Source organism: Lachnoanaerobaculum sp., assembly GCF_057250505.1.
The window spans coordinates 1-57,671 of sequence record NZ_DBHIEQ010000010.1 but is presented as its reverse complement, the minus strand read 5'-3'; the positions used below and the strand labels follow the sequence as shown (position 1 = coordinate 57,671).

Below are 57,671 nucleotides of genomic sequence, written 5' to 3'. Positions count from 1 at the left end.
ATCCAATGCAACTGAAAAATCAAGATCCGATGTTGCCACAGCAATATCCTCTCTGTTTATATCATGAAGCGCTTCTAACACCTTTACTGCCGGTCCTTCCCATGAGACATATATTCCGTCAATTTCCGGATGCCACATCAGAAGCTCCTTTGTTTTCTCATATTCATCTTTTGAAAATACTTCTGTCGCACAAATTCTTAATTCAGGATATTCTTCTCTTAGGATCTGTTCTACAGCTAAATCTCTTTGATTTGTAGTATAGAATTGATGTCCGTATCGAATTATTCCTACGTTTTTCTTATGATTCAAAAGCAGATAATCTCCAAGTCCTCTACCTATATTTCTTCCGTTACTCCTTTCATTAACATTGATACATGATACATACCCGCTTCCTTCAAATCTATCCGGCACATGTCCCATAAATATCAGTCTTGTCTTCGTTCTTATTACTTCCTCAAATACATCTTGTGTTAAAGTATGGTTTACAGGAAATGCAATCATTATATCAGGTTCAAGCATTAAAAGACTTTCTATCTGCTTTTTTTGCATAGAAAAATCCATCTGACATCCCATTACCGCAATTACAGTAATACCGATTCTGTCAAAAACATCTCTGACACCTTGTTCATGCAGTTTCATAAATGAAGCTCCAATATAATGATAGACAATAACGGCGGTATATCTTTTCATTCTGCAAATATCCATCTCTTTTTCCGTTAAAGAAAGCATATTTATATCAGCACCTTTTTCTCCAAACGGACCTCTTGCCGTACCTGTTATAGAGTCTCTAATAATTATTTTAGGTGATACCAGTATTTTAGAGGTTTTCTTAAGAACAGCCTCATACTTATCTTTTTCTGATAATTCTTTTATTCTGTCTAACATAAGCTCAATTGCTTTCTCTGCAATATATTCAAAATTATTCTCTGCCATAGAAAGAGCAGGATTAAGATATGGTGCACTGCCTTCATTTCCAATACACATAATAGACAAGTCTTTCGGGCACCTTATATTTCTTTTCATCATATATCGATAAACTCTGTAAATATGTTCAGAATCTGCAATTAAAAGTGCACTTGGATTGTCATTTCCATCTAAAAGTTCTGACAACATATCCGATATCTTTTTTTCATCGCTGTCTTTATGCAGGATATATCTATTTTTTAATTTAATTCCGCCATATTCGAGAGCATTTTCATACCCCCTTATAACATCATTATTATAGCTTTTCAGTAAATCTCCCATAAGAATCGCTATTTTATCATGACCGCTTCTTATAAAATGCATTGTACAATCATATGCAGCCTTATATATATCCGTTGATACTCTGTCAAATGCAGCGTCATCCACCTCATTTCCAATTACAACACATGGAATATTGGTTGAACGTACTATTTTTTGAATATAAAACTCATCTGTTCTTGCAGAAACAAATATACCTATAATTTCTACATGATCAGATAGCAATTTATCAACAAGTCCCAATTCAAGATCACTGTTACAATTACATCTAATCATAGTATATCCCTTGCTCTCCATTATAGGCTTAAGCTTACTCCAAACTCCTCTGGCATAATTATCCTCTTCATACTGACAAATATACAATAACACTCCGTTTTGAGATTGATGTATATTTTCACGAATTTTTTTTTGTCTTCTAACAACAAATTTTGGTGGAGAATCTGCATTCTTTATCGCCTGTTCTACCTTCTCCACAAGTTCAGGACTTACATATCTTGTTTTATTTATTACATGTGAAACTGTTGCGGTAGATACTCCTGCCATTTTGGCTATATCTTTTATGGATGCCATCTCTTCTCCTACTTTAAAATATTTTTATGCTTTTGTAATTTCTCGGCTTTAATAAATATAGTTTTAATCTGTATGTCAATGTAAAATCTAATTTTACTCATTATAGCATTCAAGCCTTTAGATTTCTACTAAGGTTTACCCCATCTTCATAACCGTTCTGTAAAAAAGGCACTGAAACATATAGAATCAGTGCCTTACTATCTTTAATTAAATCAATTTATTCTTTGCATAAATTTAGATTACAAAATTTGTCATATACTGCTTTGAAAGCTTCAATGAATCAATAACTTTTTCCTTTGATCCTTCAAAATATTTGTCTTCCACTTCTATACAAGTATATCCGTCATAACCGATATCAGTTAACGCAGATACATATTTTCCCCAATCAACATCTCCATACCCCGGTATTTTAGGTGACATGTACTCCAATGGATACGCCATTACACCAACCTGATCTAATTTATCGCGATAGAGCTTTATATCCTTAAAATGAACGTGGAAAATTTTATCCTTAAATTCATAAATCGGCTTTATATAGTCTATCATCTGCCATACAAAATGAGACGGATCATAGTTTATACCAAGATTATCACTTGGAAGAATATCGAAAACTTTTTTCCAGATAGACGGTGTTGTCATCAGGTTCTGTCCTCCCGGCCACTGGTCCGGACCAAACAACATAGGACAGTTCTCAATTGCCACTTTTACTCCACATTCTTCAGCGAGCTTAATGATAGGTGGCCATACTTCCTTTACAAGTTCCAGATTCTCTTCAACTGTTTTGCTCTGATCTCTTCCTATAAAGGTTGTGACCATATTAACACCAAGTTTACCACTAAACTGTATTACTTTCTTTAGATGCTCTACAGCTGCAGTTCTCTTCTCCAAGTCTCCATCTAGAGGATTAGGGTAGTATGCAAGTGATGAAATTTCCACTCCCTTATCTTTACAAAAATTCTGTATATATGATACATAGGAGTCATCATTATTTTCTACATCAATATGACTTACACCGGCATATCTTCTTTCTGCTTTTCCCTTAGGCCAGCAAGCTACTTCGACACATTTGTATCCCAAATCAGATGCTACACTAATCATTTCCTCGAAATCGCTTTTATCGAGTATAGCACTTACAAAACCTATTTTCATTTAACCTGTACCCAAGCTTTCTTCTCATTTGATTCAAGAACCGCCTCACAAACTCTGTCAAGCTGATATCCTACTGTAAAGTTTGTAGTTGGCTGATATCCTCCTACAACTGCCTTTGCAAACTCATATGCTTCAATTGCCTTTAATTCACCGTAACCAATGTTCATTCCCGGTATATTCCAAGTTACATCACCATGTGGGTTTGCAGGACCTGTATATATCTTTCTAAATCCTCTCTCCCCGTCATTATCTTCCATACCGTAGCATACTTCAAGCTCATTCAAACGCTCATAGTTCCATGTAAGTGAACCCTTTGTTCCGTGAACCTCAACTGTAAGGTAGTTATTACGTCCCCAAGCCATTCTTGTAGCTTCTACGCTACCGATTGCACCGCTGTCAAAGTTGCAAAGTATTGATACCTCATCATCAACATCTACAACCTGCTTCTTTGCATCATCACCAAGCTTTACTGTTCCCAAAAGGTCTACTCCACCTTCCTGAACCGGACGCTCCTTTATGTATGTCTTTACCATTGACACTACATCTGTTACATTACCTGCAAGATACTGTGCAATATCAAGTGCATGTGTAAAGATATCGCCAAGTGTACCTGCACCTGCTGTTTCCTTTACAAAACGCCATGACAATGGAGATCTTGGGTCTGCAGACCAGCTCTGTAGATACTGTGCACGTACATTTGTGATTTCTCCCAGTCTGCCGCTTTCAATAATCTTTTTAGCTTCATCAATTGCAGGAACTCTTCTATACTGATATCCGCACATAGATACAATGCCCTTCTTTGCTGCTTCCTCTGCAGCCTCAGCCATAGCCTTTGCATCTTCTGTCTTTGTTGCAATCGGTTTTTCACAAATAACATGTTTTCCTGCCTTAAGTGTAGCTATTGAGATTTCAGCATGTGAATCATTTGGAGTACATACACATACAATATCAATTTCAGGATCATTTACTACGTCCATATAGTTTGTACATGCCTTTTCAAAAGAAAAGCGCTCCTTAAAATCCTCTGCAATCTCAGGCACTATATCACATACAGTTTTGAATACCGGTACATAAGGTGCATCAGTAAACAATTTCGGCATATTGGAAAGTGCAACACAATGTGCTTTTCCCATAAATCCTGCTCCTACAACTCCAATTCCCATTTTCTTCATGGTTCTTACCTCCTAAATCTATTTCCTTTTTTTATTTTGAACAATATTACTTAAAGCTACTGCAAAAATAATAATTGCTCCGTTTACAATTTTCTGCTGAGCGGATGAAAGACCGGCTAAGATCAAAGCATTGTTAATCATTCCCATCAACAGCGAACCTGCCAGTGCTCCTATCATAGATCCTGTTCCTCCGGACATTGCAGCACCTCCAAGTACTACAGATGCTATTACAGACATTTCATCTCCGTCTCCAAATGAATATCGACCTGATTGCATTCTTCCTGCATACATTATTCCTGCAAATGCTGCGAATGCTCCTGACATCATAAAAATTATCATCTTTATTTTTTCAGTTTTTAAACCTGAATATTTTGCTGCGAGTTCATTTCCTCCTGTCGCAAGCACATGACGTCCAAATCTTGTCTTATTAAATAATACAAATCCTATAATGTAGAAAACAATTGTCCACAAAATTAAAACTGATACACCACCAATATAACCTGTTCCAAAAATTGTATTGAAAGTTTGGTTTTTGATAGGTACGGCAGCGGTATTGGTTATCCACATAGCCATTCCGCGAATCATCTGCATCATACCAAGTGTGGCTAAGAATGACGGCAATTTAAGCTTTGTTACAAGTAAGCCGTTTATAAATCCTACAAATATTCCAAATAATATAGATGCTAAAATAGCAAGTAACATATTATTTGTAGCTTGTAGAACCAGCGCGGAAAACATCGCACTCATTGCAGCTGTTGAACCTACTGTCAAGTCTATTTGTCCCGCTCCTAAAACAAATACTCCGGCAACGGCCATAACAGATACCATTGCTGTCTGTCTTAATATGTTCAATAAGTTTCCCGAAGCTATGAATCCCTTACCGTTTAAGGCAATTGAGAAAAATATAAATACTATACCAAGCACAATGTATACAGTAAATTTACTCAATTCCAACTTTTTATGAAATTTGGATTGCATTCTGTAACTCCTCCTCTAATTTAATATCTTTTCGACTTATCATTCCTGTAATTCGACCATCAAATAGTACAATGATTCGATCACATATTGCCATCATCTCCGTAAGCTCAGAAGACACGAAGAGAACTCCACAACCCTGATCCGCAAAACCTCTTACTATTTCAAGTATTTCTCCTTTTGCACCTATATCCACTCCGGCGGTAGGTTCATCAAGCATAATCACTTTAGGGCAAGTATTCATCCACTTAGCAATAACTATTTTTTGCTGGTTTCCACCTGACAAAAGGCCTATTTCCTGATCAATATGCTCTGCCTTAACTCCAAATTTTTTAATATTCTCTCCGACAAGGGTACGTTCCTTCTTATCATCATTGAATATTCCTTTAATACTTAATCTATCCAAAATAGGGAGTACTGCATTGTCTTTTATTGAGTGCATCAATACAAGTCCCTCTTTTCTCCTGTCTTCCGGAATAAAAGCAAGTCCGTTCTTTATAGCCTCAGTAGGATTTTTTATATGAACTTCCTTATCATCAAGTATTACCGTTCCGCCTTCTTTCTTCCTCAATCCAAATAAACACTCAAGAATCTCTGTTCTACCGCTTCCCATTAATCCTGCAAAACCGACGATTTCACCATGTCTTAATGAAAATGATATATCATTTATTTTATCGTTTATTTTTAAATGCTCTACCTTCAGTACATCTTTAGCATTTTCATCATGTTTTCTTTCGACCCACTCAAACTTATGACCTTTTCCGGAAGTTCCTCCCATCATATAAGACACTATTTTATCTAATGTCATGTCCTTTATATTCTGGGTAGTTACATACTCACCATCTTTAAGAATTGTAATACTGTCACATATACTTAAAATCTCATTCATACGATGGGATATATATACCATCGAAACCCCTTCATTTTTCAGCTGCGTTATTATCTCAAATAAACGTTTTGTTTCCGAATCTGAAAGTGCAGCTGTCGGTTCGTCAAAAACAAGAATTTTAGCATCTTTTGAAACTGCTTTTGCGATTTCAACCATCTGACTCATTCCTACACTTAATTCAGACACAACAGTTGATGGAGAGATGTCCATTCCAAGACGATGCAAAATCTGGCTTGTCTTTTCATTCATCTTTTTAACATCTCTGACACCGTTTTTAACAATTTCCGTACCAAGGAAAATGTTCTCTGCAACCGTCATTGTTTGTACAAGTGAAAGTTCCTGGAAAATCATAGCGATACCCTGCTCTTTAGCATCCAGAGGTTTTTCAATTACAGTCTCTTTCCCATCAATGAAAATCTTTCCTTCATCATGCGTATATACTCCTGTCATTATCTTCATCAATGTGGATTTGCCTGCACCGTTACCTCCCGCAAGTGCATGAACTTCTCCATGTTTTAATTCAAATTGCACATTCTTAAGTACTTTAGCATCGCCAAATGATTTGCAGATACCTTCCATCTTTAATACTGTGTTTTCCATTATATCCCCTTAAAATTAAATCAGGTACTTTACTTATCAGCTTCTACAAGCCAGCTTGGAGCGTCTACATGGTAAACAGCCTTATATGCATCAAGTACATTTTCCTTGTCTACCTTCATTGCAGGACATACAACATATGCCGGTGTGCTTTCACCTATCAAAGACAATGCAGCCAATTTAGTCTCTGCAACACCCTGATCATAAGGCATCTGTGCTCCTACACCTACTACTGTGCCTTTTGCAATTTCAAGCGCAATATTATTTCCAAGGTCAATTGCAACTAAAGCAATCTTTCCTTCCTTTCCTGCAGCTCTTACAGATGAAAGTATTCCTTCCATAGGTATATCCCATGAAGCGTAAATACCGTCAATATCAGGGAACTGAGTTAATATGGCATCTGCCTGCTCGTTACAACCGTTCTCATCTGTAAATCCCTGCTCGGCAACTATCTCAATATCCGGAAATTCTTTCTTCAAAGTATCTCTAAAACCTGCATCTCTCTGGTTTGTAACAAAGAAATCCGCATCGTAATATACCATTCCAACCTTTCCCTTACCGTTCAACTTCTCACCAAGCAATCTGGCAGCAGCAACTCCGTTTCCATAACTGTCTGCAGATACACAAGATACATAATCTTTTCCACCTTCCATATCTGTCATAGCATTATCCATAAAAACAACTTTAATTCCTGAATCTATAGCTCTCTTATAAGCATCTGCTGTAGCTGTAATATCGGTAGGTATTGAAATTATAGCATCAGGCTTTAATGCCATTACAGTTTCTATATCTGAAACTTGCTTTTCAGCTGAAAAGTTGGCATCTGTTACTGCTACAACTTCCATATTTAACTCTGCGCAAGTATCCTTAATAGCATTTATTTGTGCTGTTGCCCAGTCATTTCCGCCATAATGCATGCAAAGTGCAACCTTAAATTTTCCTTCCTTTATTGCATTCTTCTGCTCATCGGTCAAAGTGATTGTATCGGCATTAACTCCCTGCTCTCCATGAGGTCCCTTTGTCAATATTTGTCCATCTCCGTCCGAACTTTGAACGTTTTCTGCAGAACTTTCTCCCTTTGCCTGTTCTGATACAGACTGCCCTGTCTCACTTTTACCACTGTCTCCGGTTTGTGTACATCCTGTTACATTTAATATCATAGTTGCTGCTGCTATCAAGGTAAGTGCCTTAAGCTTCATACTAATTTTCTCCTTAAATTTTTATTATTTTATAAGACTGTTCTTCAAATATTCATATGAAATCTCACAAGCTTCTTTGGCATCTCCTGAGTATCCGTCCACTTCTACAAGCCAATCTCCATCATAACCTCTGGACTTAACATATGTAATAATTTCCTTTAAATTAACTTCACCTTTACCAAGCGGTGCAAATCCTTCACTATTTAAATCTTTTAAGTGAATCAATGCGATTCTATCATAGTACTTTTCAATAAACTTCAACGGATCATATCCACCGGCAGCAAGATGTGCAACATCCGGACAAACCTTAATGTTTGAATACTCTAAAAGTTCATCTATCTCCTTCGGTTTCTCGGCAATTGATCCAAGGTGTGGATGGAAACATGCAATTAAACCATACTTTTCAGCAACCTTCTCCAACTCAACCAATCCTTCAGCTAAAAGCTTTGTATCTCCCGGTCTGATTCCGCCATTCCTTATAGCGCCTCCACAAACTACCAGATATGTTACCCCTACGTCCTTAGCTGCCTTACACACTTCCTCAACATGTGCCATTTCATCTTCCAGAGCATCTTTGTAAATAAAATTAGCACCAATACATACGCTCATCATATGTACATCTGCATTTTTCATCATCTCTTTGAGTTCGTCAATATTATCTGCATACTTGGTTAAATTTCCGTCAAGTACCTCGATATATTCAAATCCAATGTCACGTATTGTCTTCATAGCTTCCGAATCATCACACATTGTTAAATATCTGATATCTTTAACACTTGTTACTCCCGCTCCTGATCCGACTAAAGGCCCAAATGCATTTGTCATATACCCTAATCTCATACATTTTCTCCATTCATATTAATTTTATTTTTATAACATCATATTATTTGCGCAAATCTTATTTCTAATACGTATCAACTTATGACTTATTATATAATTTTTAATTATATTTGTCAATATTTTTATATATTATTTTGCTTTTTTGTTTTGTATTATTTGATTTTTAGATGTTTATCCTTTATATCACGTTAAAAACAAATTATTTTATACATTTTTACGTAAATTTATTTTTGGATATTCTTCACATCTAATATCTTTTCTTTCATTTATCGGAGCAGCCCACAAAACAGCATTACTAATCACCTTCAAAACCGTCTGATTATAATATGCTAAATTTGTATCATGTCCCGGATGAAAATAAAAAACCTTTCCATATCCTCTTTGCCACGTGCAACCACCTCTAAATAAATTGCCTCCCGAAAACCAAGTAGTGAAAACCACATCATCAGGCTTAGGTATATCAAAAAATTCCCCATACATTTCCTCTTCATCCAGATCAAAATATTCAGGTATTCCTTTGGCAATCGGATGTGAGGGAGTGGTGGTCCATATACGTGCATAATCTCCAAAACGATACTTTAATGTACAACTTGTACCCATAAGCCTTTTAAAGACTTTACTTAAATGAGCTGAATGCAATACAATCAGTCCCATTCCCTTCATTACTCTGTTATATATTCTTTCTACTATTTCTTCAGGAAAAGCATCATGACTGCGGTGTGCCCAAAAAACAAGTACATCTGCGTTATCCAATATTTCTTCAGCAAATCCGAAATCATCCATTTCACAATTTGAACATTTAATTTCACAGTCATTCATAAAGGACAATTCTTTTTTTATTCCGTCAGCTATTTCATTAGCAATACCGTTCGGATAAACATCTTGTACTCTTTCCTCTTTTTCATGCAAACTTTCATCCCAGACAACAACTCGCATTACAGTCCTCCATCAAATTTTATTACTTCGTTTTTCTCTGAAGACTCCCAAATCGCTTCAAGAACCTGCATTACTCTGCGTATTTCAGGAAGTTTAATTATAAATTCTGTTTTTCCTTCTCTTGCATCTCTATAATTCTCGAAAAATTCAATCTGATCATTATCTGCAATTTGAAGTTCCTCGGTTACAAGAATATCTTTATTAATCTGACCAAACGAACGAGTAGGGCCTGCAAAAGTCATCGTTGTCTTTCCCGGAACATTTGTCAAAAGACGAGTTGTTTTTACAATTTTTCCTTTTGGTAAAAAGCCGTCCGAGTAAGCACTACCCTTATCACCACCGATAAACCAATGATGTTCAAACCAGTTTTCTTTATCTCCCAAAAAATATGTTCCTAACTCTATTTCTGCTCGGACATTATTTTGAAATTTTATGTCAACCTTAAAATAATCATCAACTTCAAAATTTATCACATTCCTGACTTGTGCATAAACAGATTCAACCTTAGACGGAACCATCCATAATATTTGATCAATCAGGTGAACTCCCCAGTCATAAAGCATTCCACCACCGTATTTTTTATATACGTGCCAATCATGCATATTTCCGTTTATTCCATACAGCATAGATTGAATAGTGTATATATTACCAAGCTTATTCTGATCATAAATGGATTTCATAGTTCTATAATCTCTATCATATCGCCTTTGATGATGAATTGTGAAATCAACTCCACATTCACTACATATCTGTACCATTTCATCAAACTCTTTTACATTAAGAGCAACCGGTTTTTCACAAATAATATTTTTCCCCGCCTTTGCAGCTTTTTCTACCATTTCTCTATGCTTATGATTTTCCACTACAATCAACACAGTATCAATATCTTTATTTTCAAGCAGTCTGTCCGCATCTGTATATTTTATTACTCCGGGTGTTGATGCATCATCCATTCTGGATTCATCAATATCACAAATTCCAACTAATTCCATGCCTTCCGTCTGTTCGATTTTCAGTTCATGTTTATGTCCCATATAGCCAAAACCGATAATTCCAAATTTAATCATTGGCAGCTCTCCTTTCCAAGCATCTCTATTTCATTAAATATTTACGTAAACGTTCTTGTTTTCTTTTCACCATTATTGCATATAAGCAGTTGTAAAGTCAATCTAATTGCTTAATATTCTATATTTTAACTAAATTTTATTAAATATCGTCTTTATCTATCTATTTATTTACGCAAATTTTATTTTTATAATATTGTTTTACGTAATTTTTTTAATCAGGAGTAAATCCTTTCGCCAAAAATCGAGCTTAGAATTATCCGCAACTTAGTATAATAGGTGGAGTCACAATATGTAACTCCACCTACTGTATATTTATATATTATAAGTTTTTTATTCTCTCATTAAATCAAATAAATTTTGAATTGCTCACCTTTTTATAAACCACAATCGTAACAATAGTTAAAATAACCGACACCTGCTGCAAGGCATACGTTATCGGAAGCTTTAAACCTAAATAAAGAGAAATCGGAATAATGAGTGCAATCATTCCTATAAGTCCTGATAAAATAACAGGCATACTCTGTTTTACTACTATCATCTCACTTTCCCACTCATAGTTGGGGTATTTTTTATTTAAGGCAACTCCCGTCACTGTTATAAAAAGCGAATAACATATAGGAACAATGATTAGGTTAAGTATTTGAATAATGTTCATATCAAGTTTTAATATGAATACAAATTCCGAAATTATATATCCGATCATATGGAGTGTAAGATTCAGTGCTATCTTTGAATTTAATATAGTCTTTACCCTGGCAGGAGAACTTTGTAAAATCCAAATGTTTTTTCCTTCTAAAGATATGGCTGAAGCTGCCGGACAACTGATAGTAAGCATAGCCGCAATAAAAAGCGGAGACAGATTTGAAAAATATTCATTTATATTTTCAATTCCCACATACCTTCCAATTTGTTCCACGGAATTAAACAATAAAAATATACTGAAAACACATAAAAGTATCACTCCAAACCCTGCATTCAACATCTCCATATAAGAGCTTAGAAAGCGCCCCAGTTCTTTTTTATATAGGGCAACAAATAACGATTTTCTATTATATGTTTCTTTGTTGTCGGCATATCCGGGTGTTGTTTTCGCAAGAGTATTAAGCAGTCTATACTTCACCGAAACAATTTTTATAAATATATAAAAAACTGCTGTTGAAAGAAAAATTAAAAATCCTTCTCCAATGTACATAGGGAAATTATAATATTGCATAAACAGCTTAGATATCGGATACAGTCCTGTGATTTGCTTGGCAAGTATAATGCCGATGCTGTTTTCATTACCCATAGCTGATACTGCCATATATCCTATTGCGCCTATCATTGCAAATGAAAAAATCAGAGCAACAATATTTTTTCTTTTGAAAAAGGATGAGGCAACAACGATAATTATTCCCATACATGATGCTATGCACATAGGTATCAACGGCACAAACAATATAGAAAGAAAAAACAGAATAATATCAACTGCCCCTAAGCTTTCACTCCCTACCCAAACAATTCCTCCGGGAAGCATAAAAATCAAACCTATAAAAAAGTTCAATAAATACATAAACATGAATTTACTGCTTATGATATCCAAGCCTTGTACAGGCAAAGATAATAGAACTTCCATATCTCTACTGCCAAACAAAATCCCGTTAGAATAAAATATTGTCAAAAATAATATCGTAAAACTTGATACCGCCGACATATATACAGGTATCAATTCCTGCTGCCCTACCTGCGCCAACGTTTTTGCTGTCATGATATTATATATACAAGAAAATACAAAAAGCGCAGTTATTCCAAAGCTTGTAATATTACCGGAGCTTTTATTATTTTTCGAATATCTGATTTCATTTATCGGAAAGAAATTATATATTTGCACTCTAATAAGTATCCACAATTTTTTCATTATCCTCTACCTCCATAAAAAAAGTTTCCAAGGATTTATCTCCTTTTACATCTCCTATATTACCGCTTGCTATTAACTTCCCGTTTTTTATAATTGCAATCTTATTACATAATTTTTCTGCAACTTCCAATACATGTGTTGAAAAGAAAACAGCCCCACCGTTTGACACACATTCATGCATTATCCTCTTCAAACAAAAAGTAGCCTTCGGATCTAGTCCAACGAAAGGTTCATCCAAAATAAACAGTTTCGGATCATGTACCAGTGCTGAAATAATTGCCGTTCGTTGTTTCATACCATGTGAATACGAAGATATCAATCCTGAAAGATACTTTGTCATCTCAAATAAATCACTGTACTTTTTTATTCTGTCTTTACGTATTTCAGTAGAAACTTCAAACAAGTCAGCAATAAAATTTATATACTGAAACCCTGTCAAATGTTCATAAAGGTCGGGATTATCCGGAATATATGCCATCATTTTTTTACAAATCACAGGTTGTGATTTAATTGAATGCCCGATAACGGTTATACTTCCACCTTCAAAGTCATGAATGCCGACTATCGCTTTTATTGTTGTGGTTTTTCCGGCTCCGTTTGCCCCTATAAAACCATAAATATCTCCGGACTGTACAGAAATTGACAGGTTATCGACTACCTTTTTGTCTCCATAAAATTTACTGAAATTCTTTATTTCCAACATAATTCTCCTTTATTGACAAATTGTCAGTTGTTCTTTTAAATAATCGACAGCATATCATCAGCTGTCGAATTTTTTATGTATATAAAAATCATTCTCTTATCTTTAATCTCTAAAGAGCCTTTTCGCATTTAAGCTTTGTTCAAGCATTATCTTAAATGCATTTAAGTAATTATTGACGGGTTCTTTTTTTGAACATTTTATGCTCATGTTATTTGATACAAAAACATATGCCGTCATAAGAAACTCTGCCGTTTCTGTTGGATATTTTACAGAAAAATTCTTTTCCGCTATCCCTTGATTTATAATTTTTTCAAAATATAATGTAAGCTTTTCAACAAGCTTATGGGATAACTTATCTATCATATATTGATTTTCTTTAAGTTCAACTGTTTTTTGCAGTACCGTATCCTCTGCAGTAATATTTTGTGAAGATATAATTGTGATGTCTATAAAAGACCTGATTTTTTCTATAGCGGTTTTATCCTCATCATAGACGATACTGTAAATATCTTTCAACAATCTGTCTGAATATCTTTCTACAAGACAATATAAGATATCCTCCTTATTTTTGAAATGATAATATAATAATCCTCTTGATATATTTACTTTATCGACTATATCCTGAGTTGTCGTATTGGTATACCCCTTCTCCATGAAGAGTATCATTGCAGCATCCATAATCTCGGCACGCCGTATTTCAGGTTCTTTCACATCTCTCATTTTATACCTCCGCTCAGTCATATGATATACTTTAACTGACAAGTTGTCAACCAATTTTTGTGTATCTCAGTGCAAAACACCTGCAAAGCAGATATAATCTACAATGCAGGTAATGATATTTTGTTACCCATATTCCAACCCTTTTCGCTACTATTTTGAATTTTAATAGCGAAAAAGTAAATTATTCCGGACTCTCTACTTTATTTTTTATTTCTTCCACTAACATATGTACTGTAGATACCGGATACATATCAGACGGCTTCTTATTTGTATTTTTAACACATATATTATAGTTTTTCTTTGCTAATTGAATTGCAGTTTTCTCATCTCCATATTCTAATAGTTTGTGATAAATGCGTCTGTCATTTTTAAGATATTTCTTCTTGGTACATTTTTCAAACTTATCTGCAAATTTCTCACAACATTTCACAGATTTTTCTATTACCAGCATTTCTCCGAAATATGCATACATCCAAATCTCAAAGCAAGGATTAGACCATCCCGCCATCACACCACTTTTCTCCGCATCTTGAATAATCTTATCAAAATCCTTAACTTCATCTCTGTCAAATACAATCCACGGCATCCTCATCTGAGACTCTTTGCTAACAAATTCCAGTGCTCTTTCTACAAGATCAACTGTTTTAGCTTTTTCCACTTTAATTATCAAGCGATTCTTTAACTCTTTTGGAATACTGTCTCTCAACCCTTCAAAATAGTTTTTCTCAGTCTCCTCTGTGTCTGTCACTATAAGATAATAACCCGACTCAGGTACCCTTGTACCTACTCTCTGATTACGATCTTTTCTTTTTCCCGCCCTGTAATCGCTTAATTTTTCTCCCCTTTTACTCACTATATATCGCCCTCCCTAAGAACCTTCATAGGCTTCAGTGCAGGGATAGCACCATAGTTACCCAACATATATTTCTTTGCTAAGTCTTCATCCCTACGTACTTTATTTCCGTCCTCATCCTTAAAATCAGCTAAAGAATACAACTCCGATATCCCGTCATTATTTTTATTTACCATCCAAATTTCATCTCTACGCAGTAAATCGTTTGAAAACTGCCATATATCGTGAGTAGTAAAGATAAGCTGAGCATTCATAGTATTTATCTCTTCAGACAAAAAAGTCAATATAATATTTCTAACAAGTAAAGGATGTAGTCTTGCATTAAGTTCATCTACAAACAATGTACCTCCATTATCTAAAACTTCTTTTATAGACGGGTACAATGCAAACATCTTCTGTGTCCCACTTGACTCCTGTGCTAAAGGAATAGAAGCTATACCATCGCCACCCAGCTTTTTATGAATAGTATTTATTCTATATCCCTTATCACTATCTTTTTCATCTTCTGACACTACTTTCTCCACTTTAAAGTCCTTTATTGACTCATCAAAAGCTGCAAAGTAATTAACCATATTCTCTTGAACTTTTTTATCATTATCATCTACAAATCCCTTTGGCAACTTGTATGAGCGAACTAAATTCTCTACAGGGTTTCCAAAATTTATAACCTTATTTTTTAAGAACCAATCTCTGACTTTCTTAAATTGTTCAATACGGAGCTTTGCACCCAAGGAAACTATTAGAGATTCTTTATTTAATGAGGCTTTGATATTCTCAATTTGTCTATTAGGAACTCCGTTTATTTCCAACTCTTCACCGGTTTTACGGTAAAAGATGGTTCTATAATTATTTCTTGCCGTTTTTGCCTTTGAATATAGCCACTCTTCAATAACTTCATTATCCTTTAGAACAAAACCATATTGGTATGTCTTTCCGGTGTTCTCCATATTATCAACATAGAAAATTTCAAATGAAGTCTCACCATTGCAACTATCCTCATCAAACAAAAATGGAGTCACTTTTATATAATCACCATCATTCTTCCTATATCCACTATCCTCATCTCCAAACTTAAAGGATTCTAATACATAATATCTCATATAACCAAATGCATCACATACATTGGACTTTCCGCTTGCATTAGCTCCATAAATAGCTGCAACCTTCAATAACTTATCATTTGCAATATCTACAACATGGTCTTCATGCTCTGTTATTTTAGTCGCTGACATATCCAATGTAGCTTCATCACGAAATGATTTGAAATTTTTAAAATTAAATTGTATCAGCATATTATCACCTTAACCTTTCATAAAATCCTTACTAATTATAAGTATAAATCATTTTCCATATAAATCAACATTTAATTTAAGATAAATGCTAAATTAGATGTTGATTTTGTGATATTTTGATGCTTTATATAATATCTACAAATCAATTCCTATCTATAATAAACTTTCTAAATTAAAAATATCGCAAGCCATATAAAAAGCAGAGACCCCAATCTATGAAGTCTCTGCCCGATTTTATTATTATAATTATATTTTTATCTTACTGAGCCAAATCGGCATATTCAAAGTGCCAGAAGCCGTCAGGTGAATGCCAGCTGCCTGTTATCTTATCACTCTGAAGATAGAAATCATTGTAATAAAGAAGTGGAATCATAGCTGTATCCTTCATTATAACGTCTTCAGCCTGATGTAAGTATCCGAATCTTGTCTGTGGGTCTTTCTCTGTAGCAGCCTTACCCATCAGAGCATCAAATTCAGGATTGCTGTACTTGGCATTGTTGTTTCCGTTTCCTGTTAATGCAAGCTCAAGGATATTTGAAGGATCGTTGTAATCCATTACCCATCCGTCTCTTGCCACCTGATAGTTACCTGCTCTTCTTTGCGGTGTGAATGACTTCCACTCAACTATATTTACATCAACCTTAAGCCCAAGTTCACCCCATGCCTGCTGTAAATACTCGGCGATCTTTTTGTGGTAAGCCTGATCATTTGTTGAATATACTATATCAGGAAGACCTGCACCGTTCTCATGTCCCGCCTCCTTCAAAAGCTCCTTAGCCTTCGCAAGGTTTGCCGCATGGTCATCAATATTTATATAAGCGGACTTATCTGTTATATTGTCCTGCCATGCAGTACCGTTCCAGTCTGTTACACCCTCACTTACAAATCCGCTTGCAGGTGTATATGTACCGGATGTAATTGTCTCTGAGATATACTTTCTGTCAAGAGCAAGTGAAAGCGCCTCTCTCACCTTAGGATCCTTAAACTCATCTAAGGTATTGTTTAAATCAAGATAATATGTTCCGAGTATAGGATCGATATGATAATCCGCTCTGCTCTTTAATGAATCTATCTCCTGTGTAGGAATATCCTTTATCATTAAAGCATCACCTGACTCATATGCACTGAAAGCCGCATTCTGATCCTGCATAAGAAGACATTTGATACCGTCAAGTTTTATAGAGTCGGCATCCCAATAGTTCTCATTCTTCTCAAACATCAGATAGCTTCCCGGTTTCCACTCTGTAAGTTTAAAAGGACCTGTTGAAACATATGTCTTAGGGTCGATACTCCAACCGTCAGGATTTGCCTCTACCACTTCCTTCTTTACAGGTGAAAGTGAAGCAAATGCAGCAAGCTTGTCGAAGTAAGGTGTAGGCTTTGCCATATGTACAACCAAAGTCTTGTCATCTGTAGCTTCAACTTTAAGTTTTGTAGGGTCAGGGGTTACTGTGGTATTACCGTCAGCGTCAGGTTTTCCGACAGCGTCATCATAACCTTCCACCATTCCCAGCACTGTCTGTGCATATGGTGCGGCAACATTCGGATCAACCAATCTCTGCCAGCTGTATACAAAATCATTAGCTGTAAGAGCTGAACCGTCAGACCACTTTAAGCCGTCTCTTAAGTGGAATGTCCATGTAAGCTGGTCGTCACTTACTTCGTATTTTTGGGCAAGCCCCGGTACCACCTTTCCATCTTTATCCATCTTTAAAAGATTGTCAAATGCAAACAATATATAGTTTGCTCCGTCAACAGCCGAATTAAGCGCAGGGTCAATTGTCTCTACATCCGGTCCAAGCTGAACTGTAAGTATTTTCTTACCTGTCTTTGTACCGTCACTTTGCGCACTCTTACTACCTGCCGCCGAATCATTTCCCGACTTTGCGCCGCCACACCCTGAAAGGGCCATTGCACCGGCTATTGCCAATGCCGCAACAATAAATCTTTTTTTCATCAATTCCTCCTCCAACTTAATGAAATAGCATACAAACTTAAATATTATAATATTTGTATAAAGTAATTCGTACAATTTTTATAAATTTTTAAGTTTATTCACTTGTATGCATAATTATACCATATTAACTTCGGTTTGTCTATACCTAAATAATTTAATGAATATTTATGTAAGCGACCGTTATCGCATCAAATATTTTTATATAAAAAGAGCCGAAAAACAAAATTCCGACTCTCAAATATAATATTTTATTCTGCTATATCCGCATACTCAAAGTGCCAAATACCGTCTGATGTATAGAAACTGTCTTTTATATTATCCTTCTGAAGATATGTCTCATTCTGATACATTACCGGAATAACTCCTGCATCCTTTAAGAGAAGCTCCTCAGCCTGATGTAAATATCCGAATCTTGTCTTGGCATCTGTCTCATTTGCAGCCTTGTCAAGAAGTGCATCATACTCAGGATTTTTGTATCTTGAACTGTTGTTTCCGTTTGTACTGTATGCACACTCAAGAAGATTTGAAGGATCGTTGTAATCCATTACCCATCCGTCTCTTGCAATCTGATAATTTCCGGATCTTCTCTGCGGTATAAATGACTTCCACTCAACGATATTTACTTCAACATTTATTCCAAGTTCTTTCCAAGCCTGCTGTAAGTACTCTGCAACCTTCTTATTGAAACCTGCATCGTTTGTTGTATATGACATGGTAGGAAGGCCTGCGCCGTTCTCATGTCCTGCCTCCTTCAAAAGCTCCTTAGCCTTTGCAAGATTTGCATCAAAATTGTCATTGTCGTAGTATACAGACTTATCTGTGATATTGTCAGCCCATGCGCTTTCATCCCAATCCACTACACCGGTCGGAATAAAGCCTGTTGCAGGTGAATTTATACCTGCAGTAATGGTATCCGCCATATACTTTCTGTCAAGTGCAAGTGCAAGCGCCTCTCTCACCTTAGGATCTTTAAACTCATCCAAATCATTGTTTATATCTATATATGCTATTCCAAGCTTAGGACTGGACTTATAATCCGGTCTCTTCTGTATTGTTGTTACTTCTTCTACAGGATAATCCTTAATCATTGAAGCCTCGCCTGACTCGTATGCGCTGAAAGCCGCATTCTGATCCTGCATAAGGAGGCATTTGATACCGTCAAGCTTAACGGCATCCTTGTTCCAGTAGTACTCATTCTTTGTAACCAATATATGGCTTCCCTGCTTCCACTCTGTAAGCTTGAAAGGACCTGTAGATACATATGTCTTAGGATCAAGACTCCAACCGTCAGGATTGGCCTCTACCACTTCCTTCTTTACAGGTGAAAGTGCCGCAAATGTGGCAAGTCTGTCAAAATAAGGTGTCGGGTGAGACATATGCACTACAAGAGTCTTGTCATCAGGAGCCTCTACCTTAAGCTTTGTTCTGTCAGGAGTTGTTGTTGTATTACCGTTTGCATCAGGGTTACCGATAGCATCATTATATCCGTCTACCATTCCAAGTACAGTCTCTGCATATGGTGCTGCAACCTCAGGGTCAACCATTCTCTGCCAGCTGTATACAAAATCATCAGCCTTAAAATCAGAGCCGTCAGACCACTTAAGTCCGTCTCTCAGATGGAATGTCCATGTAAGTCCGTCATCGCTTACTTCATACTTTTCAGCCATGCTCGGCGCTATCTTACCGTCCTTATCAATTCTAAGCAAATTGTCTGATATCATTGTGATATAGTTTGCACCGTCAGCTGACTGATTGAGTGCAGGGTCAATTGTCTCTACATCCGGTCCTTCCTCGATAGTAAGAATCTTTCCATTCTTACTTGCCGACTTGGAACCGCCGCATCCTGAAAGTGCCATAGCACCTGCAAGTGCCAATGTAGCCAAAATTAGTCGTTTTCTCATAAACTCTCCTCAATTCTAATAATATTATTCCGCTATATCCGCATACTCAAAGTGATAGATACCGTCAGTTGTATGATAGCTGTCTTTTATCTTGTCACTCTGAAGATACATCTCATTGTAGTAAAGAAGCGGCGTTACACCCATATCTCTCATAAGCATCTCTTCAGCCTGATGGAAATAATCAAATCTTGTCTTCTGATCTTTTTCTGAAGCCGCCTTCTCAAGAAGTGCGTCATACTCAGGGTTTGAATACTTTGAGCTGTTGTTTCCGTTTCCTGTTGCTGTAAGATTAAGGATATTTGAAGGATCGTCATAGTCCATTACCCATCCGTCTCTTGCAATCTGATAGTTTCCCGATCTTCTCTGCGGTGTAAATGACTTCCACTCAACTATATTTACCTCAATCTTAAGTCCGAGCTCACCCCAAGCCTGCTGTAAATACTCGGCAATCTTCTTATGATAAGCCGAATCATTTGTTGAATATGTCAATGTAGGAAGACCTTCGCCGTTAGGATGTCCGGCCTCTGCCAAAAGCTCTTTTGCCTTTGCAAGATTTCCTTGATAATCGTCAACATTTATATATACTGAAGGGTCTGTAAGGTGGTCATACCATGAGCTTCCGTCCCAATCGGATACACCTTGCGGAATAAATCCCTTTGCAGGTGTATATGTACCTGCTGTGATTGTCTCTGAAATATACTTCCTGTCAAGTGCAAGTGAAAGTGCCTGACGAACCTTTGCATCCTTGAACTCATCCAATGTGTTGTTCAAGTCGATAAAGTATGTTCCAAGCTGCGGGTCGATATGATAATCAGGTCTCTTCTGCAATGTAGTGATCTCCTGAGTAGGAATATCCTTGATCATCAAAGCATCCCCCGCCTCATATGCACTGAATGCCGCATTCTGATCCTGCATAAGCAGACATTTGATACCGTCAAGCTTAACGGCATCCTTATTCCAGTAATTCTCATTCTTCTCAAGCATTAAATAGCTTCCCGATTTCCACTCTTTAAGCTTGAAAGGACCTGTAGAAATATATGTCTTAGGGTCAAGTGTCCATCCGTCAGGATTTGACTCTACAACATCTTTCTTTACAGGTGAAAGAGCTGCAAATGTTGCAAGCTTATCAAAGTATGGTGTAGGCTTTGCCATATGTACAACAAAAGTCTTATCATCCGGAGCCTCCACCTTAAGCTTTGTTACATCCGGAGTTGTTGTAGTATTACCGTTTGCATCAGGATTACCGATAGCATCCTCGTAACCGTCCACCATTCCGAGTACAGTCTCCGCATAAGGTGCGGCAACCTCAGGGTCAACCATTCTCTGCCAGCTATATACAAAGTCGTTGGCTGTAAAATCCGAACCGTCCGACCACTTAAGTCCGTCTCTTAAATGGAATGTCCATGTAAGTCCGTCATCGCTTACTTCATACTTTTCTGCCATACTTGGAGCTATCTTACCGTCCTTATCCACTCTGAGCAGGTTGTCAAAAAGATAAGTTATGTAGTTTGAGCCGTCATTTGTGGTGTTGAGTGCAGGGTCGATTGACTCCACATCAGGTCCCATTTCGATAGTAAGAACCTTACCGTTTGCGTTCTTTGCCGACTTTGATCCGCCGCAAGCTGTAAGCGCCAGTGCACCGGTCATAACCAATGTCACCAGAATCAATTGTTTCTTCATAAATCCTCCTAAATAATTTTTATTAAAACCACACGGTTATAATGTCTAGTTAATCTTTTCGATATTGTGGCAGGCCACAAAATGTCCCTTTTCCATCTCTCTCCACTTCGGAACTTCCATAGCACACTGCTCTGTAGCATACTTACATCTGGTTCTGAAATGACATCCGCTAGGAGGATTAAGTGGCGAAGGAACCTCTCCCTCAAGTACTATTCTTGATCTCTCTCTTGCTATCTTAGGATCCGCCACAGGTATAGCTGAAATAAGGCTCTTTGTATAAGGGTGAAGCGGTCTGAAGATAATCTCACCTGACTCTGCCAGCTCCACCATCTTTCCAAGGTACATAACACCGATTCTGTTACTGATATGGTTTACAATAGAAAGGTCATGTGCAATAAAGAGATATGTAAGTCCTCTCTCCTTTTGTAAATCCTCAAACATATTTACAACCTGTGCCTGTATGGAAACGTCAAGTGCAGATACCGGCTCATCGGCCACTATGAAATCAGGATTAACTACAAGCGCTCTTGCAATACCGACTCTCTGTCTTTGACCGCCCGAGAACTCGTGAGGATATCTGTTGGCATGCTCGGAGTTAAGACCTACAGTTCTTAAAACTTCTATTATCCTGTCCTGTCTGTCCTTTTTGGAAGATGCTATCTTATTGATATCTATCGCCTCTCCTATTATATCTCCTACAGTCATTCTCGGGTCAAGTGAAGCGTAAGGATCCTGGAATACTATCTGAAGTTTCTTTCTGTACTCCGACATATTTACGGCGGTCTTTTTGCCAAGTTTAGGTACACCGTTTTCAATGATATCGTTTCCGTTATCATCTACAAGCGGCACCTTTCCGCTGTCAAAAAGTACCTTGTCGTTATAGATAATTCTGCCGTCTGTAGGCTCATAGAGTCTAAGCAGAGACCTTCCTGTGGTAGTCTTTCCACAGCCTGACTCTCCTACCAGTCCCAATGTCTCTCCTTTTTCTATGTAGAAAGAAACATCGTCTACAGCTCTTACATATTTTTTATTCTTACCGAAGCCTCCGGCAGGGAAGAATTGTTGCAAATGTTCAACCTTGATTATTTTTTCAGACATGCTTCTCCTCCCTCACTGTTTGTATCTTCTTCTATTTCATTCAGCCAGCACTGTGAATAATGTGTATCACTGAAATTCTTAACCGGCGGCATCTCTCTTAAACATATCTTCATACATGAGTCACATCTTGAAGCGAAAGGGCAGCCCTTCGGCGGATTAAGCATATCCACAGGTGAACCCTCGATAGGTACAAGTCTTTCATAGTCGGCCTCATACATCTTAGGGATACTCTTTAAAAGTCCCTTTGTATACTCATGCTTCGGATTGTAGAAGATATCGTCTGTAAGACCGCTCTCCACTATCTTACCTGCATACATAACGGCTATTCTGTCACATATACTTGCAACGACACCGAGGTCATGTGTAATCATAATAATTGCCATTCCGAGCTTATTCTTAAGGTCCATCATAAGCTCTATAATCTGTGCCTGAATAGTAACATCAAGTGCTGTGGTCGGCTCGTCCGCAATCAAAAGCTTCGGCTCACAGGCAAGTGCCATAGCTATCATAACTCTTTGTCTCATACCGCCTGAAAGCTCATGAGGATACTGCTTAAGTCTCTTTTCAGGCTCATTGATTCCTACAAGTGTAAGCAGCTCTTTTGCTCTCTCTTTCGCCTCGGTCTTTGACTTATTTGTGTGGAGGAGTATAACCTCCATTATCTGGTTACCGATAGTATATACCGGATTCAAACTGGTCATAGGGTCCTGGAAAATGATTGAAACTTCATTTCCGCGGATTTTCCTCATTTCCTTTTCACTCATATCATTGATGTGATATCCGTTGAAATAGAGGTCACCGCCTATAATCTTTCCGGGATTTGCTATAAGTCCCATCAGTGAATAACTTGTAACACTCTTTCCGGAACCGGACTCTCCTACTATTCCGAGTACTTCTCCCTCATTTACATAGAAGGAAACGTCATCAAGCGCTTTTACCTCTCCTGCAGGTGTAAAGAAGGAGAGTCTTTCATGTTCTATATCTACCAAATGTTTCATATATCTCTCCTTAATTCTTTAACTTAGGGTCAAATGCATCACGAAGTCCGTCACCCAAAAGGTTAAGACTCAGTATTATCAAACTTATAAGCAGTGCAGGTGCAAACAAAAGATAAGGATATGATTGCAATCCTGTAATTGCATCTGATGCAAGTGAACCGAGTGAAGGCATAGGTACCGCAACACCGAGTCCTAAGAATGAAAGATAACTCTCGGTAAATATGGCTGAAGGTATCTGCAATGTTGTAGTAACTATAAGTGTACCGATAGTATTTGTAAGCAGGTGCTTTCTGATGATTGAGCCGCTCTTTGCGCCTAATGCTCTGGCAGCCGTAACATACTCCTGCTCCTTTAATACAAGAATCTGTCCACGGACAATTCTTGCCATACCTACCCAGTAAAGCAATGCGAACACTACGAATATACTGATAAGATTGATTCCAAGCACATTGATCCATCCGAAGCCCGGCGCATTTGCCAAAAGCTTCATAGGTTTTTTAAGTGCGAATGTAAGCAATATAATAAGTAGAATATCAGGAACCGTATATATAATATCTACAATTCTCATCATTATAAGATCTACCCAACCGCCTGAAAATGCGGCTATTGAACCGTATATTGATCCTATAACAAGTACGATAAGTGACGCCAAAAGTCCTACTATAAGTGAGATTCTGGCACCCATCATTACTCTTATGGCGTAGTCTCTTCCAAGACTGTCCGTACCGAGTATATGTGGGAATATATGCTCTCCCGCCGCTATCCTTGTAAGCTCGGATGCGGAGTACTGCATAGGCAAAAGTCTCTCACTGCCTTGAATCTGTGTAGCATAGTTGTAAGGATAGAATATCGGAACTATGAATGCGAGTATCAATATAATAATGAATACCGCCAAAGATGCAAGGGCAACTTTATTCTTTAAAAGTCTTCTGAAACCGTCCTGCCAGAAACTGACACTTTGACGCATCACTATCAGACTTTCTTTTTCTTCTTTGCTTGCGGGCAAAAGATCATCGGGCGATAAGTTTAAATGCCCTGAAATAATGTGTTTGCTCATTTTATATAGGGAAATCACAAGCTATGTGACAACCTTCTCCTTTCTTATAGGCTTTACTTAAGTTTGATTCTCGGATCTATTATGGTGTATGCAATATCTACCAAAACATTCATCACTATGATAAGTGCTGCAAGGAATATTGTAGTTCCCATGATAACTGTGTAGTCCTGATTGATAACCGAACTTACAAATTCACCTCCGAGTCCCGGAATTGTAAATATCTTTTCCACTACAAAGCTTCCTACAAGTGTATATGCTACCAAAGGTCCCATATATGTAACAATAGGTAGAATTGCATTTCTAAGAGCGTGCTTGAACAAAATAACATTCTCTGAAAGTCCTTTTGCTCTGGCTGTTCTCATATAATCCTGTCCGAGTACATCAAGCATTGACGATCTCATCTGTCTTGCAATATATGCTGTAGGATAAAAAGACAGTGCCATAACAGGCATTATATAATGAAGCGGTGATGTCAGACCGTATGTCGGCAAAAGTTCAAGCTTAACACCAAGTATATACATAAGAATTGTACAGATAACAAAGCTCGGTACCGCAATGCCCAAGGTGGCAAATATAATGATAAGCCTGTCAAGTATCTTACCTCGATTAAGCGCGGCAATGGAGCCTAACGGAACTCCTATCAGAAGTGAAAGTATAATTGATATACCTCCCACTCTGGCTGAAACAGGGAATTTTGAGGATATTATCTGAGCTACATCCCTTCCTCTTTGCTTTATACTGATTCCGAAGTCACCATGCAAAGCATTTTTAAAATAATTTACATACTGTACTGTAATCGGCTTATCAAGGCCGTATTTAACCTCCAAAGCTTTTTGAGCCGCTTTTGAAATTGATTTGTCTGCAGCGAACGGTCCGCCCGGAACTTGCTGCATCAAGAAAAATGTCAAGGTCGATACAATAAATATGGTAGCGAGACCGAATATCAACCTCTTGATAATATACTTTAACACAATATCCTCTCCTTTTCTTATTTCTTTATTGTTTTGAGTTATTAAAGTATTTTGCCGATATTTTATGCATACATATAAGTACATTAAAAGCCGCATAAAATATGTGCGTATACAACAAAATAGTAGGCAAGCATCTTCGCTAAATATTGCCTACTTCCTTGACAATTATACAATAAACCATATTTTATTTCAAGTATCTGTTCGCACAGTGTGTACTTATGTGTGTCTGTACAATACATCACAGGCTGAAAACCGCTTAAGCCCGTTGGCTTTATGGTTTTTTTATCAATTTTATTTAATCTTTCCCTTTACTTTTTCTTAAAAAGGTATATTATTGTTTTCGACAAATGTATTTCTACCTATTATATGCAATGTAAAAATAGTCGGAAATATATTTAAAGTGGTTTGCCTTACATGGTATATCACATAATACAATTTACTAAGGAGGTTTTATGGATGATATAATAAGCAGACTTTCCGAAATCGAAGACTCGTCGCAAAGCTATATTGACGACGCCAATCTTAAGAAAAAGGAAATTGCTGCTGAAATGAACGCCAAAAAAGAGCTTTGGAAGCAAGATCTGGATGCCAAGACGAAGTCTCGAATTGCCGCATTACAGGAATCTATGAATGTTGCAAAAGAAAAGAAGATACTGGAACTTAAGCAGCAATCTGAAAAAGCCTTTAGGGATTTGCAAGACATGTATGACACTAACCATGATAAATATGTGGATACACTATTTTCAGAAATGATTAAGGAGTAGCCATGGGAAATTTATTTAAATACGCTTCCCTTACTACAAAAATCCGTGCAATGTCGGGCGATTTGATAAGCATTGACGGCTTCAAATCACTGTGTGAATGTGAAAGTATATCTTCCGCTATGAATGAGCTGATGAAGTACAAATACTACAAGGACGCATTCAAAAACGTAGACGTTTCTACATTACACCGTGAGGATATCGAGCAGATTTTGATGCTTAGTAGTTTGGAAGAGTTCATGGGACTGTATAAGTTCACTTCGGGTACACCCAGAAAATACCTGAACTTGGTGTCTATGTACAATGAAATGTATGTATTAAAGCGTATACTACGAGATATTCTCAGTAGCAGGCCCAAATCCTTGAACTTAAAATTCTATGCAAAGCATATCGGTGTTCATATGGATTTTAATATCGATGATTTGTTGGCGGCAAACGATATCCGGCAGTTCATTGAAACATTGAAAAATACCGAATATTACAACTGCTTAAACGAAGTATATTCAAAGGGCGGACAGACTATATTTGAGTACGGTCTTGCACTTGATACTTACTACTTTGATATATGCTTCAAATTCGCGGCAAAGGAACTTAAAGGTACTGAAAGCAAAGATGTGCTGTCAATTCTAGGTACAAGATGTGACTTTTTAAATATGCAGTGGATATATAGGATAAAGAAATACTACAATGTAAAGAGTGCCGATCTTTATGCTACACTTATCCCTCACTACTACAAACTCAGTGTTGATGAGATAAAGCAAATGGCGGAATCTGAAGATGTTGCAGCTTTCTTTGAGATTTTTGAAAAGACCTACTACGGAAAACTTGAATCCAGGTTGTTCAAAAACAAGCCGGGACTTGAAGAGATTTTCATGTCGTCACTTGAGTATTTATACACTCAGAACAAGAAAAAGGATCCGTATTCTTTAGCCACACTTAGCTACTATCTGTACGCCAGGGAACTGGAAATAAGCAGAGTCACAAAGATAATAGAGTCTATCAGGTATTCACTTCCTGCAGAGGATATTATCACTACGATTCTAAAACTTGAGACAAGGAGGTCTTTCGCATGATTGAAAGAATGAAATTCTTGAATATCACAGGCCCGAAAGACGACATTGACAGAATTATTGAAACTTATATCAGCAAATATGATTTTCAGCTGGAGAACGCTCTGTCTGAACTTAAGGATGTTAAGGAATTGCATCCGTTTACTGATACCAATCCTTATAAAAATGCTCTGAACAGCTCACAGGAACTTAAAGAGTATCTTAAGGATACTGATTTCAAAGCAAATCGTCAAATGAGCATCGAAGAGGCTGAGGCATTGACAAATACTCTTTCAGATAAGGTTAACGCCTTCTCACAAAAAAAGAGCGATCTTGAAGCCGAGCTTTCAAAATATGAAGAAAAGTTGAAAAGTGTTCAATACTTTATCGGACTGGATTATGACACCGAAAAGATTCTTCATTTTAAATATGTGAACTTCAGATTCGGTTCCATGCCGAAAGAATACTATGAGAAATTCATGACATTTGTATATGACAGTGTCGATACCATCTTCTATAAGGCAAGAGAAATTGATGACAGAGTGTGGGGTGTATATTTTGTACCTGATACCATATCGGATCAGATAGATGCAATCTACTCTTCTATGCATTTTGAGAGATTTTTCTTACCTGAAGGATATGAGGGTACGCCTGCTGCCGCCAGCACACATCTTGAGGAAAAGATTCAGTCAATAAAGACAGAGATAACATCCGTTGATGACAAGATTATAAAGACTCTTGAAGACAGAAAAGACGACTTTTTGCTTGCAAATCAGGTGCTTTACAGATTCAATAAGGTATTTGATGTAAGAAAGTATGCTGCGGCTACAAGAGGAAACAGAGCGGATAAGAAAGTCTTTTACATTATATGCGGTTGGTTAACAGAGCGCGATGCCGAAAGGCTTTCAAAGGAACTTGAAAATGAGCCTGAAACTTTCTGTCTTTCAGAAAAAGATTTGTCAAAAGTTCTCAGCACTCCGCCTATCAAGTTGAAAAACAATGCTCTCTTTAAACCTTTTGAGATGTTTGTTGAGATGTACGGGCTTCCGAATTATAAGGAATTTGACCCTACAATTCTTGTGGGTATCACATATTCCATCTTGTTCGGCTTCATGTTCGGAGATGTCGGACAGGGCCTTGTACTTTTGATTTTGGGCAGCATTTTGTATTGTACCAAGAAAATAAGACTTGCAGGTATCATTGCAAGATGTGGATTCTTCTCCACAATATTCGGCTTCTTATTCGGTTCAATCTTCGGTTTTGAAGATATTATACAACCGCTTTGGTTAAGACCGGCAAAGGCAATGACTGCACTTCCCGTTATCGGAAACCTTAATACCGTTTTCGTTGTAACTATAACACTCGGTATGCTTATCATTATACTTATGATGATTATAAGTATTTTGACAAAGCTCAGATTCAAAAAGCCGGGTGAAGCACTGTTTGATACAAACGGAGTTGCGGGACTTGTATTCTATGCATCCGCACTTGCCACCATGGTGCTTTTCATGACGGGAAATCCGTTACCTGCATCTATAGTACTTATAATAATGTTTGTAATACCTTTAATTCTTATCTTCTTAAAAGAGCCTTTAGCTGAAATAGTTGAAAGAAGAAAGGTTCACCTTGAAGGCGGAGCCGGAATGTTCGTATTACAGGGATTCTTTGAGCTTTTTGAAGTACTTTTAAGCTACTTCTCAAACTCACTGTCATTCGTCAGGGTAGGTGCTTTCGCAGTCAGCCATGCCGCTATGATGGAAGTTGTTCTTATGCTTTCAGGTGCCGAGAGCGGAAACATCAACTGGATCGGTGTTGTTCTCGGAAACATCTTCGTTATGGGTATGGAAGGTTTGATTGTAGGTATACAGGTACTTCGTCTGGAGTATTATGAGTTATTCTCCAGATTCTATACCGGAGGCGGCAGGGCATTTAAACCTTACGCATAGTAACAAATCAATTTATTAACCATATGACTTTCGTCATATAAATATATAATTTTTATTTAGGAGAAAAAAAATGAACACATTAGCAAAAGTAACTCTTTCAGCAGCTCTTATTTTAAGTATTGCAGTTCCTTTCATCGCATTTATGATCGGTGAGAAGACAAAGGGTCGTTATAAGAAAGCCCTTGCAGGAAACATCTTTATGTTCTTTGGTGTTATGGCAATTGCAAGCATATTGTTCTTATCAGGCAACGCTTATGCGGCAGGCGAGACAGCAACTTCAGGCGCAGCAGGTCTTGGATATCTTTCAGCAGCTCTTTCAGTAGGTCTTGCTTGTATCGGTGGCGGTATCGCCGTATCTGCAGCAGCATCTGCAGCACTTGGCGCTATCAGCGAGGACGGTTCAATCCTTGGTAAGTCACTTATCTTCGTAGGTCTTGCAGAGGGTGTTTGTCTTTACGGACTTGTAGTTGCATTCATGATCTTAGGTCGTTTATAATAGGCAATCTTATGAAAATGTACCTTATTAGCGATAATGTAGATACTCTTACAGGTATGAGACTTGCAGGAGTGGAAGGAGTGGTGGTTCATGAAAAAAATGAACTCACTGATGCCCTCAATTTTGTTGTTAACAGCAAAGACATAGGCATAGTTCTTCTTACAGAAAAGTTTTCTAAGGACTATCCCGAGCTTGTCAACAAATATAAGATGGAATCACATATCCCACTCTTTATTGATATACCGGACAGACATGGTACCGGAAGATCCGAAAACTTCATTACAGACTATGTAAACGAAGCTATCGGATTAAAACTATAGATAGATGACCCAATCTGTCTGATACATCTGTTTTGTAAGATTTATCTTACAAACTTGTCCTAACAGTTCAGCTTTTGCTGAACTGTTACATTAGTATAAAAAGGTAGGTATTATCTTGACAATAGAAGAAAAACTACAGCATTTTAAAGAAGCCTGCGTGGCGGATGCCATGGCTGCAGCTGAAAAGATACTTTCAGATTATAGAAGTGCTTTAGATAAGGACTTCGCAGACTACCAAAGCAGTGAGATAAGGCTTGCTGATATGGAAGTCAAAACAGAAACTACAAGGATTGACAAGGAGACCAATAAAGAGCTTGCTCTTGAACAAATAAAATTGAAAATGGAAATCAGCAAAAAAGCTGCCGAGCTTAAAGAAAAAATCTTTACACAGCTTGAAGCAAAACTTGCGACCTATCAATCCTCTCCCGCATATGAAGCTTTGCTTGATTCTCAGATAGACAAGGCACTTAAGTTTGCGGGAAATGATGAAGTGAAAATATATATCGACCCTAACGATGAAGCTTTGGCACATAAGCTTTCTGTAAAGCACGGTATTGATATAATTATAAGCAAATATCCTTTCCATGGCGGTATAAGAGCCGTCATTCCGGCTAAGAATATCCTGATTGACAATTCTTTCGAGAAAAAGATAGCAGAAGCTAAAGATAAATTTGATGTAGAGATGGAGGTGTTATAATGGCAAAAACAGGTATTATATTTGCAATAAACGGGCCGATCGTAAAGACATCAAATGATTCCGGCTTTGAAATGCATGAAATGGTATACGTAGGTGAGGAGAACCTTGTAGGTGAGGTAATCGGTCTTACAACCGATGCAACTATCATTGAGGTTTATGAGGAAACCGGCGGTCTTAAGCCCGGCGAAGTGGTAACAGGTACAGGATCTCCTGTGTCCGTAACTCTTGCACCGGGTATACTTAACAATATCTTTGACGGTATCGAGCGTCCGCTTAGCGAGATAGCTAAAAAAGAGGGTGCTTATATATCAAGAGGTGTCAGTGTAGATTCACTTGATACAAAGAAACTTTGGAAAACACATATAACTGTAAAGCCGGGTCAGGCTATTGACGGCGGTACTATCATCGCTGAAGTTCCGGAGACTCAGGCAATTGTACATAAAGTAATGCTCTCACCTAATCTTAAGGGCTATGTAGTAGATGTGGTTGAGGACGGTGAGTATACTATCAATGATAAGCTTATTACATTGCAGCTTACAGACGGTAGTGAAATTCCTGTAACTATGACACAGCATTGGCCTATTCGTGTGCCGAGACCTACAAAGAAGAGATTCCCTGCAAGCATTCCGCTTATCACAGGACAGAGAATACTTGATACTCTCTTCCCTCTTGCAAAGGGCGGTACGGCAGCCGTTCCGGGAGGATTCGGTACAGGTAAGACCATGACACAGCACCAGATTGCAAAATGGTCGGATGCAAATATCATCATATATATAGGATGTGGTGAGCGTGGCAACGAGATGACACAGGTTCTTGAGGAGTTCTCGGAACTTATCGACCCTAAGAGCGGTAATCCTTTGATGGATCGAACAACTCTTATTGCGAACACTTCAAATATGCCTGTGGCGGCCAGAGAGGCATCTCTGTATTCAGGTCTTACACTTGCAGAGTACTACAGAGATATGGGTTATGACGTTGCAATCATGGCGGACTCAACTTCAAGATGGGCCGAGGCTCTTCGTGAGATTTCAGGTCGACTTGAGGAAATGCCTGCCGAGGAAGGTTTCCCGGCATATCTGGCATCAAGACTTTCAGCATTCTATGAGAGAGCCGGAATGATGCAAAACTTAAACGGCACTGAAGGTTCCGTTTCCATTATCGGTGCAGTTTCTCCACAGGGCGGTGACTTCTCGGAGCCTGTTACGCAGAATACAAAGAGATTCGTACGTTGCTTCTGGGGACTTGATAAGAGACTTGCTTATGCAAGACACTTCCCTGCTATCCAGTGGCTTGACAGCTATTCCGAGTATTTGACAGACCTTGCACCTTGGTACGCCGAGCATGTAGACAAGAAGTTCGTTGAATACAGAAACAGACTTGTATATATCCTCAATCAGGAAGCTTCTTTGATGGAAATAGTTAAGCTTATCGGTGCGGACGTATTGCCTGACGACCAGAAGCTTGTACTTGATATCGCAAAGGTTATAAGAGTAGGATTTTTGCAGCAGAATGCATTCCACAAGGACGATACTTCAGTACCTCTTATAAAGCAGTTTAAGATGATGGACGTTATACTTTATCTGTATCAGAAATCAAAAGCACTGGTTCATCAGGGTATGCCTATGAGCGTTTTACATCAGGACGGCATTTGGGATAAGGTAACTTCTATAAAGTATGATGTTCCGAATGACAAACTTGAAATGTTGGATCAATACAAAAAAGACATTGACACATTCTACGAAAAAGTACTTGAAAAGAATGCATAGGAGGTAAAAAAATGTCAATAGAATACCTTGGACTTAGCTCCATAAACGGACCGCTGGTAGTTCTTGAGGGTGTCAAGGGTGCTGCCTATGATGAAATCGTAGAGATGACCGTAGACGGTAATGAGAAGCGCCTCGGCAGAATTATAGAGATAAATGATGACAAGGCCGTCATACAGGTTTTTGAAGGAACAGACCGTATGGCACTTAGAAATACACACACAAAGCTTACAGGAAAGCCTATGGAAATAGGCGTTTCCGAAGCAATGTTCGGCAGAACATTCAACGGTATCGGTGAGCCTATAGACGGTCTCGGCAGTGTAGAGGCCGAAAAAACACTTGATGTAAACGGTAAGCCTTTAAATCCCGTTACAAGAGAGTACCCAAGAAACTATATAAGAACCGGTATCTCTGCAATTGACGGACTTATGACTCTTATCAGAGGTCAGAAGTTGCCTATCTTCTCAGGAAACGGTCTTCCACATGATGAGCTTGCGGCACAGCTTGTTCGTCAGTCTTCTTTGGGTGACGAACAAGACGGTGAGAAGTTTGCGGTAGTTTTTGCCGCTATGGGTGTAAAGCACGATGTTGCCGATTTCTTCCAGAGAACATTTGCAGAGAGCGGTGTAAGTGACCACGTTATCACATTCATCAATCTTGCAAACGACCCTGTCGTAGAAAGACTTATCACACCTAAGGTTGCACTTACGGTTGCAGAGTACCTTGCTTTTGAAAAGGGTATGCACATCCTTGTAATCCTTACAGATATGACTTCTTTTGCGGAGGCAATGCGTGAGGTTTCATCTTCAAAGGGTGAGATTCCTTCAAGAAAAGGTTTCCCGGGCTATCTTTATTCAGAGCTTGCTACAATATATGAGAGAGCGGGTATAGTGGAAGGTGTAAACGGTTCAGTTACACAGATTCCTATTCTTACCATGCCTAACGACGATATCACTCACCCGATCCCTGACCTTACAGGTTATATCACAGAGGGTCAGATAGTTCTTGACAGAGACTTAAACGGTCAGTCAATCTATCCGCCTATAGCCGTACTTCCTTCACTTTCAAGACTTATGAAGGACGGTATCGGTGAAGGCTTTACAAGAGGCGATCACCAAGACGTTGCAAACCAGCTCTTCTCTTCCTACTCTAAGGTGGGTGATGCCAGAGCGCTTGCTTCAGTTATCGGTGAGGACGAGCTTTCAGATACGGATAAGAAGTATCTTGTATTCGGTAGAGCTTTTGAGCAGATGTTTATCGGTCAGTCCGTAAATGACAACCGTACCATCTTTGATACACTGGATATAGGCTGGAATCTGCTTGGACTTATGCCTAGGGGCGAGCTTGACAGAATCGATACAAAGGTTCTTGACCAGTATTACAAACCTACAATGCTTGATGCAAACGGAGATATAGTTCCTGCTAAAGTAGAGGATTAGTTATGAATATAAATACATTCCCAACCAAGGGTAATTTGATAGCCTCAAAAAACTCTCTGGCGCTGGCAAGACAGGGCTACGGCTTGATGGATAAGAAAAGAAATATTCTTATCCGCGAGCTTATGGGACTTATTGACGAGGCTAAAGAAATACAGAAACAAATAGATACAACTTTCAGTGCCGCATATAAAGCGCTGATGTATGTAAATATCGAATTGGGTATTGACTTTGTGGCCGATATAGCCGGTTCCGTTCCTGTTGAGAACAGTGTACAGATAAAGACCAGATCCGTAATGGGTACCGAAATCCCGCTTGTAAGATTTGATGATAACCCTATCACCCCTACTTATGCTTATTATTCAACCAGAGAATCACTTGACAAGGCCAGAGAGAAATTCAACGAAGTTAAAAGGCTTACAGTCAAGCTTTCTATGATTGAGAATTCGGCATACAGACTTGCAAGCAATATCAAAAAGACTCAAAAAAGAGCCAATGCCTTAAAGAATATCACTATCCCGACCTATGAGACACTTGTAAAGACTATTACAAATGCACTTGAGGAAAAGGACCGTGAGGAGTTCACAAGACTTAAGGTCATAAAATCTTGGAAGGACGCTTGATGAAATTCCTTCGTTTCATATTAGGTATTATTTCAAGCTTTTCACTGATGTTTATTGCACTGGTTACTTCCATTGAAATCGCCGCATATTCCGACTTTTCATTCTATGAAAAAGAGTATAAAAAATATGCGGTGACCGCATTTGTCGGCATATCAATGCCGGACCTTATGGATGTAACCGTGGATATGATGCATTATTTGAACGGTACCAAAGATACCCTGACAGATGTAAAGGCTACTATAAAGGATGTTCCCGATACTCCTTTCTTTAATGAGAGAGAAGTCAAACATATGCAGGATGTAAGAAATCTTTTTGTAGGTGCGAGCCGTATAAGAAGCATACTGATTGCCGTGATTATACTGTGTATAATATCTGCAAAACTTCTTAAAGGTAAAATATCAAGCTTTATATCAAATGTCTTTGTATACGGTACTTTGCTTTCACTGGCTGTAGTCGGTGTCCTTATATTCATTGTATCAGGTGATTTTGAGAAATATTTTATTCTCTTCCACCGCATAGTTTTTACAAATGATTTATGGATGCTTGACCCGACTACCGACAATCTTATAAATATAGTGCCTGAAGGCTTTTTCGTGGATATGACCGAGCGAATACTTATAATATTTTCTTCTATTATCATCTTCACGGTAGGCTGCGGCATGGTTATAAAGAAAGGCTTCAAATAATTCTTTAAAAAGATGTTTGTATACTCTACAGGCATCTTTTTTATTTGCATAATTTTATACATTGTGATAAATTATGATTTTGAAAGAAAGTTTATTTTCTTAGGAGGTTATATATGACAAAAAAATGGTGGCACGGTAAGGTTGCTTATCAGATATATCCAAAAAGTTTTAATGATACTACAGGCAGCGGTATCGGTGACCTTAAGGGTATTACTGAGAAACTTGACTACCTTAAGGAGCTTGGTGTGGATATCATATGGATTTCACCTTGCTACTGCTCTCCTTTTGCAGATCAGGGCTACGATATTTCAGACTACTACAATATAGATCCTGTATTCGGAAATATGGATGATATGGACGAGCTTTTGGCTGAAGCAAAAAAAAGAGATATGTACATCCTTATGGACCTTGTAGTAAATCACTGCTCAAACGAGCATGAGTGGTTTAAAAAGGCTGTAGTGGACCCTGACGGTGAATACGGCAAGTATTTCTATATAGAAGAAGGTAAAGACGGCAAGGAGCCGAACAACTGGCGTTCGTACTTCGGCGGCAGCGCATGGGAGAAAATCCCCGGTACAAACAAATACTATCTTCACCTCTTCCACAAAAAGCAGCCTGATCTAAACTGGGAAAATCCTAAGGTTCGTGAAGAAATCTATAAAATGATCAACTGGTGGCTTGACAAGGGATTGGCAGGTTTCAGAATTGACGCAATTATCAATATAAAAAAGGCTCTCCCGATAATAGACTACTGCTATCCGCCTGACAGAGAAGACGGATATGTACAGCCGCAAAAGATGCTTGAGGACGCTGTAGGTGTAGGTGACTTCCTTACAGAGCTTAAGAATGAGACATTTGCAAAGCATGACGCTTTTACGGTAGGCGAAGTATTTGACGAGCGTGAAGAGGATATCCCGCTTTTCATAGGAGATAACGGATACTTCTCCAGTATGTTCGACTTTAACGAGACCATATTCGGAAAGAGTAAGAACGGTTGGTATGACTGCTCTCCTATCACTCCTGATGACTACAAGAGATGCTGCTTTGAGACTCAGGAAAGACTTGGAGATATAGGCATGATTTCCACCATAATAGAAAACCATGATGAGCCGAGAGGTGTAAGCCACTATATTCCTGCCGATGAACTTAGCGAAACCGCTAAGAAGTTCCTCGGTACAATGCAGTTTATGCTCCGCGGTCTTCCTTTCATCTACCAAGGTCAGGAAATAGGTATGGAGAATGTAAACTTCACATCTATGGACCAGATAGATGATATCTCAACCCGCGACCAGTATAAAGTAGCAATAGAGGCGGGACTTTCTCCAGAAGAGGCTTTTGCAGCAGTAAAGAAGTACAGCCGTGACAACAGCCGTACACCTTTCCAGTGGGATACAAGCGAGAACGCAGGCTTTACTACAGGTAAACCTTGGCTTATGGTAAATCCCGACTACAAGAGAATCAATGTCGCCTCACAGATAAACGATCCGAATTCCGTACTTTCTTACTACAAAAAGCTTACCGCTCTCAGAAAAAATCCTGAGTACTCTAATACTGTGGTATACGGTAAGACCGTACCTTACCTCCCTGAGGTGGAAAGACTGATGGCTTTTGAAAGAGTTGGCGACAATCAGACATTGCTTGTACTCGGTAACTTCTCTACCAAACCGCAGACTGTAAAACTCCCTTCAAAATGTAAGAAGGTTGTTTTAAACAATGTGGAAAATGTGGAATTTGTTTCAGATACGGAGATAAAGCTTGAGGGATATCAGGCACTGGTGATAGAAATATAAAAAACTTGGCTGTTACACTGTATATAAGTGTAACAGCCAATAAATATACTTATGCTATATGAATTTCTTTTTAATTATTCCGTTCTTTAAGTCTGCAATATTATATAAATCTTTTTGTATTAAAAATGTCTCATTTAAGTTTCCCTTTGCTTTTTGCCATCCTGCTCCGTCTGTAAACCATACAAAATGAACATGTTCAATGCCGTCTGCTTCTAGTGATATAGTTTTAAAGCTTCTTGCAGTCTCGTTTAGTTTAGATCCACCCGAAGAGTAGCAATTACATTCACATATATAAACATCTCTACTTCCCTCCGGCTTAACTACAAAGTCAAATCTTTTCTTAGAAATGCCATCAGCACTAATTGCTGAAAGATCATATCCCCATTTTTTCTCTACGTCATGCAGATACATCTCTTTGAAATATGTAATATCCTTTTTGAATCCTGCATCCTTTATAAAGAATTCGACCAAATCCTCCATCTGATCTCCACCTCTGTTCTTTCTTGCATTACTATCCAAGCCGATATTAATTCCAAGTCCGACATCTAATAAATCTCCTACAACATGACTTTGCAACAACTCAAAGATTCCTGTTTTTTGCATGAATTCAACATACAACTCTACATCATAATTCATATTTTTAAAATTAAAATCAAGTCTTCTGTCATTCTCTGTAATTGCAATTATATCTTCTCTGACTGCCAATAACAACGGTATAGCTTTTATATATTCAGGATACTCTCTTACCAAATCCCTAAACTCATCCTCAATATTCTCAACACCTTTTAATGTATTTAATAAAGCTAACTGTCTTTTCACTTTAGATGTATTCTTATAGGCGGTATCATAGTTTACATAATAATTCCAGCTATTAATATTATCTGTAAATGATTTTAGCCACTCTTCAAAATTCCTATTTGTCATTCACCGTCTCCAATCGTGATTTTGTAATATTCAGGTACTCCTCTTCTATATCAATTCCTATAAAAAATCTACCCAGCCTGTTTGCTACCACTCCTGTTGTGCCTGACCCACAAAACGGATCTAATATAATATCTCCGGGATGCGTGGATGCTTGTATTATCCTGTCCAATAAATATTCAGGCTTTTGAGTAGGATGTCTTCCATATTTTTTCTCTGACGGTTTGGTTAAACTTCCTGTCCATACATCCTTCATCTGTTTTCCACCATTACATTCTTTCATCAGCTCATAATCAAAAAAATGATGTGCTTTTTTATCAGCCTTCTGTGCCCACAATATAGTTTCCGTTGAATGTGTAAAACATCTGCAAGCAAGATTTGGTGGAGGATTTGTTTTTTGCCATGTAATATTGTTGATAATCTTAAATCCTTCCTGTTCCAGAGCCATACCGATAGAATAAATATTATGTAATGTACCTGAAATCCAAATACTTCCATCCGGCTTTAAAGCTTTCTTACAAAGTCTAATCCATTTTCTGTTAAATTTATGCTTTTCAGTAATATTTACCGAAGAGTTTCCAATCTTATCCCACTCCCCCTTATTAACAGAAACCATTTTGCCGCCACTACACGTTACTCCACCATTACTCAAAAAATATGGCGGATCTGCGAATATCATATCTATACTTTCAGGCTTTAATTTTTTTAATACCTGAAATGAGTCTCCTAATATTATTTGAGAATATTCATTTTCATAGAAATACTTCTGATTCTTACAAAATAATCTTTGCATTGAAAAAATCCTTTAATAATTACAGATAATTACCTCTTCTCCGGTTCTTTTAGATGCATCCGAGTTTATCATCCTCTTCACACTGACAACATCTATTTTATAACCCTTATTTCCATATAAACTATTGATAAAATCTGTATTATGATTTGTAAGCATACAATAGCAACCTCTCTCCGTCAGCTCATCAAACACCCTTGCAAGCCTTTTATGACTCTCTATATCAAAACCTTCTTTAGTATAAGATTCAAATGATGTAGGATTTAATGGCGCATATGGACTGTCCAAAAATACAAAATCACCCTTCCCTGCACCTTGACACGCTACCTCAAAATCTCCTGACATAATGGTTACATTCTTTAAATAATCTGAAACCGCCACTATGGATTCTTCATCAATAGATTCCCTTTTACTGTTATTATAAGGGACATTAAATAAGCCTTTACCGTTAACTCTATATAATCCGTTAAAACAATGCTTATTTATAAATATAAATAGTGATGCAAGCTCTACATCAAACTCTTTTTTCATTAGTTTATCATTATAATGTTCCCTTAAATCATAATAATATTTTTTACCATCCTCACCAATTTTAGAGTCCAACTCCTTTACACTTTCAATAAGAGTTTGTGGATTTGTTGCAATTACCCTATAGGTATTGATTAAAGATTCGTTTATATCGTTAATCAGTGCCCTACCCGGTTGTAATCCAAATAAAACAGCTCCTCCCCCTATAAACGGCTCGTAATAATTATTATAGTTTTGAGGCATTCTTTCAGATATTCTATCCAGTAGTTGTCTTTTCCCTCCTGCCCATTTCAAGAATGGTACTATTTTTTTTCCTGACATTTTTTCCTCCTCCTACAAAACTTTTTATATTATACGAGAAAGAGTTGATATAATCAATCGTGCACCTCTTGTTTATTTATAAAAAAAAATATATTCATGTGACAGCATCAAAAAATTTTTATCAATATTGTTCCATTTATTTGTAGACCTGCAATTATGTTGCTCTTTTATTATTATCTCTTTATTTTTAAATCCTACATTTAGAAACTTTTACTATAATTTTTATTTCACTATAAGTGAATTTAAAAGCCACAGTAAACTATATTACCTACTGTTTACTGTGGCCTTTTATATTAAAATACTATACTTTATCTCACCCTTCCGTATAACTCGGTCAGATACTTTATCTTTTTCCAAACTTCATCACTCATTTCCTTGTCGGTGAGCCTGAACATCCAGTTCTTACCGATTGTGGACGGTGTGTTCATTCTGTAGTTGTGGTCATAGTGCAGATAGTCCTGTATAGGAATGATGCAGGTATCTGAGACGCTGCCGACAGCACCTCTGACGATAGCATCACATACTTCGGTATGCTTTATGCCCTTCTTTAAGTTGAAGTACTCAAGCACCTTATTATATTCCTTCTCGGTTATATCATTAAGCCATCCCATTACTGTCTCATTGTCATGAGTTCCTGTGTATACCACGCTGTTTCTTGTATAGTTGTGCGGAAGATAATCGTTGGCGTTTCCTGTATCTCTTGAGTCAAATGCAAACTCAAGCACCTTCATTCCCGGATAACCGCTATCATTTACAAGTCTGCGCACACTGTCTGTCACATATCCGAGGTCCTCAGCTATCAGTCTGCAATCACCTAAAGCTTCCTTAATCCTGTTGAAAAGTTCAATTCCCGGTCCCTTCTCCCAGTGACCGCCTGCCGCAGTCTTATCTTTTGCAGGGATGGAATAGTACTCGTCAAAGCCTCTGAAATGATCGATGCGGATAACATCGTACCACTCGAAATTCTTCTTTAATCTCTTTATCCACCACTTAAAGCCTGTATTTCTGTGATATTCCCAATTATAAAGTGGATTTCCCCAAAGCTGTCCGTCAGGAGCGAAGCCGTCCGGCGGACATCCTGCAACAGCTGTCGCCTTACCCTCTTCACCTATCTGGAAAAGCTCAGGATGTGCCCATGTATCCGCACTGTCCATTGCAACATATATCGGAATATCTCCTATTATCTCAACTCCGTTCTCATTTGCATACGCCTTTAACTTCTTCCACTGCTCATCAAACTTATACTGCAAGAACTGATAGAACTCTATATCAAAGTAAAGTTTCTCTCTGTAGTAGTTGATGGAATAGTCATATCTGTCCCTTATATCTGTAGGCCATGCAGTAAAAGGTTCGCCGTTAAAATAGTCCTTAAGCGCCATAAAAAGAGCATAGTCCCAAATCCATTTAGAATTTTCATAGACGAAATCCTTAAACGCGTCATTCTCAAAGACCCCCGCTCTCTCATATGCCTTATGCAAAAGTTCATATCTGCCCTCATACAATTTCTTGTAGTCCACCTTTTTAGGATTGCTTCCGAAATCTGTGCTCTCACACTCTTTTTTAGTAAGAAGACCTTCTTCTATAAGCATTTCCAAATCTATAAAATACGGATTGCCTGCAAATGTTGAAAAAGACTGATAAGGTGAATCACCGTAGCTTGTAGGACCAAGCGGCAAAATCTGCCAATATGACTGCTTTGCGGCTTTCAACTTATCTACAAAGCGATACGCCTCTTTTCCGAAGCTTCCTACGCCGTATCTGCCCGGAAGACTGCTTACATGTAATAAAATTCCACTTCTTCTCATAATTCCTCCTTATATTTTAAGCCATATGGCTTAGAGTCATATGGCTTAGAGCTGAATAATTATTTGATAGCTCCGTCTACCATTCCCTGTATAATCTGCTTTTGTGCAACCAAGAACAAAATAACAATAGGAATCATAGCAAGGAAAGCGGCACTAAGGATCAAGTCCCACTGCTTAACATAAGAACCTACGAAGCTGCTTACAGCGATAGGCAATGTCTTAATCTTACCGTTAAGTCCGAGCATAATAGATGGAAGCAGATAGTCGTTCCAAATCCAAAGACCGTTCAAAATAAGAACAGTCATCTGTACAGGACGCAAAAGAGGCATAATAATCCTAAAGAAAGTACCTTCAGGAGAACATCCGTCAATCCATGCGGCCTCCTCAAGCTCCTTCGGAATACCCTTTATAAAACCGTGCAGTACAAAGATTGACATGGAACCGCCGAATCCCAGGTAAGCAAATACCACTCCCTTATAGCTTGAGAGCATCTGAATACCTGTGAAGTTTCCTATGTTTTTGAAAACTGTAAGTATAGGAAGCATAACAACCTGGAAAGGAATAACCATTGCTGCTACAAACATCATAAATATAAAGTTTGACCAACCCTCTTTGTGATGACGGCTTAATACCCATGCAGCCATAGATGAAAATAATGTCAGAAGTACCAATGAAACAACTGTAATTATCATAGAACTTCTGAAAGAACTCCAGTAGCTGAAGTTTGTATTGTTTATAACACCCTTAAAGTTGGTAAGCATCTGTGCCCAGTTCTTAGGCAAAGTGATAGGGCTTACCACTATATCCGCACTGGTCTTTGCGGAGTTTATTACAACAAGGAAAAACGGGCAAAGTATAAAGAATGCTACGATAAAGCCGACAATAGTGCCGACCACATTTCTAATCTTTTGTGCTCTCATTAAAGCTCTACCTCCTTCTTCTTACTTATTGCAACCTGTGTAAGTGATACAACTGCAAGTATTATAAAGAATACAACCGCCTTGGTCTGTCCGAGTGCGTAGTTGTTCTTCCTGATTGCGGTATTATAAATATTCAAAGCCAAAAGCTCTGTAGACTGTATAATATCCGCTCCCATGATACGGCTCGGAGCACCGTTTGTTATAGCCAAGTTCAAATCGAACTGTTTGAAAGAGTTGACCAATGTAAGGAATATACATACTGTAAATGTATTTGCAATCATAGGCATCTTTATCTTAAAGAGTGTTGTGATTGCGGATGCACCGTCCACTCCCGCCGCCTCAAGTACATCCTTAGGCACAGTCTGAAGACCTGTCAAGTAAATAAGCATTATATAACCTGCATACTGCCATGTATTAACTATAAGTATTGCAAGCAGTGCAAGGTTTGCATTTGTAAGCATTGATACGGAACCTGCAAATACTGTAGTAAATACCTTGTTGAATATAAACTGCCATACATAACCGAGTACAAGACCGCCGATAAGGTTAGGCAAAAAGTATGCCGAACGGAAAAATGATGTTCCTTTAATCTTTGATGAACATACAAGTGCCAAAGCAAAACCTACCACATTCACCAAAATCATATTTATAACCGTATATATTACCGTAATTACAAATGAGTACACATAATCAGACTGATTGAACATAGTAATATAATTGGACAGTCCCACGAATTTGGTAACCTGTATACCGTTCCAGTCTGTAAATGAGTATACAATACCCAAAATAAAAGGAATGATAACAGTAACTGCAAAAGTAAATATCATAGGGAATAAGAAAACCATGTTTACTATTTTGGTATGCTTTTTATTTGGCATTTTAAATATACCTAAGATCAATAAAATCACACCAAAAATAAGTATATATCCTCTTAATTCTCCTGTGGACTTCATAAAGTCCAAAATCAATGCATAAATCGTCAATACCGCTCCTACCACCATAAAGATAAGTGGTAGCGTCTTTGCATTTTTTGTATTCAAGTTCGCTCCTTTCAAATGCCACTAAGGCATGAAGATATATCTAAAAAAATGGCGACTTTAAAAAGTCGCCATCTAAGTTCTTGAAAACAGAAAATCTGTTTTTTGCGATAAATATCGCAAAGCATCCAAATGCCTTGGCAATATATATTAACTTTACACAGCCGATCTCAAATCTTTTAAACCGGCTGTTTTAAAATTTGCGAAGCATTTTAAATATTGTTTTTTAATTATTGTTTTTTGTTTGCTGCAACATAATCGGCAATTGTAGTCTTCATCATTGTAACAAACTGATCATTTGTCATATCGCCCTTTGCGAAAGATTCGAAGATAAGACCGAGCTTATTCTGTGCAATACCCTCAGGCATATTTGACCAAGCCCATGAAGATGTATTACCTGCGTCAACATATGACTTCAAGCTTACTGCAAGTGGAGTCTCAGGCTCAATTGTGCTTGACTTATATGGTGAAATCATACCTGCTTCTTTTACAAGAATCTCCTGTGCATCAGGATCTGTTGCCAAGTAGTCAAGGAACTTCTTAGCTGCATCTACATTCTTGCTGTCCTTATATACACACCACCATGAAGGGCTGTCTGCAAGGATCTTTGTCATATCGGCCTTTGTAAATGCAAGCGGTAAAAGGCCTGCCTTAAATGTTACATTGTATGTAGGTAGTGAAGGATCAATCCAGTTACCCTGTGTGATGAATGCTGTCTTACCCTGTGCCCAAAGTGCAAGCTGATCATCGTATGTACCTGAGATAAGTACCTGCGGATCTGCATACTTGAAAAGTAAAGCTGTCATATCTGCAAACTCTGAAAGTCTCTGATCGTCAAACTCACCCTTCATAGCCATATCAAAGTACTTGTTGTCACCTCTGTCAAGTCCGCCTGTGTAGTAGTAACCGAATAAGTGGTTACCTGTTGACCAGTACATCTGTCCCGACTCTGCAGCTACAGATGCTACAGCCTGAATACCAAGCTCACTCTTCATGCTGTCAAGCTTCTCAAAAGCGGCTTTGAATGCATCGTAGTTTTTAAGTGATGCAGGATCGATACCTGCCTTCTCAAGGATATCGGCATTATATGTGATACCGTAGCCCTCTACGGCATATGGGAAACCTACAACCTTACCTGATGTCTTATCCTTATAACCGAAATCTGTATTCTTTACGAACTCACAATCGCTGAGGTCTGCAACTGAATCTGTCCAGTTTGCGTAGTCACCGTCACCGCCGATAACGAAGATATCAGGCATATTGTCGGCTGCCTTATAGCTCTTTAACTGTCCCTGAATATCAACACCGCCGCCTAAAGACTCGATAACAACTTCCTGTCCTGTCTTCTCTTTGTACTTCTCGGCAACTTTCTTAAGCTGTGAGTCAATCTCAATCTTACCGTTTACAAGTCTGAGTGCACCTGCACTTGCGCTGCTGTCAGCCTTAGACTCGCCTGCCTTGGTCTCTGCAGCACTGCTCTGAGTATCTGCACCGCTCTCGCTCTTTGCAGCACCTGAACCGCATCCTGCCAAAATAGCGGATACAGCCAAAACACCTGCTGCAACACTCAAGAATCTTTTTTTCATCTTAATCTCCTCCATTGAGTATCTTTATGATATTTGTCAATATTTTATCATATTTTTCATACATTTTCAAGTAATAAAACAGCTGTCTCATAAGGCTTTAATGTGCCGTCTTCTCTAACATCTCTGTTATAATTTGATATCAAAACCTTTGCATTTTCATAGCCTGAAAAGTCAAACTTATGCTCGTTCTTACTGAAGTTGCACACTACCAAAAGCTTCTGATTTCCAAGTGTTCTCACATATGCATATATGTTTTCATCATCAGGAAGTAAAAGCTCATACTTTCCGTATACTATAATCTCATACTCTTTTCTGAGTTTGATAAGTTTTTGATAGTAGCGGAATACCGAATCTTCTCTCTTTAACTGATCGGCAACATTTATTTTCTTATAGTTCGGATTGAGGTCAATCCAAGGTGTGCCTGTGGTAAAGCCTGCATTCTCGCTTGCATCCCACTGCATAGGAGTTCTGGCATTGTCTCTGCTCTTGTGTGCAATCTTCGGGAACATATCTTCCTTAGTGTACAGTCCGCTCTCTATAAGCTCCCTATATGCATTGATTGACTCAAGGTCTCTGAAATCGTCTACAGACTTGAACACTGTATTTGTCATACCGAGCTCCTCACCCTGATATACATAAGGTGTACCCTGCATCATATGTAGGCAAGTGGCTATGCACTTTGCAGAAACCTCTCTGAACTCGTCACTGTCATCACCAAGCCTTGATACGATTCTCGGCTGGTCATGATTACAAAAATATAAGCTGTTCCATGCCACTTCATCAAGTCCCAGCTGCCACTTTGTAAGATTCTCCTTTAAAGGTACAAGCGGGATGTGCTTTGTTGACCACTTGAAGTCACCTTCACCGTCAAGCCCCATATGTTCAAACTGGAACACCATGTTGAGCTCACTGCCGTCACTGTTTGCATACTTTTTCGCCTCATCAAGTGTAACGCCTGCAGTCTCTCCGACAGTCATAATATCAAACTTTGAAAGCACCTTCTGATTCATTTCTTTCAGATAGTCATGTACCTTAGGTCCGTTTGCACAGATATTCATATCTCCGTAAAGTCCTACAACCTTTGCATCAGGGAAACCTTCAGGCTTTGAGATAAGGCTTATAACATCCATTCTGAAGCCGTCAATACCCTTCTCACACCATCTTGTCATCATATCAAAGACTTCTTTTCTTACTTTCGGATTTACCCAGTTAAGGTCAGGCTGCTTTGTAGAGAAAAGATGTAAGTAGTACATATCCGTCTTCTCATCATACTTCCATGCCGGACCTGAGAATGCCGAACCCCAGTTGTTAGGCTCCTTGCCGTTCTTTCCTTCCTTCCAGATATAGTAATCTCTCTTAGGGTTATCTTTAGAGCTTCTGCTCTCTACAAACCACGGATGCTCATCGGATGTATGGTTGACTACCAAATCCATCACTATCTTGATGCCTCTTTCATGTGCCGCAGCAAGCATCTTGTCAAAATCATCCATTGTACCGAACTCGGTCATGATAGCTTCATAATCACTTATATCATAGCCGTTGTCGTCATTCGGCGACCTGTACACAGGAGACAGCCATATCACGTCTATACCGAGCTCCTTGAGATAGTCAAGCTTACTTGTAATACCGTTTAAATCACCTATTCCGTCTCCGTTGCTGTCACAAAAGCTTCTCGGATAAATCTGATAAACTATAGCTTCTTTCCACCATGCCTTCTTCATTTTCTTACCTCGCTATATTATTTACACCTATCGTATACTTCCTTCATTCTATTAAGTTTTTTACGGTCGATATATTTTTATTAGCATAACACAATGTAAATTTTATGTAAATTATTGACTTTTTCATTTTTATGTGTCCGCATTTAACTTCGTTATTTTAACGAAATCAGGCTGTTATTTTTGGTGATATATGTGATTGAATACTAAAGATTTATTTTATATAATTAGAGCATAAATTTTCGTACACATTTTAGGAGGAAAAATGGCAAGTTTATCATTAAAGAACATTGAAAAAATTTACCCGAACGGCTTTAAGGCTGTTCAGGACTTCAACTTGGAGATTGCAGACAAAGAATTCATCATCTTTGTAGGACCTTCAGGTTGTGGAAAATCTACAACACTTCGTATGATTGCAGGTCTTGAGGACATCTCAGGCGGTACACTTGAGATTGACGGCAAGGTAATGAATGATGTGGAACCTAAGGACAGAGATATCGCCATGGTTTTCCAGAACTACGCTCTATATCCGCATATGTCTGTATATGACAATATGGCATTCGGTCTTAAGCTTCGTAAGAGACCGAAAGATGAGATAGATAAGCTTGTTCGTGAAGCCGCAAGAATCCTTGACCTTGAAAAGCTTCTTGACAGAAAGCCTAAGGCTTTATCAGGCGGTCAGAGACAGAGAGTTGCAATGGGTCGTGCTATCGTTCGTAACCCTAAGGTATTCCTTATGGATGAGCCTCTTTCAAACCTTGATGCAAAGCTTAGAGTACAGATGCGTATCGAGATTTCAAAGCTTCATCAGAGACTCGGCGCTACAATCATCTACGTTACACATGACCAGACAGAGGCTATGACACTCGGTACAAGAATAGTTGTTATGAAAGACGGTATTGTGCAGCAGGTAGATTCTCCTGAGAATCTTTACAATGCTCCTAAGAACCTCTTCGTTGCAGGATTTATCGGATCACCGCAGATGAACTTCATGGATGCCGTAGTTGAGAATAAAGGCGAGGATGTATTCTTAAAGGTCGGTTCACATAACTTAAAGCTTCCTGTAACAAAGGTTGCCAAGTTCAAAGACGGTTCTTACAACGGTAAGACTGTTATACTCGGTATCCGCCCTGAGGATATGCATGATTCACAGTTGTTTATCAACAGCTCACCTGACAGCGTTATCGAGTCCGATATCAAGGTTTATGAGCTTTTAGGTGCTGAAGTTTTCCTATACTTTGATGTGGAAGGCTTCCAGATGACTGCAAGAGTAAACCCTAGAACAAACTTAAGAACAGGTGACCATGCCAAGTTCGCACTTGATATGGAGAAGATTCATATCTTTGATAAGGAAACAGAGCTTACAATTACAAACTAATCAAAAGATTATATAAAGGGGGAGCTTTTCCCCCTTTATTTTATTTTATATACGGCTATAATATAGCTATGAATGATGATATTAAAAAAGAATTGAACAAAATATATAAACTTACAGGTATAAAGTTAAGTATTGAAAATGAGAATGAGGTAAGTATTTCAGCTTTAAAAAAAATATCCACAGCCTATAAAGAAAAGTACTCAAGTGCCAATATTCTTTTAAATATACTTAACGGAATTTACCCTGCTAAGGAACAACCCCATGCCCTACAATCACTTAATATAAAGCCTGATACCAAGATGCGCTTATACCTTATATATGTGCCTACAAAGATAGATGAAACAATTAAAAAGATAATCACCTCTCTCTTCCTGGGAAGAAGTTCTGAATATCTTTGCAGCCTTGATTCCACTCATCTTTGTTTTCTGTACCTCGGAGAGGATAATATAACACATCCGCTTCTTAATGTTATAGAAACAGAAGGTATGACCGTCGCATATATTGCATACAGCGATATATTCAGTGAGATTTCGCTTTTGCAAAAGGAGTATCTTGATTTGAGACAGGCACTTGTTATCAGTGAGATTTTTTACTCCGATAAGAAAATAATAAGTCCAAATGACTTAGGTATGGGAGAGCTTATCTACAACATTCCAAGACCTGTATGTGAGAAGTTTTTAAAAAAACACTTCGGCGGTGTGATAGATGATGACAGTATGCAGCTTGCAGCCACCTTCCTTCACCACAACTTAAGTATCGCCGAGACTTCCAGATATATGCATATGCACAGAAATACTTTAGTCTATAGACTTGAGCAAATAGAAAAAAAATATGGCATCGATATAAAGACCTTTGAAGGTGCCGATATCTTCAACATAGCCATATTGATTACAAATTTTTTAAAGGTGAGAAATAATGAATGATACTTTTTATGAATTGCTTGTAAAGAAGAATAAACCTGATTCATCCGCAATAATAATGTCTGCAATCAATATCATTGCAATAGTTTGTATGCTTGTGCTTACATTATATACACAGTTTGCAATGATTCTTGTAATTGCACTCGGTTTTGTATTCTACTATCTTGTATACCCTAAGCTTTCTGTAGAATATGAATATTCCCTGTTAAATGCAGACCTGACCGTTGATGCAGTCTACAATAAGACTAAGAGAAAAAATATCCTCACCATGGATATCAAGACTTTGGAAACCGCTTTTTCTACCTCATCTCCTAAGATGAACGGTCAAAAAAACGGTAAGAGAATAGACTGCTCCACAGGCGATATGACATCTTCTTATTGTCTTATCTTCCCGAATAGCGGCGAAAATATTTTGCTGTTTATCACCCCCGATGCACATATGCTGGATATGTTAAAGCGTGTAGCACCAAGGGCATTTATGTGAATTTATAAGCAAAAAGACAACTGCTTTTACATCAGTTGTCTTTTTTATAATAATCTATACTCTATTTGATCGCTGTAAGTATCTTATCTCCTACCGCCACATCACCGAAAGGTGCGCAGGTAACATCGCTGTACTCAAAACTGTTCGTCACAAGTACAGGAGTTGTCATAAGATATCCGGCCTCACTGATTGCCTTGGAATCAAACTTCATAAGAGCCTGACCCTTCTTAAACTTATCTCCGTTGGCAACCAACGCTTCAAAATGCTTTCCGCCAAGTTCAACAGTATTGACACCCACATGAACAATAAGTTCAACACCGTTGTCAAGCTTCATACCCACAGCATGACCCATAAGAGCTATTACGGTACCGTTATCAGGTGCATAAACCGTATCTCCGTCAGGGATAATACATACACCTTTTCCTAAAATACCTGCCATAAATGTCTCATCCTTGGTCTCTTCCATAGAAACTATCTTTCCGCTAAGCGGTGATGCCACATCTACAGGTACTTCTTCTACAGGCTTGGTTTCAACTCTTAAATCCTTGTCAGCTTCAGCTTCATCCACACTTCCAAGTGCCTGTGCATCCTTATTCTCTTCCACCGGCTCTACAGGTAAATTGGCATCTATAACGCTTGACGGTGTAAGTACCCAGCTGGCTGCAAATGCCACAGCCATGGAAATAATAAATGTCAAAATATATCCTACAGGGTTTGAAAGTGTAAGAAGTATTCCGAATATACCTGTTACACCTGTTCCTGTTGCTCCAAGTCTTATGATGGAAGCAAACATCGCACCGACTGCACCGCCCAGACATCCTGCAATGAAAGGCTTAAAGAATCTTAAGTTTACACCGAAGATTGCAGGCTCCGTAATACCCATAAATGCTGAAAGTGATGACGGGAAGCAAAGACTCTTAATCTTCGGATCCTTTGTCTTTACAGCTACCGCAAGGCAGGCACCTCCCTGTGCCACATTAACAGCTGACGCAAGAGGCAACCAGTATGTCACACCGTACTTTGCTATCTGACCCAAGTCGATAATTGTATACATATGGTGAATACCCATAACTACCGTCGGTGCATACAGCGCACCCATTATAAATGAACCGATACCGAAAGGTATTGCTATAAGCATCTGTACCGCATTTAAAAAAGCGTTCTCAACAACTACGAATACAGGTCCTATAGCTGCAAGTGCAAGATATCCTGTCACAAACACCGATATAAGCGGTGTTGCAAAAAGATCAAACATTGCAGGTATTACCTTATGCAATCTCTTTTCTATATTTGACATTACCCAAACTGAGATCATAATAGGAATAACATGTCCCTGATATCCTACCATCTTGATTTTCCAAAGTCCGAAGAATACACTCTGCATCGGTATATCTGTTGCTGTAGCCACATTCCAAGCATTCACAAGGTTCGGATGAATCATTATCATACCGATAACCGCACCTAAGTACTGATTACCGCCAAATACTCCTGCCGCCGAAAATCCGATAAGTATAGGCAGGAATACATATGCTATATTTGAAAACAGATTCGCAAATACATATATCGAAGATGTCGTATCAATATTTAAGAATCCGTTTTTTACCATAAAGTCAAGCGCATTCATGATACCCATAAGGAATCCTGAAGCAACAATGGCAGGAATGATAGGAACGAAAATATCTCCCAAGGTCTTTATAAACCTCTGGAATACATTTGTATTGGCTGCCGCAGCCGCCTTCGCCTCTTCCTTTGTAGCACCCGATATACCTGCTACATTTATAAACTCATCATATACCTTATCCACAGTACCTGTACCGTAGATAATTTGCAACTGTCCCGAAGCCTCAAATACTCCTTTTACGCCTTCAATATTCTCGATGGTCTTTTTGTCAACCTTACCGTTGTCAACTATGACCAAACGCAATCTTGTGGCACAATGTGCGGCAGACGCAATGTTTTTACTTCCGCCTATCGCCGCCAGCACTTCTGTGGCAGATTTGCGATAATCCATAACAATCCTCCATATCTAAATAACAAAAGTATTATAAGAAACCCTTAAGAGCCTGTAGCCGGGCTACATTTCCCATCAATTTCTTACTACATTATAAAATAAATAAATTTATAACGCAATCATTCACAAAACCGACATATATAAGTGTGTATTATGTATATTATTTTAAAGTTTTTGTTTAATTATTTTGTTTTTTTCTAAGTCTTAAATTCAAATCATATCTCTATATCATTAAAGTATTTTAAAATTTTATATTAAAATTAAATGTTTTTACATTAAATACTATTATAATACTCCTATAATAATTCTATTTCCAACTGTCAGTCCTCTGCATATCTCATCTGTAAATTATTCTAACTGCTTAATATCCTGACATTACTTCATCAACATATATATCTCTTACTCTGTAAAAGCATACGGAAGGTACCTGTTGCCACCCCAACTTGAGGTGAAATTTTTGCACCTCAAGTCACTTATCTCTTCTTCAATGTGCCTAAACATGAAGTCTTCGCCTTCAAACTTTTCAAGATTATTTTTAACTTGCCTATTAAAATTCTTAGTCTCATACCCATAAATCTTTACCAATTCAAAGTCTAGTATTACTTTCTTCCCTCGTATAATATAAATTTTTTCTACAAGTGACTCATAGTGTACAACTGTTCTTGATAGAGTTGTTGAAGTCTTGGCTTTCTCTTACCCTTTCCGTTAACAAATACCATATCTTCTCCGTCAGCAATAGCTATAAGGTTTTTTTGGAGTTCAAGTATTTCAAGAGGCAAGCAGTTATTAACCTCTATCATACAGTTATTAGACAACTTCTTATGTTTTGTAATCCTTCTTTTTCCATTCTTTTCAATAATATCTCTAACTTTATCAATTCTGTCAATCACAAACATTTGTACATTTCCAAGCTCGTACTTATCACCAAATCCATTATCTTGTAAAAAAATTATAGTCTGAGTAATGCTTATCAATATAATATGTAAGACCAGCAAGATGATAATCAATGCTTCCACGCCATACAAAAGTATAACGATTGGCATTGACTTCTATTTTTGTTCCATATTAAGCCATATAAAAGCAATATCTCTTTCCCATAAATATACAATACGATGGATAGAACGTATTTCTCGCATATTCGCATAAGTAATAACTGCATACATCATGATCGGGTTTTACCCTGTCCTTCCCTTATCCGAACAATTATCTAACATTCCAGAAAAATTTAAATCCTCCATAAATTTTTAGGGTATAGGCAGGATCATCATCTGGTAAACTCAATTCATAGAAGCATATAAGCTAGAGTTGATTTTCTGCTGACCTATTTCAAAAAAGTCTTTATAACAATTGGCCGTAAGTATAGTTATATTATAATATAAAATAGCTAAATATAGTTGTTGTTAACCATCTTTTTATGCAAAATTTCAGGTGAGTTGTGGTTCAAAATGTGTAACAACTCACCCTTTGCATGGCTATCATTTCCCATCAGACCCTATATTGACATACCATTTTTTAACTGTTACATATATCAAGGGTGAAAATCATGTTTAATAGATTTCCACCCTTCAATATCATAGAAGATTTTTATTTACAGACTTTTCTTCATAGTCTTTGAATTTTAAATAATTACTATACACCTTTAAATTTCTTGAATTTCAGCATTTTACTTTGTAATTCTAAATATCCTTTAATTTCTTACTACAAATCATTTCTAAGTAGTCATTAGGTGTTATTTTATTTTCTCTAAATTTATCCCACACAATTTTTCTCCATTCAGCATCCCCCTCATCTACAAAGCAATTAATACATGAAGTCAGTACATTTAGAGCCTTACATGCCCATTTAATAAAATCATCACTATGAATATAAAATATACCATTTGCAAAAACTCTCGCTGATTCTTCAATTCCTCTCGAATTAGATATTAAGACAGTATATACCTTAGCAGTCGGTAAAATTCTTTTTTCATTTTTTCTTATCCACGTTTCATGGCTGTTAGTTTGATGTATATGTGCAGCAGGTATTTTTTTTACACATTTATCTTTTTCGTCAATTTTATAAATTTTATCCTCTGATACTATCAAACATTCTCCATCTATTATCCAGTACGGATCTGGAGCTGATTCTTCTTTCGGATTAACTGAAATATATCCCAAAACTTTACCTAGCTGTTCGTGCCCACTTTCAAACTTATTTCCATCATCAGACTTTAGATTTTCTTGTATTTCTTTTATCTTTTTTAATAGGACGCTCTTTTTTGTACTAATTATTTCTTGTTCTATTTGCTGTATAAATCCCATATTTTCTTTGTTATCTAACTCACTTACTGTTCCAAAGTCTAACCTATTCTTTAAATTAGATAACCACTTAACAGTATGGTACTGCTTATTAGCATTGCTAAATGACTCTATAACCTTTGACTTATAGCCTGCATTTTTACATTTATCTAATCTATAATAATAATATGCTATACATCCTTTCATATACTCCCAGTAGCATTTGTAGCCATTTAATGCTGGAGCATTTAATTCATCTATAATTTCATTAATTTTATCAAAGGCTTCTTCGTAACACTTTTTCCAAAGTAAATACTGTAATTCTACTTCTAACATTGCTGATTTTTTTAGTTTAGCATATATCTTACCTGTTTCTGGCAATTTATTATTACTATCTTTATCTTTTTTATCTTTATCTTTTTTATACTTATTTCTAAGCTTCACTATTGTACCATCAGCTTTTTTCCATTCTTCACCCTGTTCAATAAACTCCTTAACATTTTCTATCAGTTCATCAATATTATTATATTTTTTTGAAATTTGTACACCGAAATTAATCTCTGCTCTCAGTTCCATCGGAAAATTTTTAACATACTTTTCATTAGTAATATTATTTTCAATACTACCACCCATAATACAAACTAGTGCATAATCATTAATATTTCTTGTACATCTACCTGTAGCCTGTATAATTCTAGTTCTTATCCTTTCATCATACAACACCTTTGCACCCATACAACTAACCAAAAATCTCTCTTGTAAATTTACAGTCTGTGGAATATTGTGTATCAATAACATATGACTTTCTTCACCTGGAAAATCGACCCCATCATATCTATTCGATAAAATTACAACTGCATTTTTCGATTTAACAAATACGTCTTTACCTTTTTCAATATCCTGTGCGTCAAAAATGATTGTGTCTTTTAAACGTTTTTTATAAATTTCTTCAAATGTATATTGCCAATTATTATCAGGAACCAATATAACACTCCTTTTAAATAAGTTTTGCAATTCAATAACCACTTCCTCTTCAAATTCATCTAGTGTCAAACTTGGGAAGACAAAGAATCTTCTTCCCATTGCCTTTATATCAAAATCATTTACTATTGGAAGGCGGTCTATCTTCTTAATACCTGTAATTCGCTCCAGTTCACCACTGTTACCTAGAGTAGCTGACATTAGAATACGTTGTTTAGCATCCTTAAAGGCATCAACTGTCATTGTCGGTGCAATCCATGGCCTAATTAAAAACATATTATTTGTCATATAAAAATTACACTCTTCTAAATTATCTTTTATTCTTTGCCACGAATAATACACTATATTCTTTTTATTAGGATTATTTGTATTTAATTTGTTCTCTACTATATTTTTTATATCATTTATTTTGTCCAAAAGTAACGGAGTAGGTATCATATCACACCATTTGTTTGAACTACTGTCTTGAGTTAAATATATTAGATCATCTTGTCTAATATATTCCTTAAATAGTTCTTTTAACTCATTAAATAGTTCATTTTCTTTAGTTACTGTAACTGTCCAATTTGAAACCAAATACTCCTCACAAGAGTGAACATCATCCATTATCAAAATATCAGGATCCTTAAAAAAAGAATTTAGTGCAAAAAAAGAGCTGTATGTTGTCACACCTATTACATCGGCTGTATTATAAGATACCTTATCCTTTGATGAATACTCTATTTGCTTACCACAAAATGCAACTGCCTTTATCTCAAATTTTGTATTGGCTTGTTCAACCACTTGATGTACTAGTTGATTAGTAGGACATAAAAATAAAACTTTCTCTCTGTTTTTTCTCCTTCTAAACTCACCAATCAATAACCCTACGAGCGTTTTCCCACTACCAGTAGGTAACTCCAATGCAACTGATTTTTTTTCAAAATTATCCATGTATTCATCAATCATCTTAGATTGATAATCCCATAAGCCAATTCCTTTTTTCTTATTATCATCATACATATCTTGTGGTTTTTTATATAAAAAATCCTCTTCAATATCAACATTAAATGGCATATTATTCTCCTCCTTTATGGTATTATAAAGTTACATTTACTATAGTCAATTTGTAATATCAATCAATTCAAATAGTTCTATACAAACCATTGATCTTTACAATTTGGTTATGTACTGTTCTGTTTTCGTAAAGGTAATATATACTTTTTTCTAAAATAATTACGCTAATCTATGTGTCACATACATTAATTATTTTATCAAACTTAATACTATCTGTAAGTACAATTTTACTAAATCTATTATAAAATGTCTATATAATAACATTCCGTCTTTAAAAGATTTGAAAGATAAAATACCTTTCAGTCCCGTCTTCCGTCAAAGTACTATGAAATTTCCGACGCTTTAAATTTTTAGTAAACCATTTAATTTCGTACAATTCTTTTAAGCCCTTTATTTTAAAGGCTTTTCTTACATAAAAAATATTTCAAAAAATTTGAAAAAAATTTTAGGACATGTTATAATAGTAGTACTTTATAGTACTTTGCTTTTAGAGGTGTTTATGGCTTATTTTTTGAGAAAAGAAAAGAAGAAAAAAGGTACTTATCTTCAGATGTATGAATCATTTTGGGATAAGGATAAAAAACAACCAAGAACAAGAAATGTAAAATCTTTTGGTTACGTTGAAGATTTGATTTCAGATGAGATTCCTGATCCGATTAAATTTTATAGCGATTATGTAAAAGAGCAAAATGAGAATAGAACAAAAGCTCTTTCTGAAGAGTCACGTCCTCGTGCATTTTCCAATCCTGTTGAACTTAATATAGGACACTTCTTGCTTTACTCATTAATTGATGAGCTTGATGTTAAGGAGACTATTGATATACTTGCTTCTCAAATGCGTTTTCAGTTTTCTGTATTTGATTTAATTACACAACTTATTTATGCAAGGGTTATATCACCATGCTCTAAGTCAAAGACAGCCTCTCATGTATTTCCATACCTTTATGGCAGTTCAACCATCTCTGAAGACCAAGTATATGACGGATGTTCTTTCATAGGAGAGTCATATAAAAAATATATTGATTTATTTAATCACTCTTATGAAAAGTATTTTAAAAGAGATTTAAGCAATGTGTTTTTCGATTGTACTAATCATTACTTTGAAATTGATCTTCCTAGCGATGACAAGCAAAAGGGACCTTCAAAAGAGAATAGGCACTCTCCTATAATAGGGCAAGCTTTACTTTTAGATGCTGACCTTGTACCTGTCTCTATGCAAATGTATCCCGGCAATGAATCGGAAAAACCATATATCAGAAAAGTTATTGAAGAAATAAAGCAACGACATAACGTATCAGGTAAGACTATACAGGTGGCTGATAAAGGACTTAACTGTGCAAGAAATATTTATGCTGCCGTTAAAGAAGCTAATGACGGCTATATATTCTCAAAATCAATACATGGTAAGAATCTAAGTGAAAAGGAAAAGAAATGGGTTCTACTTGAAAATGATGCAAATGTCTTTTCTAACTACACTGATGAAAGAGGTGATATATCTTTTCGCCTTAAATCATGTATTGACAGCTTTGATTACAGTTTTAAAGAGATTGATCTGGAAACAGGAAAAGAAAGTGTTACAAGGTTCTCTGTAAAAGAAAAGCGTATCGTC

At 37.3% G+C, this 57,671-nt stretch carries 47 protein-coding genes and 1 pseudogene (1 of these 48 running past the window's edge); 15 read left to right on the top strand and 33 right to left on the bottom strand.

Annotated features, from left to right (window positions below; all coding sequences use genetic code 11):
- From ACO6FI_RS06025 to ACO6FI_RS05925, 21 genes are all read right to left on the bottom strand, one after another.
- Positions 1-1,812 carry the 5' portion of a LacI family DNA-binding transcriptional regulator gene (locus tag ACO6FI_RS06025; protein ID WP_485456559.1) on the bottom strand. Its footprint begins 243 nt before the window's first position, so only the first 1,812 of its 2,055 coding nucleotides appear in the window; the start codon lies at positions 1,810-1,812; the stop codon falls past the left edge of the window.
- A gap of 234 nt (positions 1,813-2,046) precedes the next feature.
- A complete protein-coding gene (locus ACO6FI_RS06020; protein ID WP_288916604.1) occupies positions 2,047-2,961 on the bottom strand; it encodes a sugar phosphate isomerase/epimerase family protein in 915 nt (304 codons plus the stop codon).
- Positions 2,958-4,133, bottom strand: a complete 1,176-nt coding sequence (locus tag ACO6FI_RS06015) for a Gfo/Idh/MocA family protein (RefSeq protein WP_485456558.1) — start codon at positions 4,131-4,133, stop codon at positions 2,958-2,960. The genes ACO6FI_RS06020 and ACO6FI_RS06015 overlap by 4 nt, the downstream gene beginning before the upstream one ends.
- Positions 4,134-4,151: 18 nt before the next feature.
- A complete protein-coding gene (locus ACO6FI_RS06010; protein ID WP_485456557.1) occupies positions 4,152-5,111 on the bottom strand; it encodes an ABC transporter permease in 960 nt (319 codons plus the stop codon).
- Entirely contained in the window at positions 5,092-6,597 is a 1,506-nt protein-coding gene (locus ACO6FI_RS06005) for a sugar ABC transporter ATP-binding protein (protein WP_485456556.1), read from the bottom strand. Before ACO6FI_RS06005 ends, ACO6FI_RS06010 begins: the two co-directional genes overlap by 20 nt.
- Positions 6,598-6,626: 29 nt before the next feature.
- Complete coding sequence (locus ACO6FI_RS06000; protein ID WP_485456555.1) at positions 6,627-7,793, bottom strand: substrate-binding domain-containing protein; 1,167 nt, start codon at positions 7,791-7,793, stop codon at positions 6,627-6,629.
- Positions 7,794-7,817: 24 nt separating this feature from the next.
- Positions 7,818-8,633 carry a sugar phosphate isomerase/epimerase family protein gene (locus ACO6FI_RS05995; protein WP_485456554.1) on the bottom strand — a complete coding sequence of 272 codons (816 nt, stop codon included), beginning with the start codon at positions 8,631-8,633 and terminating at the stop codon, positions 7,818-7,820.
- Between the two features lie 204 nt (positions 8,634-8,837).
- On the bottom strand, positions 8,838-9,569 hold the full coding sequence (locus ACO6FI_RS05990) for a ThuA domain-containing protein (RefSeq protein ID WP_485456553.1): 732 nt from the start codon (positions 9,567-9,569) through the stop codon (positions 8,838-8,840).
- Positions 9,569-10,636, bottom strand: a complete 1,068-nt coding sequence (locus ACO6FI_RS05985) for a Gfo/Idh/MocA family protein (protein WP_485456552.1) — start codon at positions 10,634-10,636, stop codon at positions 9,569-9,571. The genes ACO6FI_RS05990 and ACO6FI_RS05985 overlap by 1 nt, the downstream gene beginning before the upstream one ends.
- 346 nt (positions 10,637-10,982) lie before the next feature.
- Entirely contained in the window at positions 10,983-12,533 is a 1,551-nt protein-coding gene (locus ACO6FI_RS05980; RefSeq protein WP_485456551.1) for a putative ABC transporter permease subunit, read from the bottom strand.
- Positions 12,508-13,236, bottom strand: a complete 729-nt coding sequence (locus ACO6FI_RS05975; protein WP_485456550.1) for an ABC transporter ATP-binding protein — start codon at positions 13,234-13,236, stop codon at positions 12,508-12,510. The genes ACO6FI_RS05980 and ACO6FI_RS05975 overlap by 26 nt, the downstream gene beginning before the upstream one ends.
- A 102-nt stretch (positions 13,237-13,338) precedes the next feature.
- The gene (locus tag ACO6FI_RS05970; RefSeq protein WP_485456549.1) at positions 13,339-13,956 is read right to left on the bottom strand and encodes a TetR/AcrR family transcriptional regulator; all 618 of its coding nucleotides are present in this window, start codon (positions 13,954-13,956) and stop codon (positions 13,339-13,341) included.
- 181 nt (positions 13,957-14,137) lie between these two features.
- Entirely contained in the window at positions 14,138-14,809 is a 672-nt protein-coding gene (locus ACO6FI_RS05965) for an RloB family protein (protein ID WP_485456548.1), read from the bottom strand.
- Complete coding sequence (locus ACO6FI_RS05960; protein WP_485456547.1) at positions 14,809-16,101, bottom strand: AAA family ATPase; 1,293 nt, start codon at positions 16,099-16,101, stop codon at positions 14,809-14,811. The genes ACO6FI_RS05965 and ACO6FI_RS05960 overlap by 1 nt, the downstream gene beginning before the upstream one ends.
- Before the next feature lie 259 nt (positions 16,102-16,360).
- Entirely contained in the window at positions 16,361-18,058 is a 1,698-nt protein-coding gene (locus ACO6FI_RS05955; RefSeq protein ID WP_485456546.1) for a peptide ABC transporter substrate-binding protein, read from the bottom strand.
- 248 nt (positions 18,059-18,306) lie between these two features.
- Entirely contained in the window at positions 18,307-19,959 is a 1,653-nt protein-coding gene (locus tag ACO6FI_RS05950) for a peptide ABC transporter substrate-binding protein (protein WP_485456545.1), read from the bottom strand.
- 24 nt (positions 19,960-19,983) lie between these two features.
- Positions 19,984-21,639, bottom strand: coding sequence for a peptide ABC transporter substrate-binding protein (locus ACO6FI_RS05945; protein WP_485456544.1), 1,656 nt, complete (start codon positions 21,637-21,639; stop codon positions 19,984-19,986).
- Positions 21,640-21,684: 45 nt separating this feature from the next.
- Entirely contained in the window at positions 21,685-22,737 is a 1,053-nt protein-coding gene (locus ACO6FI_RS05940; protein ID WP_485456543.1) for an ABC transporter ATP-binding protein, read from the bottom strand.
- Positions 22,722-23,735 carry an ABC transporter ATP-binding protein gene (locus tag ACO6FI_RS05935; protein WP_298054868.1) on the bottom strand — a complete coding sequence of 338 codons (1,014 nt, stop codon included), beginning with the start codon at positions 23,733-23,735 and terminating at the stop codon, positions 22,722-22,724. The genes ACO6FI_RS05940 and ACO6FI_RS05935 overlap by 16 nt, the downstream gene beginning before the upstream one ends.
- 10 nt (positions 23,736-23,745) lie before the next feature.
- Positions 23,746-24,792, bottom strand: coding sequence for an ABC transporter permease (locus ACO6FI_RS05930; RefSeq protein ID WP_485456542.1), 1,047 nt, complete (start codon positions 24,790-24,792; stop codon positions 23,746-23,748).
- A gap of 53 nt (positions 24,793-24,845) precedes the next feature.
- Positions 24,846-25,763 carry an ABC transporter permease gene (locus tag ACO6FI_RS05925; protein WP_314767450.1) on the bottom strand — a complete coding sequence of 306 codons (918 nt, stop codon included), beginning with the start codon at positions 25,761-25,763 and terminating at the stop codon, positions 24,846-24,848.
- A gap of 452 nt (positions 25,764-26,215) precedes the next feature.
- Here ACO6FI_RS05925 and ACO6FI_RS05920 point away from each other — a divergent pair, with 452 nt between their 5' ends.
- The 11 genes from ACO6FI_RS05920 to ACO6FI_RS05870 all read left to right on the top strand — a co-directional run bounded on the left by ACO6FI_RS05920 (position 26,216) and on the right by ACO6FI_RS05870 (position 37,330).
- Positions 26,216-26,527, top strand: a complete 312-nt coding sequence (locus ACO6FI_RS05920; protein WP_060932064.1) for a hypothetical protein — start codon at positions 26,216-26,218, stop codon at positions 26,525-26,527.
- Between the two features lie 2 nt (positions 26,528-26,529).
- On the top strand, positions 26,530-27,597 hold the full coding sequence (locus ACO6FI_RS05915) for a V-type ATPase subunit (RefSeq protein ID WP_485456541.1): 1,068 nt from the start codon (positions 26,530-26,532) through the stop codon (positions 27,595-27,597).
- A complete protein-coding gene (locus ACO6FI_RS05910; protein ID WP_060932066.1) occupies positions 27,594-29,519 on the top strand; it encodes a V-type ATP synthase subunit I in 1,926 nt (641 codons plus the stop codon). Before ACO6FI_RS05915 ends, ACO6FI_RS05910 begins: the two co-directional genes overlap by 4 nt.
- Positions 29,520-29,589: 70 nt before the next feature.
- A complete protein-coding gene (locus ACO6FI_RS05905; RefSeq protein WP_485456540.1) occupies positions 29,590-30,015 on the top strand; it encodes an ATP synthase subunit C in 426 nt (141 codons plus the stop codon).
- An 11-nt stretch (positions 30,016-30,026) separates the two neighbouring features.
- Positions 30,027-30,335, top strand: a complete 309-nt coding sequence (locus ACO6FI_RS05900) for a V-type ATP synthase subunit F (protein WP_485456539.1) — start codon at positions 30,027-30,029, stop codon at positions 30,333-30,335.
- Between the two features lie 115 nt (positions 30,336-30,450).
- Positions 30,451-31,032, top strand: a complete 582-nt coding sequence (locus ACO6FI_RS05895; protein WP_485456538.1) for a V-type ATP synthase subunit E — start codon at positions 30,451-30,453, stop codon at positions 31,030-31,032.
- Positions 31,032-32,798: a V-type ATP synthase subunit A gene (locus tag ACO6FI_RS05890; protein WP_485456537.1), complete on the top strand. Its 1,767-nt coding sequence runs from the start codon at positions 31,032-31,034 to the stop codon at positions 32,796-32,798. Before ACO6FI_RS05895 ends, ACO6FI_RS05890 begins: the two co-directional genes overlap by 1 nt.
- Positions 32,799-32,809: 11 nt before the next feature.
- Complete coding sequence (locus tag ACO6FI_RS05885) at positions 32,810-34,234, top strand: V-type ATP synthase subunit B (RefSeq protein ID WP_485456536.1); 1,425 nt, start codon at positions 32,810-32,812, stop codon at positions 34,232-34,234.
- Between the two features lie 2 nt (positions 34,235-34,236).
- Positions 34,237-34,854: a V-type ATP synthase subunit D gene (locus ACO6FI_RS05880; RefSeq protein WP_485456535.1), complete on the top strand. Its 618-nt coding sequence runs from the start codon at positions 34,237-34,239 to the stop codon at positions 34,852-34,854.
- A complete protein-coding gene (locus ACO6FI_RS05875) occupies positions 34,854-35,540 on the top strand; it encodes a TIGR01906 family membrane protein (RefSeq protein ID WP_485456534.1) in 687 nt (228 codons plus the stop codon). The genes ACO6FI_RS05880 and ACO6FI_RS05875 overlap by 1 nt, the downstream gene beginning before the upstream one ends.
- Before the next feature lie 113 nt (positions 35,541-35,653).
- Positions 35,654-37,330, top strand: coding sequence for an alpha-glucosidase (locus ACO6FI_RS05870; protein ID WP_485456533.1), 1,677 nt, complete (start codon positions 35,654-35,656; stop codon positions 37,328-37,330).
- A 54-nt stretch (positions 37,331-37,384) separates the two neighbouring features.
- On the opposite strand, the gene ACO6FI_RS05865 is transcribed toward ACO6FI_RS05870, so the two are convergent.
- From ACO6FI_RS05865 to ACO6FI_RS05830, 8 genes are all read right to left on the bottom strand, one after another.
- The gene (locus ACO6FI_RS05865; RefSeq protein WP_485456532.1) at positions 37,385-38,254 is read right to left on the bottom strand and encodes a type II restriction endonuclease; all 870 of its coding nucleotides are present in this window, start codon (positions 38,252-38,254) and stop codon (positions 37,385-37,387) included.
- Complete coding sequence (locus ACO6FI_RS05860; RefSeq protein WP_485456531.1) at positions 38,244-39,044, bottom strand: DNA-methyltransferase; 801 nt, start codon at positions 39,042-39,044, stop codon at positions 38,244-38,246. Before ACO6FI_RS05860 ends, ACO6FI_RS05865 begins: the two co-directional genes overlap by 11 nt.
- 12 nt (positions 39,045-39,056) lie before the next feature.
- Complete coding sequence (locus ACO6FI_RS05855; protein WP_485456530.1) at positions 39,057-39,890, bottom strand: DNA adenine methylase; 834 nt, start codon at positions 39,888-39,890, stop codon at positions 39,057-39,059.
- A 308-nt stretch (positions 39,891-40,198) separates the two neighbouring features.
- The gene (malQ, locus tag ACO6FI_RS05850) at positions 40,199-41,695 is read right to left on the bottom strand and encodes a 4-alpha-glucanotransferase (RefSeq protein ID WP_485456529.1); all 1,497 of its coding nucleotides are present in this window, start codon (positions 41,693-41,695) and stop codon (positions 40,199-40,201) included.
- A gap of 59 nt (positions 41,696-41,754) precedes the next feature.
- Entirely contained in the window at positions 41,755-42,615 is an 861-nt protein-coding gene (locus tag ACO6FI_RS05845; protein WP_298054858.1) for a carbohydrate ABC transporter permease, read from the bottom strand.
- The gene (locus ACO6FI_RS05840) at positions 42,615-43,616 is read right to left on the bottom strand and encodes a carbohydrate ABC transporter permease (RefSeq protein WP_485456585.1); all 1,002 of its coding nucleotides are present in this window, start codon (positions 43,614-43,616) and stop codon (positions 42,615-42,617) included. The genes ACO6FI_RS05845 and ACO6FI_RS05840 overlap by 1 nt, the downstream gene beginning before the upstream one ends.
- 266 nt (positions 43,617-43,882) lie before the next feature.
- Positions 43,883-45,238 (bottom strand): ABC transporter substrate-binding protein, encoded by a 1,356-nt coding sequence (locus ACO6FI_RS05835; protein WP_485456528.1) that lies wholly within the window; start codon positions 45,236-45,238, stop codon positions 43,883-43,885.
- A gap of 56 nt (positions 45,239-45,294) precedes the next feature.
- Complete coding sequence (locus ACO6FI_RS05830; RefSeq protein ID WP_485456527.1) at positions 45,295-46,959, bottom strand: glycoside hydrolase family 13 protein; 1,665 nt, start codon at positions 46,957-46,959, stop codon at positions 45,295-45,297.
- A 262-nt stretch (positions 46,960-47,221) separates the two neighbouring features.
- Here ACO6FI_RS05830 and ACO6FI_RS05825 point away from each other — a divergent pair, with 262 nt between their 5' ends.
- The 3 genes from ACO6FI_RS05825 to ACO6FI_RS05815 all read left to right on the top strand — a co-directional run bounded on the left by ACO6FI_RS05825 (position 47,222) and on the right by ACO6FI_RS05815 (position 49,738).
- Positions 47,222-48,334 (top strand): ABC transporter ATP-binding protein, encoded by a 1,113-nt coding sequence (locus tag ACO6FI_RS05825; RefSeq protein WP_485456526.1) that lies wholly within the window; start codon positions 47,222-47,224, stop codon positions 48,332-48,334.
- A 68-nt stretch (positions 48,335-48,402) separates the two neighbouring features.
- Positions 48,403-49,257, top strand: coding sequence for a PucR family transcriptional regulator (locus ACO6FI_RS05820; protein ID WP_485456525.1), 855 nt, complete (start codon positions 48,403-48,405; stop codon positions 49,255-49,257).
- Entirely contained in the window at positions 49,250-49,738 is a 489-nt protein-coding gene (locus ACO6FI_RS05815; RefSeq protein ID WP_485456524.1) for a hypothetical protein, read from the top strand. The genes ACO6FI_RS05820 and ACO6FI_RS05815 overlap by 8 nt, the downstream gene beginning before the upstream one ends.
- A gap of 61 nt (positions 49,739-49,799) precedes the next feature.
- Here the strand turns inward: ACO6FI_RS05815 and ACO6FI_RS05810 are convergent, their stop codons facing one another.
- The 4 genes and pseudogenes from ACO6FI_RS05810 to ACO6FI_RS05795 all read right to left on the bottom strand — a co-directional run bounded on the left by ACO6FI_RS05810 (position 49,800) and on the right by ACO6FI_RS05795 (position 56,062).
- A complete protein-coding gene (locus ACO6FI_RS05810) occupies positions 49,800-51,749 on the bottom strand; it encodes a PTS sucrose transporter subunit IIABC (protein WP_485456523.1) in 1,950 nt (649 codons plus the stop codon).
- A gap of 399 nt (positions 51,750-52,148) precedes the next feature.
- The gene (locus tag ACO6FI_RS05805; RefSeq protein WP_485456584.1) at positions 52,149-52,370 is read right to left on the bottom strand and encodes an ORF6N domain-containing protein; all 222 of its coding nucleotides are present in this window, start codon (positions 52,368-52,370) and stop codon (positions 52,149-52,151) included.
- Between the two features lie 38 nt (positions 52,371-52,408).
- Positions 52,409-53,110 (bottom strand): annotated as a pseudogene (locus ACO6FI_RS05800) (transposase); the annotation flags it as partial.
- Positions 53,111-53,425: 315 nt separating this feature from the next.
- The gene (locus tag ACO6FI_RS05795) at positions 53,426-56,062 is read right to left on the bottom strand and encodes a DEAD/DEAH box helicase (protein ID WP_485456522.1); all 2,637 of its coding nucleotides are present in this window, start codon (positions 56,060-56,062) and stop codon (positions 53,426-53,428) included.
- Positions 56,063-56,561: 499 nt separating this feature from the next.
- On the opposite strand from ACO6FI_RS05795, the gene ACO6FI_RS05790 reads away from it, so the two are divergent.
- On the top strand, positions 56,562-57,671 hold a 1,110-nt coding region (locus ACO6FI_RS05790; RefSeq protein WP_485456583.1), incomplete at its 3' end, for an IS1634 family transposase.

Coding starts and splice junctions, on each gene's coding strand:
- ACO6FI_RS05890 (WP_485456537.1), top strand. CDS start 31,032: ATGGCAAAAACAGGTATTATATTTGCAATAAACGGGCCGATCGTAAAG.
- ACO6FI_RS05900 (WP_485456539.1), top strand. CDS start 30,027: ATGAAAATGTACCTTATTAGCGATAATGTAGATACTCTTACAGGTATG.
- ACO6FI_RS06015 (WP_485456558.1), bottom strand. CDS start 4,133: ATGAAGAAAATGGGAATTGGAGTTGTAGGAGCAGGATTTATGGGAAAA.
- ACO6FI_RS05855 (WP_485456530.1), bottom strand. CDS start 39,890: ATGTCAGGAAAAAAAATAGTACCATTCTTGAAATGGGCAGGAGGGAAA.
- ACO6FI_RS05815 (WP_485456524.1), top strand. CDS start 49,250: ATGAATGATACTTTTTATGAATTGCTTGTAAAGAAGAATAAACCTGAT.
- ACO6FI_RS05940 (WP_485456543.1), bottom strand. CDS start 22,737: ATGTCTGAAAAAATAATCAAGGTTGAACATTTGCAACAATTCTTCCCT.
- ACO6FI_RS05955 (WP_485456546.1), bottom strand. CDS start 18,058: ATGAAAAAAAGATTTATTGTTGCGGCATTGGCAATAGCCGGTGCAATG.
- ACO6FI_RS05825 (WP_485456526.1), top strand. CDS start 47,222: ATGGCAAGTTTATCATTAAAGAACATTGAAAAAATTTACCCGAACGGC.
- ACO6FI_RS05875 (WP_485456534.1), top strand. CDS start 34,854: ATGAAATTCCTTCGTTTCATATTAGGTATTATTTCAAGCTTTTCACTG.
- ACO6FI_RS05905 (WP_485456540.1), top strand. CDS start 29,590: ATGAACACATTAGCAAAAGTAACTCTTTCAGCAGCTCTTATTTTAAGT.
- ACO6FI_RS06020 (WP_288916604.1), bottom strand. CDS start 2,961: ATGAAAATAGGTTTTGTAAGTGCTATACTCGATAAAAGCGATTTCGAG.
- ACO6FI_RS05840 (WP_485456585.1), bottom strand. CDS start 43,616: ATGGTGGTAGGAGCGGTATTGACGATTTATGCATTGATTTTGGACTTT.
- ACO6FI_RS05870 (WP_485456533.1), top strand. CDS start 35,654: ATGACAAAAAAATGGTGGCACGGTAAGGTTGCTTATCAGATATATCCA.
- ACO6FI_RS05880 (WP_485456535.1), top strand. CDS start 34,237: ATGAATATAAATACATTCCCAACCAAGGGTAATTTGATAGCCTCAAAA.
- ACO6FI_RS05945 (WP_485456544.1), bottom strand. CDS start 21,639: ATGAAGAAACAATTGATTCTGGTGACATTGGTTATGACCGGTGCACTG.
- ACO6FI_RS05795 (WP_485456522.1), bottom strand. CDS start 56,062: ATGCCATTTAATGTTGATATTGAAGAGGATTTTTTATATAAAAAACCA.
- malQ (WP_485456529.1), bottom strand. CDS start 41,695: ATGAGAAGAAGTGGAATTTTATTACATGTAAGCAGTCTTCCGGGCAGA.
- ACO6FI_RS05820 (WP_485456525.1), top strand. CDS start 48,403: ATGAATGATGATATTAAAAAAGAATTGAACAAAATATATAAACTTACA.
- ACO6FI_RS05960 (WP_485456547.1), bottom strand. CDS start 16,101: ATGCTGATACAATTTAATTTTAAAAATTTCAAATCATTTCGTGATGAA.
- ACO6FI_RS05810 (WP_485456523.1), bottom strand. CDS start 51,749: ATGGATTATCGCAAATCTGCCACAGAAGTGCTGGCGGCGATAGGCGGA.
- ACO6FI_RS05990 (WP_485456553.1), bottom strand. CDS start 9,569: ATGCGAGTTGTTGTCTGGGATGAAAGTTTGCATGAAAAAGAGGAAAGA.
- ACO6FI_RS06010 (WP_485456557.1), bottom strand. CDS start 5,111: ATGCAATCCAAATTTCATAAAAAGTTGGAATTGAGTAAATTTACTGTA.
- ACO6FI_RS06005 (WP_485456556.1), bottom strand. CDS start 6,597: ATGGAAAACACAGTATTAAAGATGGAAGGTATCTGCAAATCATTTGGC.
- ACO6FI_RS05930 (WP_485456542.1), bottom strand. CDS start 24,792: ATGAGCAAACACATTATTTCAGGGCATTTAAACTTATCGCCCGATGAT.
- ACO6FI_RS05830 (WP_485456527.1), bottom strand. CDS start 46,959: ATGAAGAAGGCATGGTGGAAAGAAGCTATAGTTTATCAGATTTATCCG.
- ACO6FI_RS05935 (WP_298054868.1), bottom strand. CDS start 23,735: ATGAAACATTTGGTAGATATAGAACATGAAAGACTCTCCTTCTTTACA.
- ACO6FI_RS05950 (WP_485456545.1), bottom strand. CDS start 19,959: ATGAGAAAACGACTAATTTTGGCTACATTGGCACTTGCAGGTGCTATG.
- ACO6FI_RS05995 (WP_485456554.1), bottom strand. CDS start 8,633: ATGAGATTAGGGTATATGACAAATGCATTTGGGCCTTTAGTCGGATCA.
- ACO6FI_RS05920 (WP_060932064.1), top strand. CDS start 26,216: ATGGATGATATAATAAGCAGACTTTCCGAAATCGAAGACTCGTCGCAA.
- ACO6FI_RS05865 (WP_485456532.1), bottom strand. CDS start 38,254: ATGACAAATAGGAATTTTGAAGAGTGGCTAAAATCATTTACAGATAAT.
- ACO6FI_RS06000 (WP_485456555.1), bottom strand. CDS start 7,793: ATGAAGCTTAAGGCACTTACCTTGATAGCAGCAGCAACTATGATATTA.
- ACO6FI_RS05835 (WP_485456528.1), bottom strand. CDS start 45,238: ATGAAAAAAAGATTCTTGAGTGTTGCAGCAGGTGTTTTGGCTGTATCC.
- ACO6FI_RS05860 (WP_485456531.1), bottom strand. CDS start 39,044: ATGCAAAGATTATTTTGTAAGAATCAGAAGTATTTCTATGAAAATGAA.
- ACO6FI_RS05985 (WP_485456552.1), bottom strand. CDS start 10,636: ATGATTAAATTTGGAATTATCGGTTTTGGCTATATGGGACATAAACAT.
- ACO6FI_RS05975 (WP_485456550.1), bottom strand. CDS start 13,236: ATGTTGGAAATAAAGAATTTCAGTAAATTTTATGGAGACAAAAAGGTA.
- ACO6FI_RS05970 (WP_485456549.1), bottom strand. CDS start 13,956: ATGAGAGATGTGAAAGAACCTGAAATACGGCGTGCCGAGATTATGGAT.
- ACO6FI_RS05915 (WP_485456541.1), top strand. CDS start 26,530: ATGGGAAATTTATTTAAATACGCTTCCCTTACTACAAAAATCCGTGCA.
- ACO6FI_RS05980 (WP_485456551.1), bottom strand. CDS start 12,533: ATGAAAAAATTGTGGATACTTATTAGAGTGCAAATATATAATTTCTTT.
- ACO6FI_RS05910 (WP_060932066.1), top strand. CDS start 27,594: ATGATTGAAAGAATGAAATTCTTGAATATCACAGGCCCGAAAGACGAC.
- ACO6FI_RS05885 (WP_485456536.1), top strand. CDS start 32,810: ATGTCAATAGAATACCTTGGACTTAGCTCCATAAACGGACCGCTGGTA.
- ACO6FI_RS05845 (WP_298054858.1), bottom strand. CDS start 42,615: ATGAGAGCACAAAAGATTAGAAATGTGGTCGGCACTATTGTCGGCTTT.